Consider the following 57671-nt stretch of genomic DNA (forward strand, 5'->3'; position numbering starts at 1 on the left):
AATGTTAGGTAAAATTGCTATAAACATACTAGCAAAATATGGACAGGAAAAAATCAAAGATTTTTATACTGATGACAGAACTGCATATGAGAAGGAGTTAACAGCAATAATTGACAGAACCACCTCAAAATTTTCAGAAAATTTCGATACGCGAGATAGTGAGGGGAAGTATTCTTTTATAAAGTCTAGAGCTGTTATAGAAAGTTTATTAAAATTCAGTCTTAGTAAAGAATTCGACAGGGAGAATTTATTTGCTATAATTAAGCAGGAGAGAAATGTTTATGCTCCAACAATTGATGAGTTAACATTTTTTGTTGAAACCTTCGAAAATGAGATAAGTAAGTCTGAAAAATTACAAGATTTCCATGTAAAGGATAACTTTCATGAGGAGATCTTTCTACTGGGTGAAAAATTAAGTACCCTCTTAGGCTTAACTTATGGCATAAAAGAAGACACACAAGAAATAAAAGAGAATATCCACGTATTTAGTTCTTTACTAACTGGGTTGAATCGGACTTTTCATAATCAGGTTGAAGAAATTAAAAAATGTGCTGAACGCTTCCAGGTGGAAACTGCACTTCATTTAATTGAAGGATTAGAAAAAGAACTGGACCAGCAGAACTTTAATGACGAAGGCATTAGGAGTAAGCTTCTTTTTTTAAAAGCTTATTGCCTAAAAGAGATTAATAAGGGCAGTAACCTAGAATTTGCTAAACTTTTTGTTCAAGCCTATTTAAAGGATTCTAAAGATTTAGCGATTATGCAACAAGCTGCAGTGGCATACCTGAATTTAAAAGAACAAAAAGACGCAGTTAAAGTAGCCAATAAAATTTTACAACAGGAGCCATTTGATCTTACAGCTTGGATTGTAAAATCTATTACTAGTAAGGACCTAAAAGAATATTTAATTAAAGTTCCTGAGGTTGTTAAAAAATCTAAGGGTTTTCAAATTTCCATTGCATACTATTTAATGCTTAAGAATAAAGAGCTTAATGTAGGATACTTGGAAGATTTAGGCGTTAATCTTATTATAGATGAAAAACTCCTTCCAGAACTAACTCTTTTTACAAAAGACATTTGGAATATAAATATTGACCTTCTCTATAATTTGGAATCCGGAAACCGATTAAGGAGATATGTCGCCGGTCACGACTTTTTATATGAAACAAATCAATATTCCGATTTGTTGGTCAAAATTTTGAAAAACTATGTTGCAAAATTAGATAATACAGAAGTTCATAGCCGAATTTTGGAGTATAAGTTCATTTTAAATTTTTATTTATATGCCATTACAAATGATCACAGCTATAGTCGAGAACTAGATAAAGTTTTCTCTTTAATAAAAAAGGATCCATTGAAATTAACACAGTATTGTCAAATTCAAAATCACCAAAAGGAATATTCTAAGTCCTTAGAAGCTTTTGAAGATTTTAAGGAGAAAAACAGTGATTTTCCTCTAGACATTCTGGTGTTTCAAATACACACATTATTAATATCTGGAAATAAAGAAAAGGCTATTAAGGAAATCAGATTCTATATCAATTCTATCCCCGTTATAGATTATTCTAGGATCCATAATTTGAAAGGTATACTTTTTAGTTCCTTGAATGAATTAAAAGACCTTGAGATAAAAGATATTGTAGAGCTGATTTCGAAGAAGGAATATTCTGAGGATACTTTAAAAATCTTGGTTAAAATTGAATTGAAGTTAGTTTTAGGCGAACCCAGTGAATTGGAAAAGCAATCTTTTTATGAGGAATTATATCAGATAGAAGATAAAGCTAATACCGAAAATTTGCACCTTTTTCTCCACTCCTATATGCTTCTAAATAAGGTGAAAGAAGCAATAAAATTATGTACAAATTACATAACTGATTTTGAAAAGGCGACTATAGAGTCTTTAAAATTATATGTACTTGCTCTGCTAGAGATGGTTAGTATAAGAATCGAACATGAGAAAGTAGAGTGCGATTACCATTCAGTTCTTCTTGAACTGTTAGAACATTTCAGAAAAAAAATCAAACCCATCGACATTAATTTTCTTAAGCAAGAATTGGAGCTATACAGAGCCGTGGAAGATTGGTCAACAATACTGGAAATTTCCTCCTTGCTCTACAAAATGGATCCTTCTGATGAGTACAATATTGCCAATTATTTATTCTCCCTCAAAGAAAACAAGGACTATATAAAACTAAAAGAGGTATCTCAAAAGATCCCGGACCAGTTTAAAGTTGAAGCTTACGGAATTAATGTAGCTCAAGTCTTAATTAATTCTAATGTTAATGTAAACAAAGGCTTTGAAATAGCCTATAGGTTAGCACTAGATACCAAAAATACTCAGTCCCGTCTATTCTACTTCGGAACATCATTAACAAATCGTGAGAAATTTGAAGATTATAAGATAGTGAAGGCAGATGCCTATGTTGAATTCTCCACAAATAAAGAGATTTTTATAGAATATATAGATCAAGATCATGAGTGGATTGGAAAAGAGATTGGTTCAAATATTACTGAGAAAGAGAACCTCTCAAACACCTTTACTAATATTACTATCCTGCACTGCTTTAATCAGTATGTGAAATTATATAAAGAGATTTTAAAAGAATCCAATAATCCTATAAACAAACTGGGTATCAAACAATTCAACATTGATTCTTCTTCAAAAGAAGGTTTTGAAGAACAGTTAAAAAACTTGTTTGGCTTTCAAGGTGAAGAAGATGAAAGATTTCAAAAGAAATTACTGGAGGAATATTCTACCTATAAAACAGGTTTTATCACAATTGCAAATTCTCTTTTTAAACAAGATTTTTGGTCGACTGATAAGTTTTTAAAAACACACCACACTTATCAAGTTCTACCTAAAGTCTTTTTCGGAGATCCTCCAATAAATAAGGAGACCTTGTTCATCTTAGACTATACCTCTGTATGTACATTATATGACTTTCAAAAAAAATTCGGACTACCGCCCTCAGAGAAGAAGTTTTTAATTTCTAATTTAATTCCTACGATTATTGAACGGCTAATTGAGGAAGAAGAAAAAAAATCTTCAACAGAAAGCTTTAACCTAAAAATTACTACTAAAAATGTAATACCTAATTTCAAACCTGAAAATTTCTCAAAAAGTAAAATTGAAGATCTTAAAGGATTATTAGAATGGATCGATAAACACTGTAAAACAACGATTGTAAGGGAAAAAATCGATGTTGTTTTTAAGTTAGAAAACAATAAAACAAACCCACTTACAAAATCTTTAATTGACAATATCTTCCTGTCCAATCGTGAAAATCATTTATTAGTAACAGATGATGTTTTTTATGCTCTCAATTTTGGAAAACTAAATATGATCTCGAGTGAAATCTTATTATTATCATTAGTCAATAAAAGCATGTACCCAAAGCTCTATTCTTATTTTTTAGAAAATCACTTTGTCGGAATTACCGTTGAAAAAGACCTGCTGTTAGAAAAATTTAGAAATTACATTGCTGGTAAGGACAGCCATTATCTTACTGCTCTTAAAAGTCTATCTCAGGATTTGAATCCACATCCTAACAAAATTTCCGTTGTTTCTAATTTAATCAAAGATATGTACTTAATAAATGGCTTGACATTAGAGACAAAAAATTCTCATGTACACAATCTTTTATTGGCTGTATTTCCTGGTTGCACTCAAGTTTTTAGAAGTCAACTTCTCGATGAGACTAAAAACTTACTTAAACTTACCGGTCACATCTTTGATGAGTTCAACGTAACATTTAAAGTAGCTGAAAATCAATTTTTAAATCACCTCTTCTAATTTTCTGAATCTACAACTATGGAAATGGATAAAACAGCACTCATCATGAAAAATGATGAGTGCCTCTTTCAACTCAAAAACCAACGGTATTGAGAATCACCATTGATTGCTTTTGAGATGCCTTGTGCAAAAGCATAGGCATTTTCTCCCCTGTCAAGGAAAGTATCAATATAGCTGCTCTTATTAGCTCCTGTGAGCAGATTATAAGCATTCCACAAACTGATTTTACCGGAAGTGTCTTTACAGAAACTTTTATCCTGGTAATAATCTTTAGCGACTGTTGTAAAATGGTTGTCATTAAGCAACAACTGCGGAATCTGAGACTTTTCTGCTTTAGGCAGGTAATTATAAAGCTTTGCTTTCCCTAAAAGTTGCGCAAATTGCTTTTCACTCAAGCTTTCTTCCTGTAACCTTGCCATCCCCTGTATATGCTCCTCCATCCTATAGGTCTGGATAGCTTGTAGCATACTTCTTTTCAATTCCTGGTGAGAAGAAGCTTTCACCTCTCCCTTATATCCATCTGTTGAAATGCACATGTTACAGCAAACCATGTTCTGAAAACCAATGAAGAACTTGAAGCTCTCCATCTTCTTTTTACTGAACAAGTTTTCTTTATTATATGCTCTCACGCCACCTATAGAGAGCGACAATTCATTCCCATTGATGGTATCTGTGATACTCGGAATCCGCACAAGGAAAGCCATCCGCTCATAGTAGATGGTTTTCTGATGATTTTTCAGCTCCTTTGCGGGTATATGAATAGCATCCGGAGTTCTACCTTTAATTTGATGACTTACTCGCACCTCAGGATTGTTAATATCTTCATTGAGAAATATACTTGATGCGCATTCTAAAGCAACATCAATAAATTCCTGGTGAGCTATCGTCTGTTCATTGTCTTTGGCAAACACAGGAATTATGCAGTCCTCCTTTAAATGAGAGAGGCTAACATCTGTAGTGTTAGCCTCTATAAAAGGTGATCTGTTTTCCTCTTTTGTTTCTCGCGTACCTATAGGAGAAGGATTACTTATCATTTCTCTCTCCTCATTTTGGTTTCTATTAACTACTTGTAGTTCCATTTTGTTTAAATGTATGTTGGTTATGTATATTGTTATTTCTGATCACATCTTGCTGTTGAACAAAGTCTTTTGTGAGTACATCTTTGTAGGATGCAAATTCCTTATAAAGAGCATTCAACTGTGAATTAGTAGTGCAGGATTTAATTTTCCTCTTCACCTCATTCAAATCAGCTCCGGAATTACACCAATCTCTTATCTGTTTTCCTACCCCGGGAGTAATAATGAATTCCGGTTTATCTGAGAATAACCCCGTTCTATCTTTTGATGCCTTAGCATAATGTTTAATGTCAAGATCAAACACTATGGTAAATTCGTAATCTACTGAATCTCTTTGAACAGCCTTCAGCCCCACCTTTTCGGGAACCATCTTACCATTCTTGTTATTGATGACATAATCTTGCTTCACTCTCATTGTAGCAATAAAATGTGTATCACTTTGAAGAATCTTGTCAAGAAACTTCTTTTGACGTGGAGTGATCTTGCCCCAGTTGGCAAAACTGTTCCCTGGTAGAGAAGAGTGATATTCCAATAAATAATCCCAGCAATGCGAGATGCTATCCAAAATAATTACTTCCATCCTGGCCTGAAGGCAAACGTCTATAGCTTCGATATAAGATTCTGGAGTATATGGAGGTTTCAGAGTGAGCACGTTGTAATCTCCAAAGTGAGCATATAAATCTGCACTTCCGTTTTCCGTATCAATGATAGCAACCTTCGAAAGGTCATTGTCTGTAAGTCCTTTTGCTATTAACAAAGAACTGTAAGTTTTTCCAGCTCCACTTGGTGCCTGAATTGCCATTTTAATTTTGGCTTTTTGACGGTGTGATTTTCTTAATTCCATAATGGTGTTTATTTAATATTTTGTTTAAAATTTGTACAGCCCAAAGTGAAAAGGAGGCTAAATTGCCTCCTTTTCCATTATTTACAGAAATCCTAATGTATTTCTGATTTTTCTCAAATGCTCAGTTGTCTTTTGACTGTGATAAGGCTGGTATAGCAACTTTATAGATGCTTCACCGGAATATCCTAATCCATGGTAAAATGACTTAATTACAATCGCACCCAAAAAGGTCACATAGGACCTCCCACGACTAGTTGTTATAAATTCTGCCGTTGTCACATCTCGAAAAATACCACATTGTTCCGCCAGTGGAGTACAGCGGTTATTGCTATAAATAAAGCCCCATCCGCGAAGACACTGAAAAAAATGATTTCGCTCTTTTTTGTTAATGCCCAAGTGGAGGGCGACTTCCTTAATCGAATACCATTGGCCCTTCTTCAGACCATAAAAAGTTTCTATTCCTTTTTCTAATTCGTAATATCGGTCGAGTCTGTATTCATCTGGATAAAAAATGTCCATTTTAAAAATTTTTATGTTTAATTATTTTATTGACTATAGTTCAAGAAGCTTTTTATGTTCCTTATCTATTATTGTATTATCAAATTCTTTTAAATACGTCATCGTTATACCAAGATTGGAGTGTCCCAAGGATTCAGAAATTATGTCGGTGGAAACTCCTTTATACTTCATAATAGTGGCATAAGAATGTCTGGCCACATATGAGGTAATCCTCTTATTTATACCAGCCAGTTCAGCAATTTCATTAAGCCTACTATTATATCTGCTTAACACTTTATGCTTTCTATTAGCAATTTGTTTTGCTGTCATTTTTTCTTTTAAAAGAATAGGAAACACATAAGGAGATGTGCTTTTTTGTTCTCTATAGAACTTGAGGATTTTCTCTACTGGGGGTAAAATTTCCAATGTAAAATGCTTTTTGGTCTTTCTTCTCGAGTAGTGAATTTTCTTGTTATGAATATCAGACCACCGTAAAAAAGTCATGTCTGCCAGATTCATCCCACGGCAGTAGAAGGAAAACATGAAAAAATGATGAGCATCCACGAGATGAGGATGTTCAGAAAGGTCAACTTTTGAAAATGCTTTTAGCTCTTCAACCGTAAGAGCCCTTTTGTGAGACCTCCCTTTTAATCTTGAAATCTTGTAGTGTTTAAATGGGTAGTGGTCCAGTGAAACCACTTCCTTTCTAACAGCATCATTAAATAAGGCTCTTAACTGGCGCATCTTGAAGGCTATACCTCCATCTTGGTTTCCTCTTTCTCTCATAGATAATTCAAATTTCTCCAGAAAATCAACAGTTATTTCTTTAAATTTTAACTCCTTCGGATAAAACTTTTTCAAGGCTAACATTGTTTCCTCGTAGGCTCTTGCGCTACCTAATCTTTCTGATCGATCAAGAATATCAATCTTCTGTTCAAAGAAATTCCACACAATTATATTCGTATGATCTTTTCCTAAAAATTTGTCAGCAAAATCAGTCAGTGAATAATCCTTTTCTGATTCCATGAATTCATCAATAATTTTATTCGCCTGTAGTTTAACTTGAGCGAGGTAACTGTTTCTTTTACGAAATCCAGGATAAGATTTTTTAAATTCCTGTCCATCAAAATCTTCCTTTCTTGCTCTCAAACCTAAAGGGAGAAGTTTGCTCTTCCGGTTCTTTGTTACTCTTAGCATTACCGGATATGTACCATCTTGTAATTTCTTCTTCCTAATTACGATCTTCGTTGTTATCATTATTTTATTTTTAAACATAGGATTCCCGTAGAAGGAAATCCATCTATTAAACAATCAGTGGAAACTGCAGAAACTGCAGACTTTGCAGCTTCAGCAGAGTTTACACTATCCTAAAATTCGTCTGTATTTTCCGTGGGAAATTTTGCGCAGAATCTTGAATTCTCGCCATTTTTGTAGCTTCTCATCTACAGATCTTTCAGGAATATCATAGGCTTTAGCTTTTTCAATAGCTTCCTTCCTCGTGAATATTTCCTTTAAGCTAAACAGGAAGTTGTCATCATTTTCTGAAAGATAACCGAGACTGACATTTTGGGATACAGAATCAGCATGATGAAGCAACTTTTTGGTTAGAACCAGAGCTGTCTGAAAGTCCACATCTGTACATTCCAATTCACGTTGATGCTCAATTTCTTTTCCTTTTCTAAAAGCAGAAAGGATCATGCAAATCCTGTAAAGAATAAGACCATGTCTTTTGACAATAGATGTAAATCCCTGTGGGTGTCCCTCTACCACTATTGAATATATCCTGGACATCTCTTGGTTGAAAAGTTTCTGTTGTTCCTTCGTGAGTTTAAATTCAATGGGTGATTGTGCCTTGACCAATAATTCGTAAAGGTTATAGACCTCTTTACCCACCTCTACAAAGGCATCTTTTAAATTTCTACTTTCAGCTTTAAATACATCTTTCCATTCACTAACCTCATCAAAGTAATAGAACAACATCCTGCTAAAAAGACCATTGTCTTTTGATTTAACCAATGGCTGGAGTTGATCTGGTGTTCCTGATAAAACCAAGGACAATTGTGGCTGGTCAATCTCCATGTATAGGTTGTCCATTTTTCTGCTAATCGAAATTGGCTCATGGTGAAAAGCTTTGCGAAGCACGTCTGAGAAATTGCCCCAATCTTGATTAAGCATTACAGAGAGAGTATCCGCTTCAGATTCTATTATTATTCCACCAAAATGAGCATTCTGTATTGTTGGATACATCTCAGCCGCACTTATGTTTCCGGGTATTATTTTGGTTTCAATTGGAGGACAAGGACCTTCCATCGCTTCTTTTTTGTTCTTCTTTTTATCTTTTTTCGCATCATTACAATCTTGTAATTCATTTAGACTATTATGGAATATTCTTTTGTGAATCGGGTCAACCAATTCTCTGGCAAAGTTCATCACACCTTTTCCTGAAGCAGGTGGGGCAATAATCATCACATATAGGTTTGTAAAAACTTTTTTACCGTCATAAATCCCATACATCTGCGGCAGACAGCTGCTCAACGCCCCTATAGTGGAAAGTAGCACAATGTCTTTTTCTCTTCCGGAGAACTTACTCGTCAAACCTTTAATTAAAGGTGGTAGATTTATATACACTTCCTCTCCTAATAATTTACTATCCATTTAGCTTAGCTTTTATCAGTAGTGTGACCCTCGAACCTATTTCTTCGTAAGAAATCATCCAAATCTCTTTTTTTGAAGTAGATGAGTTTGTTATTAGGTTTGTAGTGGGTGATTTTACCTTGGGAAGTAAGCTTGTATAAAAAGCTCTTGCTCACATCCAGATAATCGACTGCTTCATTAAAGCTGAGCATCTTTTTGCCACATCTTTCTTCAGCGGCTATAAGATCTCTAATGAGTTCCTTTAATTCTTTTATTTCTTTTTGCATTGTAAATAGTTTAAGAAACCCTGAATATTCTTTATCCGCGGAAGGGTTTCGGATTAATACAATGCGAAAGTAGATCAGGGGTATCTTTGCAATCTTTACTTAATCTTTAATTAAGACTAAAGGCTACGAAGTTCTTCTATAATGGAGTCGATATCTTCTTTCCTATCAGGACTGGATGACATCTGATTATGTGAAATGTTCAGATTTTTTAGCTCCTTATTATGGATGCTAACAAAAACATATTTTATCTGAGAAAAGAGTTCCTTGTTCGGCCTTCTTTGCAAAAGACCTATTTCAGCCAATGATTCTATCAGGTAGAATAAAGTAGCTTTGTTAGTATGACCATGCCTTGTTCGGACTTGCCACTTCACCTTTTCTTCTATTGGTCTTCCTGTAAAAGCTTTTTGGAATTCAGATCTGTCTGATTGAATAAAAGCTGAAGGCTCTGACAGCAGGTCATAAAGTTTATTAACTTTTAGGTCACGTTCTGAATCTGTTGTCGCCAAAATATTAAATGATAATACACTGTCCGGAAATGTTGGAACGGAATTACTGCTGTAGTGGTTAATGGTATTCAACACTTTTTCAAGAAAGGTTATGAGAACAGGAAATTCCGTCACAGATTGAAGCTGGACCAATTCTTTATATTTTAACCGAAGAAATTCTCCATATTTTTTTTCATTACCTTCTAAAAAGCTTTTTTGAAATTCTTGTTCAAGAAGTCTTATTGTTTTTTGTACTTCTGGATTAATATCTCTTCTTACTTTATCCTCAAATCTGTATGTGGTAATCCCTTCTCCTTCCCTCACCCCAATCAGATGGTTGTTCTTATCGACTTTATTAATCTCTCCAAAGTTGTGGACACCTTCTTCATAAAAAGAATCTAAACTTTTATAGATACCTCGTGAAAGGTAGTAGTCAAAAAAACCAAAAGGGTGTTCTGGAGTGCTTTCCATGTTTCAAAAATAGGAAAATGAAACAATAAGAAAAGATAAGTAAGAAATGGTTGTTGGTCCTATGTTAGTCCCAAGGAATAAAAAAAGCCTCTCACTTCGTGAAAGGCTTGATTTTACTTGTGGTCCCACTTGGGCTCGAACCAAGGACCACCTGATTATGAGTCAGGTGCTCTAACCAACTGAGCTATGGGACCTGATACTTATTCGTATCGCGAGCGCAAATTTAGATAATTGCGGCTTATACACCAAACAAAATATTTCTATTTTTCCTGACAGAGCTCAACCAGCACACCGTTGGCGTCCTTTGGATGCATGAATGCAACGATCTTATTATCGGCTCCTTTTTTGGGCTGATCATTCAACAACCTGAAACCCTCTCCCTTAAGTCGTTCAATTTCAGCCTGGATATCATCTACATAAAAGGCCATATGGTGAATGCCTTCCCCGCGCTTTTCTATAAATTTTGCAATGGGACTTTCAGGATTAGTAGCTGCGAGTAATTCTATCTTACTTTCACCTATCTTAAAAAATGATGTAGAGACCCCTTCACTATCTACAGTTTCAGTTTTGTAATGTCCTGCACCAAGAACAGCCTCATAGGTTCTGTTAGCCGCCTCTAGGTCCTTTACCGCGATTCCAATATGTTCAATTCTCTTCATTTACTTCGGTTTATTAAAACAAATATCTATAATTAATGTTATATGATTCAAATTCATTGAGATGAAGATAAATCACATTTAAAAATTTTACTTTTGTAACATGGAAGAAACAAACAGACAAAAAAAGATAGGAGGATTATTGCAGAAGGACCTGGCAGATATCCTACAAAGCTCACTTAGGGATAGCGGAAGGACGGGAATTTTGATCTCTGTTTCCAAAGTCAGGGTAACGACAGATCTTTCCATTGCGAAGGCTTACGTAAGTATTTTTCCAGCCAAGCATCAGGAAGAAGTGATCAATGAGATCAATGAAAATAAATCGAAAATCAAGCATGAAGTAGCCCAGCGAACCAAGCATCAGCTAAGAAAGATGCCCGATCTTAACTTTTATATAGATGACTCGCTGGAATATATAGAAGGCATCGAAAAATCTATTAAGGGCAAGGAAAATCCTATCACCGATCCCGATCTTTTAGACAAGCGGAAAAAATCTTAATTTGAAGTTCCCCCTCTACATCGCCAAAAGATATTTGTTCACCAGAAGCAAAAGCAATGCGATCAATATCATTACCATTATCGCTGCTATAGGAGTGTTTGCGGGGGCTTTCTCATTATTTATTGTGCTTAGCGGTTTTTCCGGGCTAAGGGATTTCAGCCTTTCATTTTCAAATGAATTTGATCCAGACCTGAAGGCACTTCCCAAGCAGGGCAAGATCCTTAAAATTTCAGAAGAACAGGTTGCAAGACTGCAGGAAATAGAAGGAGTTGAACGCTTCAGCAAGGTCATTGAGGAGCGGGTCATACTAAGCTATAGATCAAAGACAAATCCGGCTTATATAAAAGGGGTTGATGAAAATTATCGAAGAGTAAATAAAATTGACAGTTCAATAGTTTTTGGCACCTGGCTTACCAACAGTGAGCCCCAGGTGGTTATCGGCAATGGTCTCTCCAGATTGTTGGATGTTGGCACATTTAATTATCAGAATCTTTTAAAGATCATGGTTCCCATTCCGGGAAAAGGACAGATCAGCATCACTAATCTTAATGAAGCCTTCAACACAAGACAGGTGATCGTAAGCGGTATTTATAGTGTAAATGAAGAACTGGACGATAAGTATCTCTTTAGTCACATTGGTTTGGCCAGGGATCTTCTGAGCATGGAAGAGGATGAGTTTTCGGCGGTCGAATTCAAATTAAAGCCTGAAGCCTCGATCGCGGACGTTTCAGAAGAAATAAATGAAATTTTCGAAGGACAGGCTCTTATAAAAACGAGAGCAGAACTGAACGATGCTCTTAATAAGATGCTGAATTCTGAAAACCTGTTCGTTTACCTCATCTTTACTCTGGTTCTTACCATCGCACTTTTTAACGTGGTTGGCTCTATAATCGTAATGATCCTGGACAAACGTGAAAATATCAAAACTCTCTACAGCCTGGGAGCCACGCCTAACCAGATAAAGAACATCTTTTTTATGCAGGGCATGCTTATGACCAGTCTTGGAGGAATCATCGGACTTATTTTCGCGATTATCCTTATCTATCTTCAGATGAATTTTGACCTGGTAATGATCACTCCTAACCTTCCATACCCGGTACAGATGAAACTGCAGAACATACTCATAGTGATAGCAACCATCTTCACCTTAGGTCTTATTGCCTCATATATTGCGGCGGGAAGAAGTAAGAAAGCACTGAATTAAGCGAACTGAAAATCGGCGAAGTCTCTCTCTACCTCATTAAAGGCTTCAAATACATCTTTAGCATCATCGCTGGTAACCATTTTCATCCTGTACTCCTTGAAATGTGGAATTCCCTTGAAATAATTAGTATAATGCCTCCTGGTCTCAAAAACCCCTAATTTTTCACCTTTCCAGTCGATCGCCATTTCAAGATGACGGCGGGCGGCATCCAGTCTTTCTTTCATTGTTGGAGGAGGAAGATGTTCACCTGTTTCAAAATAATGTTTAACTTCACGGAAGAACCACGGATAACCAATGCTTGCACGCCCTATCATAGCGCCATCAAGACCATATTTATCCCGCATTTCCACTGCCCTTTCCGGGGAATCCACATCTCCGTTTCCAAATACCGGAATATGCATACGCGGATTGTTCTTTACTTCAGCAATTGGCGCCCAGTCTGCTTCACCTTTATACATTTGAGCTCTGGTTCTACCGTGTATCGAAATGGCCTGACAGCCTACATCCTGCAGCCTTTCAGCAACCTCAACGATTTTAATGGAATCGTGATCCCAGCCTAATCTGGTTTTTACAGTCACAGGTAATTTGGTGTGCTTCACCATGGCTTCAGTAAGAGAAACCATCAGGTCTATATCTTTTAGAATACCGGCTCCGGCTCCCTTGGAAACCACTTTTTTCACCGGGCAACCAAAGTTAATATCAATAATATCCGGACCAGATTTTTCCACGATCTCTACAGATTGAAGCATGGATTCCAGGTTGGCTCCAAAGATCTGGATACCAACAGGACGCTCCTTTTCGTAAATATCAAGTTTCATGGTGCTTTTTGCCGCATCGCGAATAAGCCCTTCCGAAGAGATGAATTCGGTAAATACCACATCTGCGCCCTGTTCCTTGCATAATGCACGGAATGGCGGATCACTCACATCTTCCATCGGTGCCAAAAGCAACGGGAAGTCTCCTACATCTATATTTCCAATTTTTGCCAAATCCTCTGTTTTTCAGGTGGCAAAATTACTAAATAAAATGTATTGATTAAAAACAGGTCCTAAAAGACTTATTCCTGCAGGGTCTCAATTTCCTTTAAACGCTCACTTTCTTCAGCATCAATTGCCCGCTTATTATCATTGAGTTTAAAGTTTCCGAACTTATAGGTAAGTCCAAAACGGATCATGCGGGATTCAGGTTTGGCAAAAAATGCGTTGTTCTGATTTAAATATTGAGAACGTAACGGAATATTCATCGAATTAAAAATATCCTCCACATTCACCGTAGTTATTAAACGGGAGTCAAAAAAGCTTTTTCTAAGCCCTATACTTAAACCATACTGGGCTTCTTCATAATCATATGAACCCACGATGAAACCCGGCATATAAGAGCCGGTGAGCTCACCTATAAAGGTTCCGTCCTTAGAAAGAGTGAACTGGTTATACGCCTGCAGATACGTGCTGGTCACCTCATTAGTAAGCTTCTGAGCGTTACTTTCTAAAGCAGTGAACCTATACTGAAGGGTATACACAGAACCATAGGTATAAAGATACCACCAATCGGTGAGGTAACTGTAATACATCACATCCAGACTAAACTGCTGGTCATAAGCCATATTGGTATTGAGATATCGCAGGGTTTTGGCTTCATTATCCTGAAAAGGAAGAAGCGCAATGGCATTATTAGCTCTTTCCCAGTAAAGGTCAAAGGATAGTTTATTCTTGTAGGTATAATTAAAATTGATCTTATTATTAATAGAGGGTCTTAGATCGGGGTTTCCCTCCTGAAAATTCTTCTCGTTAATAAAATACCTGTAGGTATTAAGACTCTGAAACCTTGGCCTGGTTATCCTTCTGCTGTAATCGATACCTAAGGAATGATTTTCGCCAGACGAATACATTAGATAAAAAGTTGGAAAAAGTTCAAAATATTCCTGTGAATTAACGACTCCCAGGTTTTCAGATGTCCCTTCCACATCAGTGAATTCTCCCCTTAAACCAATTTTCATACTTACTTTCTCCCAGTCTCTTGATAAACCGGCATAGGCGGCATAAATGTTTTCATCATAATCTAACGCGTCTGAAAGATTTCCGGAGAAATCCATCGTGCCTCCGTTGGTATCAAAGAATTCCTGTCCGCTATCTGTTTTCAGACCGGAATATTTTAAACCGGTTTCAAAATTGATACTTCCCAGTGGAGCCTGAATATCCATCTGGCCAGTATATATTCTACTGGTTTGATTAGAGACTGTTATGAAAGAGTTCTCATTTAGTAAATTATCATCCGACGAAAAATACCGGGTCATCAGGTCCTGCGAGCCATCATTCTGGAAATCTATAAAGTTCGCAACGGCAGAAAAACTTCCTCCTTTCGATCCCAAACTGGTATTATAAGAAGCGCTAAGAAGAATATTATCGGTCTCGCTCTTTAATTGGCTGTCTGTGGTAAAAAGTGAATCAAGAGAATTCTGTGGATCATAGATCTCAGTTAGTCCCCCTATATCAGAATCATTCTTAGGTGATAACTGAATATTAGCACTAAAACTCAATGTACTTGTCTCACTCAAATTAAAGTCCAGAATAGTATTCAAATTATGAGAAAGATCCCTGGTATCACGCTCAAAATCTGTGAACCAATATGAATCGGTCTCACCGTTAGGACTGAAAAATTCAACGAATGTCTCTTCTTCCTTATAGATGTTGCGGTAATTAAAATTATAACTCGCAAAGAAATTAAGCCAATCGGTCTTATAATACTGACTGGTACCTACGTTGTATTTCGGAACAATCGCAATGGTATTGGAGGCATTGAGACTCCCCTTATAACCAATTGAAATGTTTTTTGAAGTCTTAATGTTCAGGATAGCACCACCTTCAGCGTCATATTTTGCTGGCGGATTGGTGATCACTTCAACAGATTTCACGTTCCCTGCTGAAAAGCCTTCCAGTAACTGCTGCAGCTCCCTGCTGGTAAGATAAACTTTCCTGTCATTGATATAAACGGTTGCCGGCCGGTTTCTAACCAATAGCTGATCCTGGCTAACAATAACCCCGGGTGTTCGTTTCAGGATCTCAAAAGAACTTCCTGTAGAAAGAGTAGTGTTTTCAACATCAAAAACGATACGATCTACCTGCCTGCTAACCTTTGGTCTTCGGGCGTTTACCGTCACCTCGTCCAATGCGTCATTTGAGACTTCCAGTACAATAGGTTCCAGATCTGTATTATTCTCTACCCTGATTTTTCTTAGTTCATCCTTATAGCCCACAAAACTAATTTTCAACAGATAAACAGAATCCTCAACATTTTCCATATTAAAAGATCCGTTTTCTTCAGAAATTGTTCCTTTATATACGGTGGTGGAATCCTGGGCACTTAAAAGGATGACATTTGCAAAGGCTACACCTTCATTATCCTCATTAACCACTCTACCCTGTACATAGCTTTGCCCGGAGACAAAATACGGCATGAGAAGACATAAGAGGGGGGCGAACTTCAATATTTTCATGAATGGTTAAGTCTGGTTTTTTTGAGCAAAAGCTAAACAAAGATATAGTTTCTGAATTTTTAAGCAATATTTTTTATTGCTTATCATTCTGAGAATAAAAATGTTAAAAAACATGGATCTTGCTCAACCCATTCACGAATAACGATTATTTCTTTATCGCGTCATAAAGTACCTGCTGAATTTTTGTCCTGGTATTTAGTTGATAGAGGCGCGTATTATCCCTGGTAGGAAGCACCCTGTTGGAAAGAAATACATATAAGAGGTCTACTTGCGGGTCTACCCAAACCATGGTTCCCGTAAATCCCGTGTGGCCAAAACTGTTGCTACTTGCATCTTTTGCCGTATTATTATCTTCTCCCTGATATTCAAGATTTGGCTTATCAAAACCCAACCCCCGACGGTTATCATTCTCCGGGAACTGAGTTTTTGAAAATTCTTTCAAGGTTTCTTCAGAGATAAATCTCTCACTGCCATATTCGCCATAGTTAAGATACATCTGCATTAGTTTTGCCAGATCATTGGCATTGGCAAATAGTCCGGCGTTAGCAGATACTCCCCCCATCATAATAGCTCCCTCATCATGGACTCTTCCGTGAATAGGCTTATGTCTGAAAAAAAAATCGCTTTCTGTGGGAACTATTCTGTTTAATGAAAATTCGTCCGATGGATTATAAGTTAAGGTAGTAGCACCCAGTTTATCGTAAAAACTCCTGTTAATATAGGTTCTGAAATCCTCACCTGTAATCTCTTCAACTATCGATGGCAAAAGATAGAATACCAGTCCCGAATATTTATATTTCGCTTCATCTTCAAGGGGTGACTTTTTAATAGCTCTAAATATCTTATCCTGATAATTTCGGTGTAGCCATAGTTCGTCGCTGATCTTTACGGGAAATCTTGCTGATGAATCCTTTTTGAAAGTATTCCATCTATAGCTTCCGTTTCGCCTCAAGGTATTTTTCCAGTAAGGGATCCACGGCTTGAACCTTGCCTGGTGAGCAAGGATCTGGCGAAAAGGAACATCTGCCTTGTTCGAATTCTTAAAATAGGGAAGATAATCATCTATCCCGGCTTCCAGATCAAATTTACCTTCGTCATAGAGCATCATTAAAGCTGGTAAGGCAGAAGAAATTTTTGTAACCGACGCCAGATCATAAAGATCATCTTTTTTAACCTTTATCGTATCGCTGTATTTATGGAGCCCGTATGCTTTATACATTACCACCTTTCCGTCTCTGGCCACAAGAATCTGACCTCCCGGAATCGCTTTTGCATTAATAGCTTCATGCATTAGCGAATCTACTCTGGGAAATAAGATCATAGAATCCATGCCGGCATCTTCAGGGGTAGTGTATTTAAATCTGTAATAAGCACCAGTTTCAATACCGTCTCCCGTTCTGAACTTTTCGCCCAGACTAACAGGTAATTTTCCGCTGGCGCCAATCCCGCCTAAAATAAGCTGGGCCGTCATTTCCTGGGTTATCTCAGAATCCTGATAGGCTTCAATAAGCACCGGAGCCTTTTCAATATCTTCCAGTTTGTTGATCACATAAGGATTTTTAAAAAGGCTAACAATACTATTCTCTGCATTTGATATTTCTCCAACAAATTCCTGAAGCTCCTCAGAGAGATTTACCGAATTTCTTGGAAACTTACTCTGGTCATGGATTCCCACAATTACAAGATTATAATCCTTTAGCTCTTCCTTTAGCTCATCTATCTGAGATTCGCCAGCATCCACCGGTAATTGGAAATGTTCAACCTCGGTATAAAGACTAAGACTTTCCTGAAAAACAGATACTTCATCAACACCCATAGAGATGGATGCGACTTTTAGGGTATCCAGACGTTTTAAGGGTATCAGGTCATTTCTGTTATTTAATACGGTAAGTGATGCTTCTACAAGTTTACGGTTTAAAAGTTTCGCTTCGGGAGTATTCAGCTCCTTTTCAATATTTTCAGTTATGGTAGGGCTATAATTGTGGAGTCCCACCCATTGCTTTACAGCCAGTACTTTTCTTGTTCGGGCATCGATCTCTTTCTGAGTAATGACACCATCCTCAATAGCCTTTCTTATTTCAGAAATTGCTCTGGGTACATCTTCAGTAAATTCAAGAAGATCATTCCCCGCCACGATGGCTTTTTTATCAACCACTCCAGGTTCGTTACCGGTGGTAACTCCTTTCATATTCATCGCATCGGTAACAATAAGACCATTGAAACCCAATCTTTCCTTAAGAATGCCCGTAATAATAGGTTTGGATAATGTGGAAGGGACGCCGGTAGAATCCAGGGCGGGAATATCCAAATGAGCAACCATTACCCCTCCTATCCCTGCATCTATCAATTCCTTAAAAGGATACATTTCCAGAGAGTCGAGTCGTTGAAGGGGATGATTTATCTGCGGCAACGCATAATGTGAATCGGTATCGGTATCTCCATGGCCAGGAAAATGCTTGGCCGTAGTTAGTATATTATGATCCTGCATTCCCTTCATGTATGCAATCCCCTTTGAGGTCACATTCTTTTTATCTTCCCCGAAAGAGCGGTAATTTATTACCGGATTGTTAGGATTGTTATTAACGTCAACCACCGGTGCGAGGTTAATATGCAAACCAGATCTTTTTACCTGCCGGGCTACTTCTTCACCCATCTGATAAATAAGACTGTCATTCTGCACTGCACCCAGGGCCATCTGGAAAGGGTAACTTATTGTATTGTCAAGTCGCATCCCAAGTCCCCATTCGGCATCAATTGCCCCAAGAAGCGGTACATCGGCTGCCAGCTGATAATCGTTCATAAGCTCAGCCTGGCTTTCCGGATCCCCCTGAAAGAAAATGACTCCGCCTACCTTATTTTTCTTAACATGTTCCAGAATTTCGTTTTTATGTTCTCCCCCTCTGTTGGAATATGCGGCAACCAGGATAAGCTGGGCAATCCTTTCATCGGGACTTAAGGTATTCATAATGGAATCAACCCATTTGCTATTCTGATATTTCAGAAATTCCGGTTCCGATTTTTTAGAATTCTGGGCATTAAGCTGCAGACCTAAAAAAAGTCCGGTAAGCATTAGTAAGATCGGCGTCTTCGTTCTCATTGTATTCTTCGTTTGATAAAGGTATTAATTCAGACTTTTATATATATTTTTTTCTTGTCGAGCCAGTAACCCAGAAGCCACATAAGCAACACATAGCTTATTGCAAAGGCAAGTGAAGCATTATAAGGGGTTAACCAGCTTAAATAAGCATTCTCATATATCCAGGCTTTCAGAGCCATTCCCTGGATCCAGATAACGTTCATTAGCATAACTACGATTCCGGACATTATATAAATGAACAGGGGGTTCTTTCCAAAAGCTTCGAAAAAATAGGTCCAGCTTTTAATACCTGCAATTTCGATAATTAAAATAAGTAGACCTATAACTAAGAGATCCCAACCTATTGTATAAATCACGAAGCTACTGGTCCAGATTGGTTTATTAATTGGGAAATACATATCCCAAATAAGGCCCAATACAAGAAATAAACCTCCAAAACCGGCAAGATAAAGCACTTTCTTCATTTGGTTATTATTTTTCTGAATAAACCACCCACACGCGTAGCCGGCAATTATGTTCACTATAGCCGGAAACGTACTTAACAGTCCTTCAGGATCAAATGGTATTCCAAAACCGCTATACAGGTTTTCTTTCGGAAAAATTAAAAGGTCAAATTTCAGGGCTGCATTGTTTTCAAGACTAAAAGGATCGGAATGACTACCAAAATACCACATGATACCCCAGTATGAAAACAGAATAAGTACACTAAGCCAAATCGCTTTTTTAAGATTTAAATAATGCAGAATAACCGAAGCGAAAAAGTAGCACAGAGCAATTCTCTGCAGCACTCCCATCACACGAAGGTTGGTAAGATCCTTGAAAAGAAGTTCACCTTCCCCCCGGTACACAAAAGGGAAAGCATTAAGGAATAAACCAATGATAAAGATCAGCACTGTTCTTTTAATCACTTTCTGCCAAAAGGCCTTTTCACCTTTCAGTTCATATTTTTTAAGACTAAAGCTCATTGCGTTACCAATCACGAAAAGAAAGGTAGGAAATACAAGATCTGTAGGAGTGAATCCGTGCCAGGCAGCATGTTTAAAAGGGGCGTATATTGTGGACCAACTTCCCGGGGTGTTCACAAGCACCATTAAAGCGATTGTCATTCCACGCAGCACATCTAGTGAAAAGTAGCGCTGGGATCCCTGGATTTTAACAGTATTTGAATTTTGCATAAGGATAATATTAGAGCGTTTTAGACATTCATCTTCATAAACTTAAACTTTACTTAAGGTATATAAAAATATAAATTTTATCTAAATAAATTATCTTTTATAAAATTTTATAAAAAGTCTTTTTGAAAACGATTTTTTTGTCTAATTTTAATTTCAAATAAATCGCTTTATTTAAAAAAGCATTATTTTGAATGCAAAAAGCGAATTATTTAATTAGTTGATAAATTATGACTAAAAATTTACAGGATTTTCTTATTTCTGAAGATGAAATTTCAAAACTTAATAATGTAGAAAGAAAGAAATTTCTTCAGAAAATAAAGATCATTAAGCATCTTTTCTTAACTGGTGAGACTTCCAATGCCGACATATGTAATCGATTCAATGTAAGTCTCCCAACCTCAATGGCTCTCATTAACCAGCTTAAAGAGGCCGGGATAGTAGTTAAGAAAGGACGGGGAAAGTCTGAAGGAGGCCGAAAACCTGATCTCTTCGGGCTTAAGGAGCATTTATTTTTTGTGCTCAGCATTCACATTGAACGCTTCAGCATAAAGCTGGCGGTAATTGATAACAATCACACTATTCTTGCAGAGAATACCATAGAAAGTGAAATTTCACCAAATTCCAACATCGTTGATTCTCTGTATACCTGGTCACAGGAACTGCTGAAAAACGCAAAAATTAAAAATGACCAGATCATGGGAGTGGGTATTAGCATGCCCGGACTGGTCTCTACAGAAGAAGGGAAAAACTTTACTTACTATCTCACAGAACAGGAGCCTGATTCCCTGAGAGATAAATTTGAACAGACCTTTAAGAAACCTGTGGTGATCCAGAACGATGCTAAAAGCGCCTGCCTCGCAGAATTCAGGTACGGACTGGCTCAACACAAAAAAGATGTCCTGGTAATTTCCATGGACTGGGGTGTAGGTCTGGGAATAATAATGGGCGGTAAAATGCATTCCGGGGCTTCTGGTTTTGCCGGTGAATTTGGGCATATACCAATGGTGGAAGACGGTATGCTTTGTCACTGCGGAAAAAGAGGCTGCCTGGAAATGGAAGCGTCAGGGCTTGCTCTGGTAAGAAAAGTTAAAGAAGGCCTGGAAGCCGGAGAAACTTCCACCCTTAACCAGCTAATGAAAGACGAATATGAAAAACTGGAACCCGGGGTTATTATAGATGCCGCCAACAAAGGAGACCAGTTCGCGATAAATATGCTTTCAGAAATTGGAATGAAACTGGGGAAAGGTATCGCCATTCTTATCCAGATATTCAACCCGGAACTTATTATTCTGGAAGGGAAAATCTCCGAAGCCAAACAATTCATTACTACCCCTATCCAGCAGGCGATGAACACCTATTGTATGATGCAGCTGAAAGAACGAACAAAGATCGAACTTTCCACGCTGGGTCATAATTCCAGTTTATACGGAGGGATAATAGCGGTTATGGAGGATATTTTTAAAGACCAGGTAAATCTTGTTAAATCTCAGATAAATTAATAAACAGAATTCAGTAAAACTATGGCCAGACTTAATCTTTTAGAAGAAACCAGGTTCGAGAAATTGCCGGTAAGTGTATATGAAGATGAACATATTGCTTCTAAAAAAGTAGCTCACCGCATTTCAGATATAATAAAAAGCAAACAACGCCGTGGCGAAAATGCCGTCCTGGGCCTTGCCACCGGGGCAACTCCCGTGGAGGTGTATGAAGAATTGGTGCGTTTACATAAGGAAGAAGGTCTTAGTTTTAAAAATGTGATCACCTTTAACCTGGATGAATATTATCCCATGCAACCTGAGGCCAAACAAAGCTATGTGAAGTTCATGGACGAGAACCTCTTCAATCATATCGATATAAGGAGGGACAATATTCATATTCCCGATGGAACCCTTGAAAAGGAAGACATTGCCGAATATTGCCTCGCGTATGAGCAAAAGATCTCGGCAGTAGGAGGCCTTGATCTTCAGATTCTGGGTATAGGTAGAACAGGTCACATAGGTTTTAATGAACCTGGGTCCGCACCCAATTCCGGAACCCGCCTGGTGACATTGGACGATCTTACCCGTAGAGATGCTTCTAGGGACTTTGGAGGAAAAGAAAATGTTCCTACCAAGGCCATAACCATGGGAATCGGAACCATCTTTAAGGCCCGTGAGATAATCCTTATGGCCTGGAGCAAGAAAAAAGCGCCAATAATTCGTAAAGCTGTAGAGGGTGAAATTTCGAGCAATGTACCTGCCACTTATTTGCAACTCTCAGATAATGTTGAGTTCATACTTGATAAGGATGCCGCTTCTGAACTTACAAGATTCAATACGCCGTGGCTGGTAAAAGACTGCACCTGGGATGCCCAGCTTATCAAAAAAGCTGTGATCTGGTTATCACGTGAGGTAAATAAACCTATTCTTAAACTTACGGAGGAAGATTATAATGCCAATGGTATGGCGCAACTGGCTACTGAACAGGGACCGGCATATGACATTAATATCCACGTTTTCAACCAGCTTCAGCATAGCATCACCGGATGGCCGGGAGGTAAACCAAAGGCTGATGATTCCCAGCGTCCTGAAAGGGCAAAACCTGCAAGGAAGCGCTCCCTTATTTTCAGTCCGCATCCGGACGATGATGTGATCTCGATGGGAGGAACCTTTATAAGGCTGGTAGATCAGGGGCATGATGTCCATGTAGCATATCAGACATCTGGAAATACAGCAGTGTGGGACACCGATGTATTAAGGTATGTTGAATTTGCAATAGATTTCAAACAAAGTATTGGAGAAGACACCGCGCATTTAGAAAAAACATATGAAAAAATGCGCAAATTCATTGATAAAAAGCAACCTAACGATCTGGACATTAAAGAGGTAAGGGATGTAAAGGCTTTTATTAGAAAAAGTGAAGCCATTGCAGGAGCCCGGTACGCCGGACTCGAAGATAAGAATATTCACTTTATGGCGCTGCCGTTCTACGAGACGGGGAAAAAAGTAAAAAATCCGGTTACCGAAAAAGATGTGGAGCTTACCATGAAGCTACTACAGGAGATCAAACCTCATCAGGTCTTTGCCGCTGGGGATTTTGCCGATCCTCATGGAACCCATATCGTATGTTTCAGAATTATACTTGAAGCTCTGAAAAGGCTGCGGAAAACCGAAGACTGGACCAAGGACTGCTGGTTATGGATGTACCGCGGCGCATGGCAGGAATTTGAAGTTCATGAAATTGAAATGGCAGTTCCATTATCGCCTCAGGAAGTTCAGAGAAAAAGACATGCTATCTTCCAGCATCAATCACAGAAAGACAGACCCGTGTTCCCGGGAGATGATGAAAGAGAGTTCTGGGTACGGGCAGAAGAACGAAACAAGGAAACGGCCGTTCAATACCATGAATTAGGACTGGCCAACTACGAAGCCATGGAGGCATTTGTAAGATGGAAGTTCTAGCACAATGAAAAAAGTGTTTTCTCTTATAGCGATCACTGCTATCCTGTTGGTTGCCTGTAGCCCCAATCCCTACAGAAAAACCAACAGGCTTCATAAAAAACAACTGAAAAACTATGCGAAAGAATTGCGTGATTTTCCTGTTGAGCAAGAGAATTTACAGATCAATTACGGCCCCTATGCTGTTGGGACCACTAATTTCAATCTCAGGAAGCCCAATTATGTGGTGATACACCATACGGCTCAGGATTCAGTTCGTCAAACCCTGAACACCTTCACCATTCCCAGAACCCAGGTGAGCTCACATTATGTTATCAGTGACGATGGGGAGGTTTTTCATATGCTGAACGATTATTTCAGGGCATGGCATGGCGGAGTTGGAAAATGGGGGAATACTACCGATCTCAATTCAACTTCCATCGGCATAGAGCTGGATAATGATGGATATGAAGAATTCTCGTTCGCGCAAATCAAAAGCCTTCTTGACTTACTGAAAGAACTTAAAGAAAAGTATAATATTCCTACCGAGAATTTCATAGGACATTCTGATATTGCCCCTTCAAGGAAGGTAGACCCGAATCCTAATTTTCCATGGGAAAGACTTGCCGAAGAAGGATTCGGACTTTGGTATGATGCCGAAGAAGTTAATAAGCTTCAATTAGCAAAGGATACGATCAATACACAAAATTCAAACATCAGAGATTCCCTGAACATAGTGCGGTCACACGTATCCAAAACAGCGAATGACAGTTCTAAATTTGTTCCTCAAAACTTCGATCCCCTGCTTGCGCTAAGGATCATAGGTTATGATATTTCAGATCCAGAAGCTGCTATCAAGGCTTTTAAACTGCATTTTATACAGGAGAACATAGATGCTCAACTGACAGATAATGAGCTAAAAGTTCTGTACAATCTCTATCAAAAATACCTGTAGGATTATGTTTAAGACCCTCACCAAATACATTTTCCTCCTGGTACTCTTTAACTGTTCATTACTGGCTCAAAATACCTTAACAAACCCAGAAATAATAAGCAGGGAAGAATGGGGCGCTAAGGATCCCGTATTGAAGATGATTCCGCACACACCCCGCTTCATTACGATACATCATTCGGGCATGCCTCAAAAACCGGAACTTCCCATAGAAGAAAAGCTCAGGGGGCTACAAAATTTCTCTCAGAAAGATTCTAAACTGGCAAGTGGTAAAACCAAAAAGGCCTGGGCAGATGTTCCTTATCATTTCTATATCTCAACCAACGGAAAAATAGCGGAAGGAAGGGATGTAAATTACCAGGGAGATTCCAATACTGACTATGACCTTAAGGGACATCTTCTCATCGTTGTGGAAGGAAACTTCAATAATGAAGAAGTGTTACCAGAGCAGTGGAATAGCCTGAAGCAACTCGTCTACCATGTCTCAGAAAAATATAGTATCCCACTTTCAACAGTGTCCGGTCATAAGGATCAGGCTGAAACCAGCTGCCCCGGGGACGATCTCTACAGACGCCTGCCACTTCTGAAAACAGATAAACGGGTAAGGATTGGAGCCGAAAGATTATTCGAAAAGGAATATTTTCAGCTCCTCAAAGGAAAGAGGATTGGACTAATAACAAATCATACGGGTATTCTTCCCGATGGACAGCATCTGGTAGACCTTCTTTCTAAAAATCCTCAAACAGACCTGAAACTGTTGTTCGGGCCAGAGCACGGGATTCGTGGAGAACAGGACACCCATGTTTCAGATTCTAAAGATATAGCCACTGGCCTACCGGTGATTTCCCTGTATGGTAAAACCCAAAGACCTACACCGGAAATGCTGGAACAAATTGATGTTTTAATTTTCGATATTCAGGATATTGGAGCCCGGTATTATACTTACATCCGAACCATGTTATTCGCCATGGAAGCTGCTGCCGAAAATAAAATTCCATACATCGTTCTTGACCGGCCCAACCCTATTAATGCTATCACTGTGGCAGGACCAATCGGGACTCCCTTTAAGCCTGTTACAAACATTGAAAGTCTTCCTGTGGTTCATGGTATGAGCATTGGGGAGATGGCCACGATGTTCAATAAAGAACGAGAAAGAGCCGGAAGATCAACCGCCGAACTCACTGTTGTCCCACTGGAAAATTATAACCGAAGCTCCTACTTTGATAAAACAGGGCTTCCCTGGATAAAGCCATCTCCTAATATGTTGAGACTTACTACGGCATTATTATATCCCGCAACGTGCCTGTTGGAGGGAACGAACTTTTCAGAAGGAAGAGGCACACTAAAGCCATTTGAATTCATTGGGGCGCCCTGGATAAGAGCTGAAGAACTTTCAAGTCTGCTCAATTCCTATAAACTACCGGGAGTTAAATTCCGGCCTGCAAGCTTTAAACCAGATAGTATTGTTGAGGGTATAAAGATCTATCCACCAAAATTTGTTGGAGAGGAAATCCCTGCAGTAGAGATCTTAATTACAAACCGCGATGAGATCAACTCTGTAGACCTGGGCATATACATCTTACATGCTCTCAAAACTCAATATCTGGACGAGTTTGAGTGGAAAGAAAAGAGAATTGATCATCTTCTTAAAACTTCTAACGTGAGAGAATTGCTGGATAATGGTGAGTCGCCGGAAAATGTTTCTCGCAATTGGAAAGAGGAACTGGAATATTTTCAGAAACAAAGAGAAAAATACCTGCTGTATTAAAAAAAATTAGACCATGAAAAGATATACTGTTTCGGTCCTGCTTCTAATACTATTTTGTACAACAGGGATATACGCTCAGAGCTTCAAATTTGCTCATGTGAGTGACACCCATATTGGTTCCGGCACCGCTGAAGAAGACCTTAATCGTACGGTTTCTGATATAAATGCATTAGATGATATAGATTTTGTAATAGTAACGGGAGACATAACCGAAATGGGAACCAACGAAGAGCTTTCAATGGCGAAAGAGATCCTTGAAAAGCTGGATATTCCTTATTATGTGGTACCGGGAAATCACGATACGGGATGGTCTGAATCAGGCGGAGTAAGCTTTATAGAAGAGTTTGGCTATGATAAGTTCACTTTTGAACATGAAGGCTACAAATTTATTGGATGTGCTTCCGGACCTTATGTAAGAATGTCTGACGGACATATTCCCCGTGACGCGATCGTCTGGCTGAAAGATGTACTTAAAAACACACCTAAAGATCAGCCAATCATCTTCGTAAATCATTATCCTATAGACAACAGCCTTGACAATTGGTTTGAGATCACGGAAAGGCTGAAGGAATACAATACTCAATTTGCCATTTGCGGCCACGGCCACCGTAACAAAGCCTTTGATTTTGAAGGAATTCCGGGAGTTATGGGACGCTCTAACCTGCGAGCAAAAGAAGAAACAGGCGGATATAATATAATTGAAGTAAGCGTTAATTTAGCTAATATCCAGGAGCGGACTCCCGGTGTTGGAACTACTGAGGCATGGAATAAGATTGAACTCGGCAAGCGCAACTACGTCACTAAAAACAATTATGAAAGACCTTCCTATAAGGTCAATGATTCCTTTCCGCGTGTGCAAAAAGCCTGGGAATATCATTCCGATGCCAACGTGATCTCCACTCCTGCCGTAAGCGATGGAAAAGTGATCTTCGGTAACAGTACCGGCCTGGTAGAAGCATTGTCTGAAAAAACCGGTAAAAAGATCTGGAGCTTTGAAACCCAAGGCGGGATCTTCTCTTCCCCTGCCGTATATAAAAATACGGTTATTCTGGGATCAGGAGACGGGAATGTATATAGTCTGAACTCCAAAAATGGAAGCCTTAACTGGAAATTAAAGTTTGATGCATCAGTCTTAGGCTCACCGATCATAAGAAGAGGAATAGCCTATATAGGCGGAAGTGATGGGAGCTTCAGAGCCATAGATGCTAATAACGGAAAGGAGATCTGGAAGTTTTCCGGTATTAAGGGACCTGTTGTGAGTAAACCCCTAATTTATGAAGATAAGATAATCTTTGGTGCCTGGGATAAGCACCTGTATGCACTGAATATAAAAACGGGAGAGTTGAAATGGAAATGGGCAAACGGTTCGGCAAACCGGATGTTCTCTCCTGCTATGGTAATTCCTGTAGCTATGGATGGTTCTATTTATATAGTAGCTCCAGACAGGTTTATCTCAGCCATAGAAGCCAGCAGTGGAGAAACATTATGGCGCAGTAATGAAGCGAAAGTGAGAGAGTCGCTCGGGATTTCCAAAGACGGAAAGTCTCTATACGCCAAAACCATGAACGACACCCTGGTGGCTTTCAATGCTCTTGGAAGTAATTCTGAAATAGCCTGGAAGAAAGATCTTGATTATGGCTATGATCATGTACCCTCCATGCTCACTGAAAAAAGTGGTGATATCTACTTTGGCGGACGAAATGGTGTAGTATTCAGTGTTAATTCAGAACAGAAAAATATCAATTGGAAATACAAAATAGATAATTCAATGGTGAACACCGTGAATCTTCTATCAGAGAATAAGCTTATAGCTGCGACCATGGATGGAAAGGTCGTGTTGCTTAAATGGTAATAGTTTGAGTTAGGTTAATAATTGTGTTAATTAGAAAACCCCCGTGGATTTTTCCGGGGGTTTTTGCATTAAAGAACTTAATTATTAATTGACTTAAGGTTTCCCTAACTATTCTTCATGGGAAATCTCAGACGATCCATCTGTAAAAATATCCTCCTCACTAAGGTACCTAACCTGATTATTTTCCTGGTCTAATAATCGTTTTGTTCTTAGATATCTGTTATAGTTATAGTCATCAAAATCAGATGCGGTAGTATCAAAATTACTAATATGTACCTCACCCATAGAATGGATGAACTTATTATCTCCAATCCACATTCCTACATGTACAACTCTTTCTGAGGTACTGTCTGTAGCCGGTCTTCCGAAGAAAAGAAGATCGCCCGGGATAAGGTTCTCAAAATTTCTGGTAGTATCTACGAGTTTACCAGTATGAACCTGCTGAGAGGCATCTCTCGGCAAAACCATTCCGTTAAGGAAATAAACCGTTTTGGTAAACCCACTGCAATCTACTCCTTTTGGGGAAGTACCTCCCCATAGATAAGGAAGTCCCATCAATTCTTTGGAAGTTTCCACCAGACTTTCCTTTTTCTGATCCAAAGATGATAGCCATTCGATATAAGGACGGGCATTTTCTTTCTTTACAAAGGCTTTCTTCTTATTTGGATAACGTACCTCATAAAATCCATTTTCTTCGCTTACAAGCTCCAGAATGTCCCCTGCAACAAGATCTCCAACAGTTGGGGAAGAAGCCTCGGGATTCTGATATGAAGCGCCAAAGGATTCAAGAAAGATCAGTTTGTCAGCCTTCTTCCATTCAGAAAATTCATCGGGTGTCATATTCTCAACCCCTCCATAATCCACCCAGGCCAGATAGTCATCGGGCGTCTGAACATAATACCATCCTCCTTGTTTTTTATAAACTTTTAAAGGCATTCCCATTGTTGCCTGAGTAACCAGCTGGGCAGAATGCTTCGGCTCATCACGGAGATTCGCTACCGAAATCTTAACCACTCCCATGGTCTCGCCCTCCAGACCTTTTTCATCAGGTAACATCCTTATACTATCGGTAAACTGAATATTATCCTCTTTAAGCCTGTTCTTAAGCTCATCCACAGCTTCAGGCAAATTAGATTCTCCCTGAAGAATATAGCCTTCTCCTTTCTTGTTGGCTTCCACTTCAAAAAGAGCCACCCGGCTATCGGGAGCATGATCTTCCCTAACTTCGGCTATCACCTCTGCAGCCTTATTAACTTCTGTTTCCTTCTTTTCCTGGCAGGAAACCAGAACCAGGAAAAACATCAGTATTGTGTAATTAATTTTTTTGATCATTTCTGAATTCTATTTTATTATTCTTATTACAAACCTTTTTATCCCTGTTGGCGAATAACCTCCAGGACTTTGCTAAAATCGGTATTCTGAATCATTTCCATATCTTCTTTTTCCAGTTTGGTTAAACCTAGGCAATTTTTTTCTGCCTGCTCCGCTGTTCTTATTCCGGGAATCACCACTGAAACCTCCTTAAAACCCAGAATAAAACTTAAGGCCAGCTGAGTTTTACCAATGTCATACTTCTCACAAAGTTGCCAGACAGGATCCATGGCTTCTTTATATGCACTTATAACTTCATTGGTGAGTCTTCCTTTTCGATGATCATTTGAAGGGAACTCGGCACCGGAATCAAATTTACCGGTTAATAAACCAAATTGTAGCGGCATACGTGCAATGATTCCATATCCTACACCTGAAGCTTTTTTCATTAAAGGTACCGCTGTTTGATTCAGAATATTCAGAACGAGCTGAAATCCGCTGCCCAATTTATTCTCCATTAAAAAATCGGCTTCGGCCTTCGGTTCAAAAGTATTCAGAGATAGCCCCCAATACCTTATTTTACCTTGTTTTTCCAATAATTGCATTGCTTCAATGCATTCTCCCTCCTGCAAATCCGGGAGCCGCGCAGTATGTAGTTGATAATAATCTATGCACTCCCGTTTCAGTCTTTTTAAACTTGCTTCACAGGCTGATATTATATAGTCTTTGGAATAATCTGTTGTGAAATGTCCGTTCCTGGCAACATTCCCTACTTTGGTGGCAATTACTGCCTCTTTTTCTTTCCCAAGGAACTTTCCAATTATCTTTTCAGAATGATTAAGCCCATAGATATCTGCCGTATCAAAGAAATTTATCCCCAGGTCCAGGGAACGGTAGATCGCTTTTTTGGAAACCTGGTCGTCCACATCTCCCCAGCCAATTGCCGTATCTCCTACCATCTCTCCACCTCCTATAGCCCAGGCACCAAATCCTATTTCACTAACCTGAAGATCTGTATTTCCAAATTTCCTATAATTCATAACCGTGTAATTTTAACTGAATTTAAGCAATTTAGCGCCTGTACCGTTCCTATCGGGAAAATGTACTTTTTTATCATAAACCTTCACCCCATCGGCAATATCAGATTTTAATAACATAGCTCCGTCCATATCCACATAATCAAGCAAAGGCAGTAAGTGAGCGATAGCCGAGATCCCCACAGTAGATTCGGTCATACAACCAACCATGACCTTTAAACCCAAATCCCGGGCTTCCCTAACCATTCTTTTCCCGGGTGTGAGTCCGGCGCACTTGGTGAGTTTAATATTCACTCCGTGAAAAAAAGGAGCGCATTTTTTCACATCTTCTTCCACAATACAGCTTTCATCAGCTATAAGCGGTAAAGCTGAATCTTTATAAAGCCTTTTCATTCCGTCAAGGTCATCTGGATGGAGCGGCTGTTCAAGAAATTCCACTCCCAGATCTTTAAGTTCATAACTATTCTCTATAGCCTGATCTGCTGTCCACGCTGCATTGGCATCCAGCCTGAAGACAGCATCGGTGTGCTTCCTCAACTCCTTTACTATTCTAACATCCTCATCTGTACCCAACTTGATCTTATATAGCGGCCATGGAAATTCCTTCATTTTCTGGATCATCATTTCAACAGAATCTATTCCAATAGTATAATTTGTGAGAGGTAAATTCTCCAGTTCTAAACCCCACATCTTATATAGTGGCTGTCCGTTACGCTTTCCATGCAAATCATGCATGGCGATGTCCAGAGCGCATTGAGCAAAAGGATTGTTTTTTAATTGCGGAAATGTAAGCTCCCATAATTCTTCGGGCGAAAGCTGAATATTTTCTCGCACGATCTGTTCCACTTCCTTTATAGAAGCGATCATTTTATCAATACTAACTCCATAATATGAAGTTGCCGCGGCTTCACCATAACCCGAAAATTCACCTTCAGTAATTTCAACTATCAGGCTTGGCTGAAAATCTCTCGAGCCGTGACTAATAGTGAAGGTATTTTTCAATTCAAGATCAAATGGATAAAAATTAAGCGCCATAAATTTCTTTTTATTCCTTTAAGGCTTCTGCCAAATATGCCAGCATTAAGATGGCATCGGCAGTACCATCCATTGTAGGTTCGTTTGTAGAATAATCACCAAAATCGTCATGATAGACCACATAATCATTCTGAAATTTAGCAAATTCATCTTCTTCTTTAAGTTCTATGCCTTTTAAGGAATTATACACCGAGGCATAAACCGGACCATCCACCAGTCCGCCGGGAACTTCTTCCCTGGTAAGATACCAGATGCTGGTATGAACACTTTCGGGATATTCTCCATATTCAGGGATCCTGGTAAACATAGAGGTACCCCAGGGGTTTCGGCCAAAAAGCCAGTCCCTTTGCAACATCATAAAAGGCCGGTATTTCCTGTTTCCAGTCATTTTTTCGTAAAGCAGGACCTGGCTGAATAAATTCACTGTGAGATTATTAGAACACCAGATAAATGGAACTCCAATTCCAAAAGCATTCCCCTGAGCAGTATTCATACAGGCTTTAATTCCCTTCTCATAATAGCCTGCCAGTTTAGCCTGAAAATCTTCATTTACATAGGGGTATAGCACAAAATGACCTATGTTGAAAAAAGGATAATAACGGTAGTGATCTGCTTCAGTTTTACCCATCCATGAATCACTATTTATCATCTCGGCATATCTCATAGCGTCTTCAAGGTAAATCTCCTCCCGGGTATTTTTATACAGTTCGGCTGCAGCCCACTCCATATCATCTGCCCATGTATCTTCATTATACCTATATGGAGCTCCATAGGAATTACCCTGCTGAAAGCCTTCCCTGGCCTTTCCCATTTTATATAGTTGTTCAGCGGCCAGCCTGCATTTTTCAGCAAATAGAGGATCATCAAGGTCATTTTTCCATATGCGCGCCGCAATGGCCATAGCAGCCGCAGACCTGCCGGCGATATTGGCAATTCCCGTAGCCTTGCTTTTAAATTCCTTCAAACCTTGCGGTTCTCCGGTAGCAAAATATGCAACTCTGTAAGAATTAGGGCCCCAACCATAATCGGACGAATCCCTGTCAGGCCATTTCATTCCAATGTGGTCGCGATCGTCAGCCACCTGATGAAAAAGCTGATCTTTTCCACTGTGCATTTTATGTATCCAGTCAAGTCCCCATTTAGCTTCGTCAAGAACATCAGGAACTCCATTGCTACCTTCCTGCCCCAACCCATTTACCTTATCAGCAAACTTATCTGGAAATAGCTCATAGGCTTTTAGCATTTTCGCTGTGGCATTACTAGTGGTGATTAGATATTTAAGCTGATCACCCGCATCATGCCAGCCCCCGCTAAGATCTATGAAAGTAGAATCGGCCATGGGTCCATACATACTACGGCCATCCTTTTGATGACAAACCATATCCAGAAAGGGATTATAGCCACATCGCTGCTGCCGCATAAATGATAGTAAATCTTCCTGATAGTTCTTATAAGAATGCTCCCGGCCTATCCCGAATTGAGCAGACCTGGTATTTTCAACCGAAAAATAGAATCGTCCCCTTTGGGTAACTTCAGAAAAATCAATTTCATAATAATACCTGAAATTTCCCCAGCCTTTGTTTTTTATTTTCTTAGGTTTCCCCTGAAAAACGATCTGTTCATTTTCAGTTTCTACTAGTGTCACTTCAGTGTTTAAAGAGGTATTCGAAAAAATAAGTGCCACTTTTGGGTCATCTTCCAGATAGCCAACCTGATTGATCCTGATAAAAAGCTCATCCTTTTGTCCATAAAATGTCCCGCATAATGTTAAGAACATTACTGCCAGAACCGATTTATTTATATGAACTGAAATCATTTAACCATTTTTAAAGAAAACCAGGTTTTTTATCATACAAAAACCATAAGCCCAGATAAGTGATCCCTGCATTTACAAGCAAGATCTCAAAACCGAACTGATAACCATAGAACCAATCAGCGGAATTCAAATCCAGGATTAAAGAAAGTACAGGTGAAAGTATACAAACTACTGGCACAAAACGATCCTTTACGGGGCGCTTTGTAAGCAGTCCGAAGGCAAATAAACCGAGTAACGGACCATAAGTAAAGCCGGCCACCTTAAAAACTGCACTTACCACACTTGTATCGTTAATAGCATTAAAAATAACTATCACCACAAAGATTACCAGGGTAAAACCAATATGAACAAGCATTCGGGTCTTTTTCTGATCGGTCTTTTTCTTTTCAATATCAAGGATATCCACACAGAACGAGGTGGTCAATGCCGTTAATGCCGAATCGGCACTGGAGAAGGCAGCCGCCGTTATTCCCAACAGGAAGACGATTCCTGCCAGGAGCCCGAACTCATTCAATGCGAGTAATGGGTATACTTCATCGCTCCTTTCCGGTAAAACTATCTGTTGATCCACCGCATATTTATAAAGAAGCACTCCAAGAGCGAGAAATAGCAGTGTTGATAAGAAAAAGGTAAGGGAAAACCAGAAAATGTTCTTTTGAGCATCGCTCTTATTTCGACAAGTAAGGTTCTTCTGCATAATGTTCTGGTCAAGGCCATTCATCGCTATTGTAATAAATATTCCGGCCAGAAAAGTTTTATAAAAATTCCTGTCTGATCTCCAGTCCCAGTCAAAAATTGTGGACATTTCACTTTTGGATACCACACTTAACACTTCTGAAACCTTCAGACCCATATGACTCATGATCACAAAAATGCTGATTACTACCGCCAGCAGAAGAAAGGAAGTCTGCAGCGTATCTGTCCAGACTATGGTCTTTATACCACCCCTGAAGGTATACAGCCATATGAGCAGGATCGTGGTTAGAACGGTGACATAAAATGGGATGCCGAAAGCATCGAAAAAAGCTATTTGTAATACAACCGCCGCAAGAAATAGTCGGAACGAGGCTCCTATGGTCTGGGAAATAATAAAAAAACTGGATCCTGCGAGATAAGATCTTTTTCCGAACCTATCTCTCAGGTATTCATAAATGGATACCAGTCTCAGTTTATAAAATAGAGGAATAAGAACAAGGGCGATCACGGCATATCCAACCATGTTTCCCATCACAAACTGTAAATAGGTCCAGTTTGAATTTCCAACCTCTCCGGGAACCGAAATAAAGGTGACTCCCGAAAGAGTGGCTCCAACCATTCCAAAGGCTACCAGAAACCAGGGAGACTGGCGGTTTGCCGTAAAGAATGTTGCATTATCGCTTTGTCTTGAGGTAAAATAACTGATTGAGATCAGTAATAAAAAATAACCGGCTATGACGCTAAAAACCAGAATGGGGCTCATTATAATACTATTTTAATCTGATAACTTTAAACTCACTTTGGTTTCCAGTCCTGTCTACGGCCGTAATCCCAATTTCTTCCATTTTCTTTTTCTTATCTCCAACTATATACTGAAGGCTATATGAATCCAGATCCCCCGAAAGGATCTTATAATCCCATTTTCCGCCTTCATACCTGAAATAAAGAACCCATTTAAAGACATCATCCGAATTAAGGTGATCCCAGTTTATTTGCAGTCGGTCATTATTTACTGAAGTTCGAACCTCCGGAGCCGCAGGTGCAGTATCATCAAGCCACGGACTCGCAGGCACCAAAGCTTTCTTTTTATAAGGACCCTGTTTTAGAGCAAGGGCAAGGGAATCATGTTTAACCAATGGACCGATACTCCAGTGAACCACTCCCTTACTTTCAGGCAGCATTCCACGTGATATCATAATCTGATTTATGGTTTCATCTATATTCTTATCGTCTCCACCGAGTCCCACATTAATGCCCGGCCATAAGTGACGATCTTTAGTGTTTTCTCGTTCCCACCAGCCAAGAAGCTCGGGAAAGCTCTGCCCTTCCTGATTAATCCTCCAGTATAACTGTGGAGTAAAGTAATCTATCCAGCCCTCATTAAGCCATAATTTCGCATCAGCATACAGCTTTTCGTACTGATCGTATCCGATTACCGATTGAGGATATCCCGGTCTCCAGATACCAAAAGGACTTAATCCAAATTTCACATGTGGTTTTTCGGCTTTGATCTCGTCGTACACCCGCTTGATAAATCGGTTTACATTGAAGCGGCGCCAGTCACCTCTCGAGAGTTCTCCACCATTATCTTTGTAGGCATTCCAGCTATCATTATCGGGGAAATCCTTTCCGTTATTATATGAATCATACGGATAGAAATAATCATCAAAATGAACCCCGTCTATATCATATCTTTTGACCAGATCCATTACTACTGCTGCTGAATGGTCCTGAGTTCCCTGCTTGGCGGGGTCTAACCACCACATCCCGTTTTCAAGTTCCAGGGCAAGCTCAGGTTTTCTTTTTATTATTGAACTCTCGCTGATCTCCTTTCCGGTTGTGTGGTGCGCGCGATAAGGATTGAGCCATACGTGCAATTCGAGACCGCGATTATGGGCCGCTTCTATCCAGAATTTAAGTGGATCATAATAAGGTTCAGGCGCTTTTCCCTGTTTTCCTGTTAAAAAATAAGACCAGGGTTCCAGTTCGCTATCATACAGAGCATCTGTTTGGGGTCTCACCTGAAATATCACCGCATTAAAATTATTTTCCTGAAGAAAATCTAAAAGTTTAAGAGCTTCTCGCTGCTGTTCACTGGTAGAAAGACCAGGTTTGCTGGGCCAGTTAATATTGGCCACCGTAGCCACCCATGCCGCCCTGAACTCGTAGATGTCCAGCGGATAGGAAATGCTAATTGCATTTTTAGTAACCTCAGCCCGTTCTTTTGATATCAGAACATCATCCTCGGGAACTTCAGGGATTTCTTCTTCATTTTCAACCTCATTACTAATTTCTTCAACTTTCTGAGTTTCTTCTTTTGTAGTGACAATGGGTTGGGTAGTCTTGCAACCAACCATTAATAAAACAAAAAGACCTAACTTAATTTTTAATTTATTCATCAATATGAACTCAAGATTATTTATTATGTTCGATTATCACTTCATCAATTATATCAAGAAGGCCATCCGTATTATCTCCTGATAATTGCCAGAACATTATACCACCCAAATTATGGTCTAATGCATACTTTGTTTTACTGGTAATGGAAGATGAATCATCGTAGGTTGCGAAAAGTTTTTCTGATGCATTGTAAAGATATGGGGCCTGAGCTACTGAATCATAAAAATATTCAAATCCGGAATGATTTTTTTTATAGGCCTCAATATCCTTATAAAGGATGGATTCTTTAAACTTACCTACCTGATAAAGGCCGTTCATGGAATCATTTACCTCTTCCCAAACTCTTGCATAAAAAGCAGCTCCCAGTACCATTTTTTCTTTTGGAACACCTAAAGAATCAAGGTAATTAATAGTGAAATGGGCAGAGTTCTTTTGATATTCGTTAGGATATAATGAGGTATGATGTCCGGTAGTTGAACTTCCTCCATTAAACATATCGTAAGTCATTAAATTCACATGGTCTACTAAGGGCATAACCTCGGCCCAATCCACAGATTTTTCAAGGTAATCTTTAAAGCTTCCGGCGGCGAAACTTATTACAGCTTCAGGACCTAGAACATTTCGGAGATCCTGGATTAATAAGGTAAAGTTTTCCCGATCTTCAGGTTTAAAAGCGTGGCCCTCATAACCGCGAATTGCAGGATATTCCCAATCCAAATCTATTCCCTGGGCATCATATTTTTCCATGATATTTTTTACCGACTTAGCAAAGTCCATCCTTCCACTTTCAGTTGAAAAAACATCAGAACAGGTTTCACAGCCACCCCAGCCACCAAGTGAGATAAGAACTTCCAGTTCAGGATTAATTTTCTTTAACCCAACAAGGTATTCAAGATGAACAGCATCCTCAGGAGAAACTTGCAGTTTAGTCCCCTTAAGATGAAGAAAACTATAGATGATCTGGTCCAGTTGCTTAATACTTCCTGTGTCTATCTTTTTATTTGAACCTGGCCAGTAACCTATAACCTTGAAGTCATCCTTTGTAGATGGAGTTTGATTATTTGCTTTCTTTCCGGAGACCCCGCTAAGACAAGAACTAAAAAGTGTGATCATGCATAGTAATAGAAAAACATTTCTCATTTTGATCAATTATTAGTGGATAATTAAGATATATTCAAATACAACGCAGCGACGTTTATTTTCACCCTTCAACAATAAAAAAAGGATCGCCAAAAAAATAAATCTGGCGATCCTTTCTACATTAGCCTTTTAAATTTAATTATTTGGTGCCCACCAGAGTTCAGTTCCCTGCTCATCAGGTCCCTGTATTTGAAGCGCAGCTTCAAGGTTAGCACCGTTGGTATTATATTCCTGGTTACCATACCTCATTCTTTGCGGATATTCACCATTTAAGGTACCGGCTGAATATATATCATAATCAGATACTCCGTTAGCTAGTTCTTTTGGATAGCCAGTATCACGAACGATAGCCCAGGCTTCGAAACCGTCAGTATAGGAGGCTAACCATCTCTGAATAGCAATCTTCTCGAGGTTCTCTTCCATAGTTCCATTTAACAAGGCCATATCTTCGTTAGCAAGGAAGTTATCTATTTCATCCTGACCCACATTCCAAATTTTCATGGCTTCAGCTATACCATTTTGATAATAGGTTTGAGCATCACCACTTCCGAGTCCTTTAACGATGGCTTCAGCCTGAAGGAAGTTACCTTCAGCAGCCGTCATCACCACTTCAGGGAAAATTGGCTCACCGGAATTCTTAGGGTTGACAACCCATTCAGCCGGAGCAGAGAAAAGTTCATATTTAACATGAGGATAAATGTCTCCGTTTAGCCTTGTTGGCTGACCAACATAATAAGGCTGTTCATCTGATACATTAATTTTAACCTGATCTGCTGAATCCTCACGGGTATAAGATACTCCCGCATTATCAAGTTCTCCAAGAATAAATGATACGTACTTATCAAATAAAGCAACGCCAGAACCTTCTGATGGTTTAGTAAATGTAACTTCGCCTCCTATGATAGGTTCTGCATAATGTGGAAGTCTTGGGTCGTTATTATCCCTGAGATAGTCTACCACCGTTTTTCCCACTTTCCATTTTGATCCACGACCACCGAAGTTATGCCATACATCTCCATATGCAGCATTAGCCCACTGGCTGATCTCAATATCTTTTGGTAGTAAGGCATTATCACCCTCGTCAGTTAGTAAAGGACTGGATAAAGCCTCATTAATTACCGCGTCCGCAAAACCAGCTCCGGTAGCGCCCTGAGCTCTTAAGGCCATTCTTAACTTAAGAGTATTGGCCATTTTCTTCCATTTCTGAAGATCCCCGTTAAAGAAAAGGTCATTGCCGGTTAAAAGCTCTACACCCGTTCCTGTTTCGGTTTGACTTCCAATGATCTCCATAGCCCGGTCCAGATCAGCTATCACCCCTTTATAGATCTCTTCCTGTGTATCAAATTTAGGAGTAATAATATCCGGATTAGAAGCTTCAGTATATGGAACCATACCAAATGTATCGGTATACATTTGATAATAAAGTCCTTTCATGATAAGTCCTATAGCATAGAAATTCTCATTTTCCAGATCTCCTCCTTCTTTTACAAAGTTCTGGTACACACTAAGTTTACTTACATAACTAGCCATCCAGTCATAAGCAGCATCAGTATATCCTCCACTATACGAGTAGGCCAGACCATCGTTCCACCAACATCCATTAAACCCAAAGGTAAACATACCGGCAAATCGATCGGCATGTATTAGCTGTGCTCTCCAGTATGGATAGCGATTAGGTGCATATAACTCGATCTGGATACCAGTTAGAAAGTATTTAGCACTTACCTCATCAGAGGTAAAGGCATCAGGTTTCGTATTGATTTCCTCAAAATCTGAACAACTCGATAATGAAAAAATCAACAGCAAAGTCGCACTAAAGATTTTCAATATTCCTTTCATAATTTTTTTCATTAAAATTTAATATTAACATTTACTCCCAGACTGCGTATGGTTGGCGCGTTGTTCAGTGAGATCCCCTGGCCGGAAAGACCTGTACCGATGGATGAATCAGGGTCAATGTCTTCAGCATCCTTATAAAGGAAGAAGAGGTTTCTTCCAATTAATCCGATAGAAGCTGCATTGAGTCCAATACTATCTGTAAAGTCTCCTGGGAATCTATAAGTTAATGCAAATTCTCTTAATCTCACATTGGTTTGGTCATAAATATAATTAGATGTAATACCTGAATAGCTACCCCAGTATTCCTGAGCGGTAATTGAAGCTGTATTAGGTTCTCCTGTTTCCTCGTTTATCGCGTCTACCACAATACCTTCTCCTCTATACTGAAGACTCCTTTCAGAAACCCCGGCAGCATCCAGGTATGAAGACGTAGCTGAATAAATTTCTCCTCCAAATCTTCCATCGATCAGGAATCTTAAATTCCAGTTTTTATAAGTCAGGTTATTCGTAAGACCACCAATCCAATCTGGCTGGGCGTTTCCTAGTTTTTCCCTTTCTCCAGCAGCTAATGGGAAACCTTCAGCATTTACTAAACGCTCTCCATTTTCATTAGTTTTCCAGGTAGAGCCGTAAATATCACCGATTCCGCCACCAACTTCAGCTCTAATAGAAAGCCCTCCAAGGGAGTTAAGTACTGTATAATCAAGACCCTCAATTAACTCAATAAGCTTATTCTCATTTTTAGAAAAATTAGCACTTATATCCCATCTGAAGTTTTCAGTTCTTACCGGTACACCTCCAATCATAACCTCTATACCCTGGTTCTGAACCTCACCAATATTTTCTTTAAATGTACTGTATCCTGTAGCAAAAGGCACCGGAACATTATAAATCATATCGGTTGTAGTAATGTCATAAAGCGAAAGTTCTCCATAAAGTCTATTCATGAACATATTGAATTCCAATCCAATTTCTGTAGAAGTAACACTTTCAGGTTTTAGGTTAGGATTCAATTTTACGCTAGGTCCTTCAAGAACAGTCAAACCAAGATAGCCATCCTGAGGAACACTAAATGTTTGATAAAGTTGATATACACCCGTGTCATTACCTACTTCTGCCCAACTCGCTCTTAGTTTAAGCAAGTTAAAAATATCTTTATCTGGGTCAATGAATCTATCTACCAATAAAGAGTAACTAACTGAAGGATAGAAATATGAACGATTATCTTCGCTTAAGGTAGAAGACCAGTCATTTCTTGCAGTCAGATCAAGATACATTAGATCATCATAAGAGAAGCTGAATGAACCGTAAAGAGAATTTATTTTCTTTACACCAAGAGGCGTATGGCTGCTTGACTGTACATTCGTATTATTCAGGAATGATCTGGATGGTAATCTAAACTGAGATCCGGAAACATTCATTGTCTCAAAAGTTCTTTTAGATAAACTTCCTCCAACATTGGCTACCAGGTTCAATTTATCTGTCAGATCCTTGTCTGCTGTAAAAAGAAAATCAGCATTTATTTCTGTGTTCTTTCTTGTACTTAAAGAAAGGCGTCCATCATAGAAAAAGTGATGTCCATAATCCTGGATGTAATCACTTCGAATGTTGGTTACGTCTCCCCCTACTCTTGCAAAAGCTGAGAGCCAGTCTGTAAACTCATAATTAAGCTTTGTGAAACCTAGAAAACGATCTCTTCTTTCATCATTGGTGTCTTCATTGAGCATCCAATATGGATTACCTATACTCTTATTCTGGCCAGCATAACTTATAGATCCATATTCGTCTTCAAACATTTGAGGATCGGCCCAAAGAGATGGCTTGTATTTTTTAAGATCATCTATACGCACATTTCTTGGCATTCTATATACATATGCAAGAACTCCTTCAGTACCCAGGTTTACCCTATTATTAAGTTCCTGAGTAAAATATGTGGCCTTACTATCCAAACTCATTTTATCTGAAAGATCCACAACTCCTCTAAGGTTAAAGTTGTGACTCTGAAGTTCTGAATTTGGTATTATTGATGTAGTTGCGTTATTAGTATAGGAAAATCTTAAACTGTAATCTTCACCACCTTTATCCATTGAAAGGGTGTTGATACTTTGAATTCCATTTTCAAAGAAATCTTCCACATTATTAGGCTGGGCAGTATAAGGTCTTTGCTCTCCTGTATAGTAAAGCTGTTCTGAACCATCAAGCCTTGATCCCCAGGATGATCCTCCAAAGTTAGCCAGGTCCGCATAAGGCGCACCATTAACACCCTGTCCGTATTCGTTTTGAAATTCCGGTAAAAACATAGGTTCTTCAATAGAGATGTTGGAATTTATTGAAATTCCTAATCCTCTACCTTTTGTACCTTTTTTGGTAGTTATTAATATTACCCCGCTTGCCGCTCTTGAACCATATAGGGCAGCAGCATTAGGTCCTTTAAGTACCGAAACCGATTCGATATCGGCAGGGTTAATATCGGTAATACCACCACCTGTTACAGTACTATTGTAAATACTACCTCCAGACTCGGTTCCTGATGCATCGATCGGAATACCATCAACAACAATTAATGCCTGGTTGTTTCCCGTAAGTGTGTTATTTCCACGAATGGTTATCCTTGAACCCGAACCTACACCACTAGACTGGTTTACTACAAGACCAGCAACCTTACCAACTAAGGAACTGGCAACATTATAGTTCTTAACAGTATTTACTTCTTCAGATTCCAGCTCAGTAACTGCATATCCTAAAGATTTCTTTTCTCTGGTTATTCCCAACGAGGTTACCACAACCTCATCAAGAGCCTGGGCATCAACAGAAAGTACTAAATCCAGTGTAGTTCTGCCTTCTAATGCAATTTCCTGTGTCCCGTATCCTAGCATTGAGAATACAAGTACAGCATCTGCCGGTGCGGTAATAGAATAATTTCCGTCAAAGTCGGTAGCTACTCCATTACTAGTGCCTTTTTCAATAACTGTAACTCCCGGTAACGGCAGACCGCTTTCACCATCAGTAACTGTTCCTGTTACGGTTTGTTCCTGCGCGATAATGTTTTGATTGAATGATAAAAACATTAAACCAAACAGGATAAATAGTTTTTTACCCATAAGTGTTTTAATTTTTGGTTAGAATTTGATGAATAATACTTAATAATTTTAACATAAATAACTCAAAAAACATTTAGTTTTTAAAAAATTATTCACAAATGATTGATTTCGCTCTCAAGCTTAGCTTAAGCTCGAAAACGTTATAGCTAAAATAATAAGAACATTTAGAACTTAAACAAAAATTTGAATTATTTATACACTCTGCTTTAAGATAACTTTAAGAACATCCAAAAGGTAGAGGAATACTGAAGTTCTATGCTTATTATTGTCTCCCTAAAAAATCCATTAGAAGGAATTATTTGGACTTAAATTCCTTTATCGTCTTGAGATGATCACCGGAAAGTGCATTTCCATCAAAGAAGGATATCCCTTTTGCCCCATTATTCTTTGCCTGTTTTATAGCCTCCTCCAGCTCTTCAGCATCCATGGCAGGAACAAATACTCCGGTATGGAGTTGAGTGTCACGCACAACCAGATCCTTAACCCCTTGTTGCGTAGCAAAGCCTATCCAGTCTAATTCTTCATTATAAAAATTATGATAAATCATTGGTAATACAGCGTCAATTTTCCACTTATCCCAGCGCTGTCTCACCATATGATCTGCCATTTCAGGGTAAGGAAAAACAGCGGCAGTTAAATCCTTATTATTTGCATGGGCTATATCATATGCTTCATCCACTACCGCTTTGATCTTATTTAAGCGGAATTGTTTCCATTCCATATCCAAAGCCGGATTCTCAAAATCCCGGGGATTTTTATGATGAAGTTCCTCAAATTCATTTATACACACATCGCAATAGCAAAAATCGAATTCCGGTAATTCCTCCTCCTGTACAAGATCGTATTTAGGGAGTAAACCAATAGGAAGAAAAATATCGGGAAATCTGATATAATCAAGATGCACACTCTCTATACCATCTACTTTAGCCAATCTTTCTACCAGACTTAGAACATGATTTCTGGATTCTTCCCTGGTGGGACAAAGCCACTGGTAATAATCCACATATGGCCTTGTGTCAAAAGTAGATTTACCATCTCGGCTTACCACATACCAGTCAGGATGCTGAAGAGCAACGCTGTCCCCAGGACGGTTCATAGCCATTATCCAGGCATGGACTTCCAATCCAGCTTCCCTCGCCAATGGAGCAACCCGTGCAAGGAGATCAGGATCGGTATTGGTATTTATTAAAACTGCATCAATTCCATTCTCACCATATTTTTTAAATTCATGGACATAAGATGAATCCGCTCTTTTTTCATTAGCGGAGGTCCAAACCCAATACTTGAAATCATTTGTTTCCTTATTTTCCGAATTTTCTTTGTCTGCAACTGTATTTTCAGACTTATTTTCCATGCATGAAACAAATAGCATTAATGATAATAAATAGATAAATAGCTGGTTAGTTTTCATATGGTAGATTATTTAATTTTAATAAGGTCTCCGTCCTCCTTAATTAGATAGGTGTCTCCAGTAAACGGACTCTTTACAGAGATGTTCCATCCACTCAAATGATTTTCAATTTGAGGTTCAACCTCTTCACCTTCAATAAGGGTTCTTTTAGCTGAGATATCTTCTATTTTAGTCGCCCATTTTTTATGCTCGGCGTAAAAGGTCTTCTGTTTACGATATAAATTATAAAGAAGCCATTTTACTCTTTCATCTTTAGGAATACTGAAATCCATTCGTGTCCCAGGTTCCTTTTCAGAAAAATATACATATCCCCAATGTTCCGGCTCATGCATATTAATTACTCCCTGTGGAGACCAAACCCAATTATATTCGGGTAAGAATTTTCCGTTTTCATCTTTTTTTCTGGAGTATGTTCCGTTATCAAGTTGAAAATCCCAGTTTACCCTGGAAAAATTGATTCTCCAGAAATCACTTTTGGGAATCCTATTATGAGTATTAGCTTCAGCCATTACTTCCCATGGAATAGCTATTTCAACACTCCAGCCTTCATCAATATCTGTCGGGTCATTTAAGGAACCCTTGACATATACTGCCGACTTAAGTCCTTTAATATCCCAATTATCGATTATCGGTGCCCGCTCTCTGTATGGTTTAACTATGAAAAGGTCCCAAACCGTGTTGAGAGCATTCATTTCAAATTCCATATAGTTATGAGTGTCTCCATCGGGATCTATAAAGATTTCAAAATCGTTATTATAAAAAATGACTGTATCCCTCTGTTTTAAAGTACCCCAGACATGAGGTTCTTCCATTTTAGCGAAGAAATAAAGATATTTTTCATCCCAGACCATCTTAACGTTAGTCTTAAAACTGGGGGTCTTCTCTCCTTCGATATCGATAAAATCCTGACTGAAACCAACCTTTTCCCAGGCAGGATCATTACCAATCCCGTCCACTTTTATAGAATCAAAGGTTTGATAAGCAATATAGAGTCTGGGCTCTTTTAAATTTTGCGAAAATAAGTTAGAGCTCAAAAAACATATGATAACCAGGTTAAGCAGATTTTTCAAGGCAGATAATAGTATTTCAGTTAATTATAGTTTTACCACAAGAGTGATAAAATCTTCTATTTTTTATTATTGTAACTTTTCAACACATTCCTCACGCTTCCCTGCTCTTTCAATAATTTTTCGGCTTCTTCAGCTCCAATTCCAAGTTCTTCCATTATCATTCTGGTACCTCTGCCAACCAGTTTCTGATTGGAAAGCTGCATATCCACCATCTTGTTACCCTTTACACGGCCAAGTTTTATCATAACGGTTGTAGATATCATATTAAGGACCAGTTTTTGTGCGGTCCCGGCTTTCATCCTGGTACTCCCGGTAACAAACTCAGGACCCACCACCACTTCAATTGGATACTCTGAAGCTTCAGCAAGGGGGCTTTCAGAACTGCAGGTTATACATCCCGTGGTGATTCCATTTTTTCTGGCATCTTCTATTCCGCCAATAACATATGGAGTGGTGCCCGAAGCTGCAATACCTATAAGTACATCGTTTTTCCCTATCTCGTATTGCTGAAGATCCTTCCAGGCCTGTTGAGTATCATCTTCAGCATTCTCTACTGCTTTGCGGAGCGCATAATCCCCTCCGGCAATTAAACCTATCACCATATCATCACTAACCCCATAGGTAGGCGGACATTCCGAAGCATCCAGTACTCCCAGCCTTCCGCTGGTACCTGCGCCTATATAAAATAGTCGGCCACCCGCATCCATTTTAGGCACTATCACCTCAATGAGGCTTTCTATACTTGGCAAAACCTCTTCAATTCTTTCTGGAACAGTCTTGTCTTCTTTATTTATGTTCGCAAGTAGCTCTGAGATACTCATCTTTTCTAGATGATCATAATTAGAAGACTTCTCTGTATCCGGTCGCTTATTCTCCATTTTCAATTATCTGTTTTTTTGTTATTCGTTTTCAGGCATAAATCCTGAAAAAACACCTTCTCCTTCTTCTAAATTCCATTCAACATCCGGACTTTTGAAAAATTTCACGTCCAAATAATCAAGACGGTCACCGTGCTGACCCAATCTCTCCTTAAAGTTAGAGAAATCCTTGCTTTCCTGAGGCGTCCATCCTATCTCGGCCGTTGCAATGGTTCTGGGCCATAGTCGGTTATCAGCCATATCATCTGAAGTTATCAACTCACTCCAAATAGGTGCCTCCACTCCTATTACATTCGGATTATCAGGATTAAAATTATAAGCGTCATCCAAAGAAACTCCTCTTTCCTGACACCAGTTATTGGTCTTTTCCTGTCCCGGCACGTTTGCATGATCAAAGTAGAAATTAGTACAGATAGATTCTATAATCCTGACATCAACCACGCTTTCAGTCTTTCCATTCCAACGCTGACTAATAAAGTCAAGGTTTACGGGAGCCTGGGTAACCTCTTCCCATCCTATCGTCGTCTTTCCATTTTCACGAACTATAGAATCGGCTTTTACAACAAATTCCTCATACCTTTCATCGTCTATTTCATCTCCGCCAATATGAATATATTCACCGGTAGTGATCTCTGAAAGTTCGGCTATTATTTCTGAAACAAAATCATAAATCTCAGGTTTCTCAAGACATAACTTGCTCCAGCCTACCGTATATTCATGATACAATTGAGGCGGGGTCGCCAGTCTGGGTTCTAGGTTGCTAAATTCCTCACAGTTCAGTTCAGGATAAGCCATCAGAGCGGCGTATATATGACCTGGCATATCTATTTCGGGAATAATTGTAATATTCCGGGCTTTCGCGTATTCCTGAAGTTCTTTATACTCTTCCTGGGTAAGGAATCCCGAACGGCCATTCTTAACTGCGCTCTTTCCACCCAATTCGGTTAACTTTGGTTTACTTTTCATCTCAATTCTCCATCCCTGGTCATCTGTAAGATGGAGGTGCAGCTTGTTCAGTTTATAAAGCGCCATTCTATCCAGATGTTTTTTCAAATATTCAGGACCAAAGAAGCTTCGCGCAATATCGATCATGGAACCTCTCCATTCAAATCGGGGTGAATCTGTGATTTTTACCTGTGGCAGTTTAATTGGATCGTTTATCTGCCTCTTTTCAATTTCAGAAGGGAACATTTGCCTTAAGGTCTGAACCGCATAGAACAAACCTGTATCTGTAGCAGCTTTAAGAAATACTGTATTTTTTGTTATCTCTAGCTCATAACCTTCATTTCCTAGTTTATCTTGCAGATCTTCATTTAATTCCAGGGAAAAACCCATGCAATTCGATCCGGTCATTGAATAACTTTCCACATATGTATTAGAAAGTAATTGCTGTAGCCAGGCAGCCGATTGTTTTGCACCCTCATTATAGCAAATTACTGCCCTTTCCGGCAACTGGAAAGAACCTTCCTTCCATTTCACCTCGGTGGGCTGAGGAATAATTGCTGGTTTGGAAATTGTGTTTTTCTGTGCCGTGATCATTCCGGTAAAAAGAATGAAAAAAGCCAGGAGTTTTATTCTTTGAGTATTCATAATGTTTATAAATTTTATCTGATCTTATGACCTTTTGAGGCGAAGAACCATATATAAATATAACATGGAATTACTACTATATATGCCAATTTAGGATCCAGGGCATCTGCAAGCAATCCATAAAGAAGAGGTATCACAGCTCCACCGGAAAGTGCCATAATAAGAAATGAGGATCCAATTTTGGTGAATCTTCCCAAACCTTCAATGGCAAGTGGCCAGATTGCCGGGAATACCAGCGCATTGGCAAGACCTAACAAAGAAACGCAAAGAACAGATATCCCGCCATCGGTAAATATAGCGGCCACACCTAAAACGATTCCTAAAATTCCGGAGATTTTTAAGGCCTTTTCCTGTGAAATATACTTTGGAATGGTAACAATACCTATCAGATACCCCACTATCATTGCTCCAAGGGTAATTGTGGTAAAGAACTTAGCGGTGGCAAACTCAATATCCTGAGCCGCTCCATAACTAATAACGGTATCGCCAGCAATCACCTCAACCCCTACATAAAGGAACATGGCCAGTGTGCCCAGAAGCAAATGCGGAAATTCCAACACACTCTTCTTATCTTTATTCGCTGCCGCTACAGTTTCGTCTTCAGAATCGGTTTCGATCTCAGGCAATGCCGAGTAATAGATAAGTATCGCCAGTCCTATAAGCACTACTGTCATAATAATATAGGGCGTTATCACTCTTGCCGAAAGTTCGTCAAGTTCCTGGGCCTTTTGAGCCACGCTTAGTGTGTCCAGTCTTTCTACAAGCTCATCAGCATCCTTTAAGGCGATCGCCCCAAGTACGATTGGAGCAATAGCTCCTGCCACCTTGTTACAGATACCCATGATACTGATACGTTTGGCTGCACTTTCAATAGGACCTAAAATAGTGATATACGGGTTTGCAGCAGTCTGCAAAATAGCTAACCCGGTTCCCTGCACGAATAATCCAAAAAGGAAAAGGAGATAGGTCCTGCTCATCGCAGCCGGGATAAATATGATTGTTCCTACGGCCATAACAAGCAATCCAACAGACATTCCATTCTTAAAACCCGTAAGTTTTAAAACCCTGGAACTCGGGATCGCCATAACCAGGTACGAAATATAAAAGGCGAATGCCACAAGATAGGATTCAAAATTGTTAAGCTCACAGGCAATTTTTAAATAAGGAATCAGTACCGAATTGAGCCAGGTTACAAATCCGAAGATAAAGAACAGAATCCCTATGATCACGATAGACCGGCTAGTGCTTTTTGATGTGGCAGCCATAATAATATTTGGTTTTACTTAAATCTAATATTAGAGAAAGATGTAAATTTAGTATTGTTATCTTTCAATAATAAATCTTATTTACAAAAGAAAGAAACTTTTTTATAACGTTTTCGAACTTAATTAATTTTTTTAAATAAATACTGATATTTATTTAATTTTTTATTCAAAGTTGCTTTTACACAACTTCACTAATCTTTCTTTTATAGAGGATTAAATAAACTATATTTGTATCCTTAAATTCGCCTGAAACCAGCAGGAAAATTTATTCAAATTTTGGAGATGAAGAATATTCGGAACTTTTGCATTATAGCCCATATTGATCATGGAAAAAGTACGTTGGCTGACCGACTGCTTGATTATACCGGTTCTGTAACCGAAAGAGAGAAGCAGGAGCAACTCCTGGACAGTATGGACCTGGAACGGGAAAGGGGGATTACCATTAAGAGTCATGCCATTCAAATGGATTATGTTCACGATGGTGAACCCTACATACTAAATCTTATTGATACTCCCGGTCACGTAGATTTCTCCTACGAGGTTTCACGCTCCATCGCTGCCTGCGAAGGTGCTCTGCTTGTTGTTGATGCCGCACAAAGCATACAGGCACAAACCATTTCTAATCTTTACCTGGCTCTGGAAAATGACCTTGAGATCATTCCGGTTCTAAATAAAGTGGATTTACCCAGTGCGAATCCCGAAGAAGTTACAGATGATATTGTAGATCTTTTAGGCTGTGATCCATCTGAAGTGATTCCGGCAAGTGCTAAAACAGGGCTTGGGATAAAAGAGATACTCGATGCAATCATTAACCGCATCCCCGCCCCTAGCGGGAAGGTTGATGCGCCATTAAGAGCATTGATATTTGATTCTGTTTATAATCCGTTTAGAGGAGTTGAAACATTTTTCAGGGTTATCAACGGAACCATTAAGAAAGGACAGCATATTAAATTCGTGAACACCGATAAAAATTATTATGCTGACGAAGTTGGAACATTAAAACTTAAACAACTTCCAAAGAAGGAAATAACAACCGGAGATGTAGGTTACCTCATCACCGGAATAAAGGATGCCCGGGAGGTGAAGGTTGGTGATACCATCACTGGCGCCGATAATCCTACTACCGAGGCCGTCGCCGGTTTTGAAGATGTAAAACCTATGGTTTTTGCAGGAATCTATCCCGTAGATACTGAAGATTATGAAGAGCTTAGAGCATCGATGGAAAAGCTTCAGCTAAACGATGCTTCGCTGGTGTTCACACCTGAAAGTTCCGCCGCTCTTGGTTTTGGTTTTCGTTGCGGATTCCTCGGAATGCTGCATCTGGAGATCATTCAGGAAAGACTGGAACGTGAATTCGATATGACCGTTATCACTACGGTACCCAACGTATCTTATCATGCATATACCAATAAAAATCCTGATGATGTTATACTTGTTAATAACCCATCAGATTTACCGGAGCCTTCAACTTTAAACAGGGTAGAAGAACCATATATCAAAGCCTCTATAATCACTAAAGCCGATTATGTTGGAAATGTAATGTCTCTGTGTATAGAAAAAAGAGGGGAGATCACCAACCAGACCTATCTCACTACTGAAAGAGTTGAACTTTCATTTGACATGCCACTTGCTGAGATCGTTTTTGATTTCTACGATCGATTGAAGACCGTTTCCAGAGGTTATGCTTCCTTCGACTATGCTCCTATAGGAATGCGCACTTCTAAACTTGTGAAAGTAGATGTTCTTCTGAATGCAAATAAGGTTGATGCACTTTCTGCTCTTTTACATGTTGATAATGCCTACGATATTGGAAAGAAAATGTGTGAAAAACTAAAAGAGCTTATTCCTAGACAGCAATTCGACATTCCGATCCAGGCAGCCATTGGAGCCAAGATCATCGCCAGAGAGACAGTAAAAGCGCTTAGAAAGGATGTTACCGCCAAATGTTACGGGGGAGATATCTCACGTAAAAGAAAGCTTTTGGAAAAACAGAAAAAAGGTAAAAAGCGTATGCGTCAGGTAGGAAATGTTGAAATTCCTCAGGAAGCGTTTATGGCGGTTCTTAAGCTTAATGATTAGATTTAGTCTGTAGACAGTAGACTTTAGTCGATAGTTAGTAGTTTTTCAGTCCGACATTTAACTTAATTAACTAGGTATTTTTTCAATGCAGTTAGCATCTTAGATAATTCTGTCAAATCATTTCGGAATTTTTGATGGTCATTTTCATCAATATATTTCTGTCTAAATGCAATTTCATTACATACCACAGATTCTTTTACAGAATTCATAGCGATCTGAAGATAGCGTTTAAATTCAGAATTTGAACTACCAGCTCCTTCAGCTCTATTTAAGGCTATGGAAGTTGAAGCTCTTCTAAATTGCGAAGTGAGTCCATATATTTCGTCCCGCGGAAATCTCTTGGTTTTCAAATAGACATTATCAATTAAAATCAGAGATTTTTGATATACCTATAGTTCTTCAAATTTAAAATTCCCCATTCTTTTTAAATCAGTTCTTAAAATCAACAAAGTATTGATAATCAATGTAATTAATCCTTATTTTTTGCCCATAAAACATTTTTTTAAATTTGTTACTTCATTTTTTAAAAATGAAAAGAAAACTATCGACTACAAACTAAAGATTACAGACTAACAATGGCCGGGCATAGTAAATGGGCAAATATTAAGCATAGAAAAGGAGCTCAGGATAAAAAGAGAGCAAAACAATTTACAAGAGCGATCAAAGAGATCACTGTCGCGGTTAAGGAAGGCGGCGGAGCCGATCCCAATGCAAATCCTGCCCTTAGAAATGCCATCCAGAATGCCAAGGGTGTCAATATGCCCAAAGATACCATTGAAAGGGCAGTGAAAAAGGCCAGTGGGGCTGATGCCGATAACTATGAGACGGTTACCTTTGAAGGCTACGGCCCTAACGGCATAGCTATCTTTGTTGAATGTACCACAGATAATACCAACCGTACGGTAGCTTCAGTAAGATCAATATTTTCCAAAAATGGCGGAAATCTTGGTACAAACGGTTCCCTTGAATTTCTTTTTGACAAAAAAGGGGTTTTCGTCATTGAAAAGGAAAAAATTGAAATGAACCTGGAAGAGTTTGAACTGGAACTTATTGAAGGCGGCGCTACCCGAATAGAAAAGGATCAGGAATTAATCACGGTCTATACCGAATTTACCGATTTCGGACTAATGTCTTCAAAACTGGAAGAACTTAAGATAGAACCGAAAAATTCAGAAGTGCAAAGAATTCCATTAAATACAGTGGAATTGCCCGTGGAGGATGCGAAAAAGATCCTGGATCTGGTCGAGAAATTCGAAGACGATGAAGACGTCCAAAACGTTTATCATAACCTCGAAATTACCGACGAACTGATAGCGAGGATGGAAGAGGAGTAGTCTTAATCTGCCTCTATATTTTCCTCGATATTCTCTTTTTCTTCACTGTCTCCAGGCTCCATCTGCTTACCAAGATAAACCAACAGGTACCCTTCTTCGATCTCCACCTCCATACTATTGGACGGTATGATGCTTAGTTCTCCCTCGTTGTTCTTAACGAAGAGAGGAATAATATCGGGGTCCGTCTTACTTATCTCGATAAGGCCTTCGTAGTGTTCCTTTGAATTAAGCTTCATTTCATGAATAGTTGGATATTTCCTGGCAAGATTGGTAAGCTTAATATAATCGTCTGTCTGGGAGAACAAACCTTCCTTGGGATTATTCTCAGGATCGTACATCTCGTCCGGAGACACCACCCTGAAAGAACCATTTTCACCAAAATGTTTACGGAACTTTTCAATAGCGTTCAGGTTGACTTCTGTATTTCCCGTCATAGCCATCAAATAACCCACATCGCTTAATTCAATATTATTGATAAGATCATCAGAATAAACATTTTCCTGAATCGCTTCAAGGCCTAATTCCTTTGCTTTTTTCACATTGGATCCGTTGCTATCAACCAGAACCACGTGCCTGTTATTTTGCTTTAGATATGAAGCGATAAGTCGCGAAATAGTAGACGCACCTATGATAAGAATTCCCTGAGAATTCTTCAGAAATACTCCTACCAGCTGCGCAAAATATCTTGCTGTGGTTGCATTCAGCAGAACCGTACCAAGAACGATCATAAATACCAGAGGAGTGATATATTCGGCACCTTCAACACCCTGATTGGCCAGCTCCAGACCAAACAGGGAAGCAATACCTGCAGCCACTATACCACGAGGTCCTACCCAGCTAATGAATAATTTTTCATTCGTCTTTAAAGAAGAACCTATACTACTTATAAATACACCAAGAGGGCGAACAACAAAAACCACCGCTGCAAAGAGTATGATGGCATTCACATTATAGACCAGTAAAAGATCTTCGATATTGATATTTGCGGCCAGTAAAATGAATAAAATTGAGATAAGGAGAACGCTGAGGGATTCCTTAAAATAAAGTAACTCTTTTAGGTTGGGAAGGTTGATATTTCCCATTACCATTCCCATCACTACCACCGCTAGTAATCCGCTTTCGTGAGCAAAAAAATCAGCCAGTACAAAAACTCCCAACACGGTAGCCAGCGTTAGCACATTCAGCAAATAATGAGGTATAACGTTTTTCTTTATGGCAAAGGCCAGAGCATGAGCGAAAGTAAAACCAAACGTAAAACCGAATAGAACAATCTTACCGAATTCCATCAGGGCTGTTTCAGTGAACTGGCTTCCCGAGCCTGCACTAATAAACTCAAACATGAGAACCGCAACCAGTGCCCCAATGGGATCAATAAGTATCCCTTCCCACTTCAGAATTGCCGAGATATCCTTCTTCAGAGGAATGTTTCTAAGAATAGGCGTAATTACGGTCGGACCCGTTACGATCACCAAAGCGGCAAATAAAAATGAGATCTGCCAGCTTAGATCGAAAATGAAGTGAGCCGCTATTCCGGCACCTATAAAAGTTACTATAACCGCAATGGTTATTAATTTAACTATCACAGGCCCTACATTCAGAATTTCTCCTTTTCTTAGGGTGAGACCGCCTTCAAACAGAATGATCCCGATGGCAAGTGAAACGAAATAGAACAAACTATTTCCCGGAAACAAACCGGAAGTACCATCCCATATTGGCTCAATAAGTTTTGAACCATCCGGAGTAAAAAGAGTTGCGATAGGTCCCACGGCCAGACCTATGAGGATCAAAGGCAGGATAGCCGGGATCTTAAATCTCCATGCAAGCCATTGCGCAAGTATCCCTAAAATTATTATTCCTGCTAATTCGATCATATCTCTAAGCTTTGTTATAAAAGCTAAAAATATTAAAAATGTTTTATTCTGAAAGCTTATCTCATAAGCCTGCTAAATAAAAAATATCCTGTTAAATCAAATGAAAATAATTCAAATTGGTATGGAGATTTTCTATTTTGCAGGGAATTTTTTAAAAAATTTATAATGAATCTTTATCCTGTTGAAGCCGGAAACTTCAAACTGGATGGAGGTGCAATGTTTGGCGTTGTACCTAAAAGCCTGTGGCACAGGACCAATCCAGCCGATTCCAATAATATGATAGATATCGCTGCGCGATGCTTACTCATTGAAGATGGAGATAAACTCATCCTGATAGATACCGGAATGGGAGATAAGCAAAGTGAAAAATTCTTCAGCTATTATTATCCATGGGGTGATCACAGTATTGATAAATCCCTTCGAAAACACGGTTTTCATCGTGATGATATCACTGATGTCTTTATGACCCACCTCCATTTTGACCATTGTGGTGGAAGTATTCAGTGGAATAAGGACCGTACCGGTTATGAGCCTGCCTTTAAGAACGCCCGCTTCTGGAGTAATGAGGATCATTGGAAATGGGCAACCCAGCCAAATTACCGAGAAAAAGCCTCTTTTTTAAAGGAGAACATCCTTCCAATGGAAGAGAGCGGCCAACTTCATTTTATGGACAGAGCTGAAAATGAAAGCTTTTCAGAAAACAAAGACCTGGGTTTTGGCGTATTATTTGTAGATGGACATACCGATAAACAAATGATTCCACATATAGATTACAAAGGAAAAAAGCTGGTATTCATGGCAGATTTATTGCCAACTGCTGGGCACATTCCCCTGGCTTACGTCATGGGCTACGATACCAGACCTTTAATCACCCTCTCAGAAAAAAAGAAATTCCTGGAGACCGCAGCTAACGAAAATTATTACCTCTTTTTGGAGCATGATGCTCATAATGAAATTATCACTCTTAAAAATACCGAAAAAGGAGTAAGACTTGACAAAACCTATAAGTTTAATGAAGTATTTAATTAATTATAATATGAAAATCCCATTTTTTAGACCAGTTCTGGCCGTGCTTACAGCCGGTATTCTTAATGCTTGTAGCAGTAGTGCACCTAAGATAATTTCTACACCAATAGATAATATAGATTCTATTCCTCTTAAGGTTAGTGACCTTTCAGAAACACAGCTTAAAGGTTGGGGAGGTGCCGATCTTACCACAGATACTATTCCTGGGATGAGCGTTGATAAGGCCTACGATGAGATAATTAAAAATAACCAACCCTCTCCCGTGATTGTTGGGGTAATAGATAGCGGAGTAGATATTGCACATGAAGATCTTAGGAATGTTATCTGGACCAATACCGATGAAATTCCCGGAAATGGAAAGGATGATGATAATAATGGTTATATAGATGATGTTCACGGCTGGAACTTCCTTGGTGATGCCGTTGAAGAGAATATGGAATATACCCGTATCTATAAAAGGCTTAAACCTAAATACGAAGGTAAAAGTGAGAGCAGTATAAGTACAGCAGATAGAGAAGAATATAACCTCTATCTGGCTGCAAAGGCAGAATATGAAAAAGAATATAATGAAACTGTACAAACCAGGGACCAGTACCTTCAGATAAAAGAACAATTAACAGCCGCTCATAAGGCGGTTTCTGCAGAACTGGGAACAGAGGATTATACCAAAGAACAGTTAGCCGATTTTAAACCTGAGAGCCAGCAGTTGCAGCAGTACAAATCCATGCTTACCCAGATCCAGTACAATGTGAATGAGAATATTCCCGAAGCCCTTGAAGAACTTGACGATGCTATAGATTACTATGCAGGCAGAATTGATACCCATTTCAATATGGAGCTTGATGGCAGGGTTAAAACAGGGGATGATCCATATGACATTACAGATACAGATTATGGAAATAACGATGTTGATGGACCTGAACCTGATAAAAAAAATATAAAACATGGTACACATGTTGCAGGTATTATAGCGGCCGATCGAACTAATAGCATTGGAATAAAAGGAGTTTCCAATAATGCAAAAATCATGGCGATTAGAGCTGTTCCTGATGGCGACGAGTATGATAAGGATATCGCTCTGGCTATAAGATATGCAGTGGATAATGGTGCTAAAGTTATTAACACCAGTTTTGGTAAATATTTTTCCACACACCCTCAATGGGTTATAGACGCTATCAAATATGCCGCAGAAAAAGATGTTCTCATCGTAAATGCAGCAGGAAATGAAGGTCTTAATCTTGATGAGAAAAGAGTATATCCTAATGATCAGGATCCTCAGAATACTTCAGAAGTAGCTGATAACTTCCTTACAGTGGGAGCTCTTAACTATGAGTACGGATCTGGTTTACTGGCAGGTTTTTCCAATTATGGAAAACTGAATGTGGATGTTTTTGCACCAGGTACAAAGATCTGGTCCACTACTCCGAATAACGAATATGAATATCTGCAGGGAACCTCTATGGCAGCACCAGCAGTAAGTGGAATTGCAGCAATAATAAGAGGATATTATCCCCAGTTGTCCGCAGCTCAGGTTAAGCAAGTCATTATGGATAGTGGACTTACAACAAATGCTTCTGTGATTGTAGGAGGAGACAGGAATAATACTCAAAAGTTCCAGAACCTGTCTACTTCCGGAAAAATGGCAAACCTTTACAATGCCTTGATTCTGGCCGACCAAATCGCAAAAAACAAATAAGAAATGAATAGAATAATTTTTAGTTTATTATTAATCACAACCGGGCTGTTAAATGCCCAGAATAATACAGGTTACTGGCAGCAACATGTAGACTACACGATGGAAGTTGATGTGAATGTAGAAAATTTCCGTTATACAGGAACGCAGGAACTTATATATACCAATAATTCTCCAGATACCCTGGACAGGGTTTTCTATCATCTGTACTTCAATGCCTTTCAGCCAGAAAGTGAAATGAACGCACGCCTTACGAGCGTTCCCGATCCTGATGGCAGAATGACCATTAATAAAGGCACAGACGAAAATCCAGAGATCGTAAGCAGAATTTCTGAACTTACTCCAGAGCAGATTGGGTATCTAAGAGTCAATTCTCTCACCCAGGATGGTCAAAAGCTTCAGTATGAAGAAGTGGGGACTGTACTGGAAGTTGAACTTGCCGAAGCAATTCTGCCTGGCGATAAGACCATTTTTAAAATGGAATTCGAAGGGCAGGTACCGGAACAGATCAGAAGATCCGGTAGAAACAGTTCAGAAGGAATTGCGCTTTCCATGAGTCAGTGGTATCCTAAATTAGCTGAGTATGACTTTCAGGGATGGCATGCAGATCCTTATATAGCCCGTGAATTCCATGGGGTATGGGGAGATTTTGATGTTAAGATCACGATCGATAAAGATTACATCCTGGGAAGTACTGGATATCTTCAAAATCCCGAGGAAATAGGATATGGTTATGAAGAAGAAGGAACCAAAGTGAAAAGAAAAGGGGATAAGCTTACATGGCATTTTGTAGCGCCCCAGGTTCACGATTTCACCTGGGCCGCCGATCCCGAATATATCCACGATAAAGTAGTTGCCGAAGATGGCACTGTTCTTCAC

40 protein-coding genes, 1 tRNA gene and 1 pseudogene (1 of these 42 running past the window's edge) are annotated in these 57671 nt (G+C 39.1%); 13 read left to right on the plus strand and 29 right to left on the minus strand.

The window, feature by feature from the left end:
* Nucleotides 1-3793, plus strand: a 3793-nt coding sequence (locus tag EZJ28_RS16080) for a hypothetical protein (protein WP_165499097.1), incomplete at its 5' end; no start/stop codon positions are given.
* 68 nt (nt 3794-3861) lie between these two features.
* Here EZJ28_RS16080 and EZJ28_RS14875 read toward each other — a convergent pair.
* From EZJ28_RS14875 to mce, 9 genes are all read right to left on the minus strand, one after another.
* Entirely contained in the window at nt 3862-4872 is a 1011-nt protein-coding gene (locus EZJ28_RS14875) for a DUF3871 family protein (protein ID WP_131399308.1), read from the minus strand.
* On the minus strand, nt 4853-5713 hold the full coding sequence (locus EZJ28_RS14880; protein ID WP_131399310.1) for an AAA family ATPase: 861 nt from the start codon (nt 5711-5713) through the stop codon (nt 4853-4855). The genes EZJ28_RS14875 and EZJ28_RS14880 overlap by 20 nt, the downstream gene beginning before the upstream one ends.
* Before the next feature lie 81 nt (nt 5714-5794).
* Nucleotides 5795-6232, minus strand: a complete 438-nt coding sequence (locus EZJ28_RS14885; RefSeq protein ID WP_131399312.1) for a hypothetical protein — start codon at nt 6230-6232, stop codon at nt 5795-5797.
* Nucleotides 6233-6265: 33 nt separating this feature from the next.
* Nucleotides 6266-7468: a site-specific integrase gene (locus tag EZJ28_RS14890; protein ID WP_165499098.1), complete on the minus strand. Its 1203-nt coding sequence runs from the start codon at nt 7466-7468 to the stop codon at nt 6266-6268.
* Nucleotides 7469-7573: 105 nt separating this feature from the next.
* Nucleotides 7574-8866, minus strand: coding sequence for a DUF3987 domain-containing protein (locus tag EZJ28_RS14895; RefSeq protein ID WP_131399316.1), 1293 nt, complete (start codon nt 8864-8866; stop codon nt 7574-7576).
* Nucleotides 8867-8871: 5 nt separating this feature from the next.
* Nucleotides 8872-9132, minus strand: coding sequence for a helix-turn-helix domain-containing protein (locus tag EZJ28_RS14900; protein WP_131399317.1), 261 nt, complete (start codon nt 9130-9132; stop codon nt 8872-8874).
* Nucleotides 9133-9248: 116 nt separating this feature from the next.
* Nucleotides 9249-10088, minus strand: a complete 840-nt coding sequence (locus tag EZJ28_RS14905; protein WP_131399319.1) for a hypothetical protein — start codon at nt 10086-10088, stop codon at nt 9249-9251.
* A gap of 120 nt (nt 10089-10208) precedes the next feature.
* Nucleotides 10209-10282 (minus strand) — tRNA-Ile (locus tag EZJ28_RS14910).
* A gap of 66 nt (nt 10283-10348) precedes the next feature.
* Nucleotides 10349-10747 (minus strand): methylmalonyl-CoA epimerase, encoded by a 399-nt coding sequence (mce, locus tag EZJ28_RS14915; protein WP_131399321.1) that lies wholly within the window; start codon nt 10745-10747, stop codon nt 10349-10351.
* 100 nt (nt 10748-10847) lie between these two features.
* On the opposite strand from mce, the gene rbfA reads away from it, so the two are divergent.
* Together rbfA and EZJ28_RS14925 are read left to right on the plus strand one after the other, a co-directional pair.
* Nucleotides 10848-11243, plus strand: coding sequence for a 30S ribosome-binding factor RbfA (gene rbfA, locus EZJ28_RS14920; RefSeq protein WP_131399323.1), 396 nt, complete (start codon nt 10848-10850; stop codon nt 11241-11243).
* A gap of 1 nt (nt 11244) precedes the next feature.
* Nucleotides 11245-12447, plus strand: a complete 1203-nt coding sequence (locus tag EZJ28_RS14925; protein WP_131399325.1) for an ABC transporter permease — start codon at nt 11245-11247, stop codon at nt 12445-12447.
* On the opposite strand, the gene dusB is transcribed toward EZJ28_RS14925, so the two are convergent.
* The 4 genes from dusB to EZJ28_RS14945 form a co-directional block, all read right to left on the minus strand.
* Nucleotides 12444-13436, minus strand: coding sequence for a tRNA dihydrouridine synthase DusB (gene dusB / locus EZJ28_RS14930; RefSeq protein ID WP_131399327.1), 993 nt, complete (start codon nt 13434-13436; stop codon nt 12444-12446). The genes EZJ28_RS14925 and dusB overlap by 4 nt on opposite strands.
* A gap of 68 nt (nt 13437-13504) precedes the next feature.
* The gene (locus EZJ28_RS14935; RefSeq protein ID WP_131399330.1) at nt 13505-15940 is read right to left on the minus strand and encodes an outer membrane beta-barrel family protein; all 2436 of its coding nucleotides are present in this window, start codon (nt 15938-15940) and stop codon (nt 13505-13507) included.
* A gap of 145 nt (nt 15941-16085) precedes the next feature.
* Nucleotides 16086-19037, minus strand: coding sequence for a glycoside hydrolase family 3 N-terminal domain-containing protein (locus EZJ28_RS14940; protein ID WP_131399332.1), 2952 nt, complete (start codon nt 19035-19037; stop codon nt 16086-16088).
* A gap of 29 nt (nt 19038-19066) precedes the next feature.
* On the minus strand, nt 19067-20212 hold the full coding sequence (locus EZJ28_RS14945) for an acyltransferase family protein (RefSeq protein WP_131399334.1): 1146 nt from the start codon (nt 20210-20212) through the stop codon (nt 19067-19069).
* 227 nt (nt 20213-20439) lie between these two features.
* Between EZJ28_RS14945 and EZJ28_RS14950 the strand changes: the two genes are divergently transcribed.
* The 5 genes from EZJ28_RS14950 to EZJ28_RS14970 are packed head-to-tail and all read left to right on the plus strand — an operon-like array spanning nt 20440 to nt 28200.
* The gene (locus EZJ28_RS14950; RefSeq protein ID WP_131399336.1) at nt 20440-21711 is read left to right on the plus strand and encodes an ROK family transcriptional regulator; all 1272 of its coding nucleotides are present in this window, start codon (nt 20440-20442) and stop codon (nt 21709-21711) included.
* A gap of 21 nt (nt 21712-21732) precedes the next feature.
* Nucleotides 21733-23652, plus strand: coding sequence for a glucosamine-6-phosphate deaminase (nagB, locus tag EZJ28_RS14955; RefSeq protein ID WP_131399338.1), 1920 nt, complete (start codon nt 21733-21735; stop codon nt 23650-23652).
* Between the two features lie 4 nt (nt 23653-23656).
* Nucleotides 23657-24583, plus strand: a complete 927-nt coding sequence (locus tag EZJ28_RS14960; protein WP_131399340.1) for an N-acetylmuramoyl-L-alanine amidase — start codon at nt 23657-23659, stop codon at nt 24581-24583.
* Nucleotides 24584-24587: 4 nt separating this feature from the next.
* Nucleotides 24588-26348, plus strand: a complete 1761-nt coding sequence (locus EZJ28_RS14965) for an exo-beta-N-acetylmuramidase NamZ domain-containing protein (protein WP_131399342.1) — start codon at nt 24588-24590, stop codon at nt 26346-26348.
* 13 nt (nt 26349-26361) lie between these two features.
* Nucleotides 26362-28200, plus strand: coding sequence for a PQQ-binding-like beta-propeller repeat protein (locus EZJ28_RS14970; RefSeq protein WP_131399344.1), 1839 nt, complete (start codon nt 26362-26364; stop codon nt 28198-28200).
* Between the two features lie 108 nt (nt 28201-28308).
* Here EZJ28_RS14970 and EZJ28_RS14975 read toward each other — a convergent pair whose 3' ends face one another.
* The 14 genes from EZJ28_RS14975 to EZJ28_RS15040 all read right to left on the minus strand — a co-directional run bounded on the left by EZJ28_RS14975 (nt 28309) and on the right by EZJ28_RS15040 (nt 48789).
* A complete protein-coding gene (locus tag EZJ28_RS14975; protein ID WP_131399346.1) occupies nt 28309-29532 on the minus strand; it encodes a C40 family peptidase in 1224 nt (407 codons plus the stop codon).
* 38 nt (nt 29533-29570) lie between these two features.
* Nucleotides 29571-30551, minus strand: coding sequence for an aldo/keto reductase (locus tag EZJ28_RS14980; RefSeq protein WP_131399348.1), 981 nt, complete (start codon nt 30549-30551; stop codon nt 29571-29573).
* 12 nt (nt 30552-30563) lie between these two features.
* Nucleotides 30564-31583, minus strand: coding sequence for a dipeptide epimerase (locus EZJ28_RS14985; RefSeq protein WP_131399350.1), 1020 nt, complete (start codon nt 31581-31583; stop codon nt 30564-30566).
* A gap of 10 nt (nt 31584-31593) precedes the next feature.
* On the minus strand, nt 31594-33399 hold the full coding sequence (locus EZJ28_RS14990; RefSeq protein WP_207388473.1) for a glycoside hydrolase family 9 protein: 1806 nt from the start codon (nt 33397-33399) through the stop codon (nt 31594-31596).
* Between the two features lie 10 nt (nt 33400-33409).
* The gene (locus EZJ28_RS14995) at nt 33410-34858 is read right to left on the minus strand and encodes a sodium:solute symporter (protein WP_131399352.1); all 1449 of its coding nucleotides are present in this window, start codon (nt 34856-34858) and stop codon (nt 33410-33412) included.
* Nucleotides 34859-34865: 7 nt separating this feature from the next.
* Nucleotides 34866-36494, minus strand: a complete 1629-nt coding sequence (locus EZJ28_RS15000) for a glycoside hydrolase family 10 protein (protein WP_207388474.1) — start codon at nt 36492-36494, stop codon at nt 34866-34868.
* Nucleotides 36495-36510: 16 nt separating this feature from the next.
* Complete coding sequence (locus tag EZJ28_RS15005) at nt 36511-37635, minus strand: glycoside hydrolase family 18 protein (protein ID WP_207388475.1); 1125 nt, start codon at nt 37633-37635, stop codon at nt 36511-36513.
* A 135-nt stretch (nt 37636-37770) separates the two neighbouring features.
* The gene (locus tag EZJ28_RS15010; RefSeq protein WP_131399354.1) at nt 37771-39474 is read right to left on the minus strand and encodes a SusD/RagB family nutrient-binding outer membrane lipoprotein; all 1704 of its coding nucleotides are present in this window, start codon (nt 39472-39474) and stop codon (nt 37771-37773) included.
* An 11-nt stretch (nt 39475-39485) separates the two neighbouring features.
* The gene (locus tag EZJ28_RS15015) at nt 39486-42575 is read right to left on the minus strand and encodes a SusC/RagA family TonB-linked outer membrane protein (RefSeq protein ID WP_242670139.1); all 3090 of its coding nucleotides are present in this window, start codon (nt 42573-42575) and stop codon (nt 39486-39488) included.
* 295 nt (nt 42576-42870) lie between these two features.
* Nucleotides 42871-43986 (minus strand): putative glycoside hydrolase, encoded by a 1116-nt coding sequence (locus EZJ28_RS15020; protein WP_131399356.1) that lies wholly within the window; start codon nt 43984-43986, stop codon nt 42871-42873.
* Between the two features lie 8 nt (nt 43987-43994).
* A complete protein-coding gene (locus tag EZJ28_RS15025) occupies nt 43995-45020 on the minus strand; it encodes a carbohydrate-binding family 9-like protein (protein WP_242670141.1) in 1026 nt (341 codons plus the stop codon).
* Nucleotides 45021-45112: 92 nt separating this feature from the next.
* Nucleotides 45113-45934: an N-acetylmuramic acid 6-phosphate etherase gene (gene murQ / locus EZJ28_RS15030; RefSeq protein ID WP_131399360.1), complete on the minus strand. Its 822-nt coding sequence runs from the start codon at nt 45932-45934 to the stop codon at nt 45113-45115.
* 21 nt (nt 45935-45955) lie between these two features.
* The gene (locus tag EZJ28_RS15035; protein WP_131399362.1) at nt 45956-47524 is read right to left on the minus strand and encodes a beta-N-acetylhexosaminidase; all 1569 of its coding nucleotides are present in this window, start codon (nt 47522-47524) and stop codon (nt 45956-45958) included.
* A 14-nt stretch (nt 47525-47538) separates the two neighbouring features.
* Nucleotides 47539-48789, minus strand: a complete 1251-nt coding sequence (locus EZJ28_RS15040) for a sugar MFS transporter (protein WP_131399364.1) — start codon at nt 48787-48789, stop codon at nt 47539-47541.
* A gap of 282 nt (nt 48790-49071) precedes the next feature.
* Here EZJ28_RS15040 and lepA point away from each other — a divergent pair, with 282 nt between their 5' ends.
* Entirely contained in the window at nt 49072-50868 is a 1797-nt protein-coding gene (gene lepA / locus EZJ28_RS15045) for a translation elongation factor 4 (RefSeq protein WP_131399366.1), read from the plus strand.
* Nucleotides 50869-50930: 62 nt separating this feature from the next.
* Here lepA and EZJ28_RS15050 read toward each other — a convergent pair.
* A pseudogene (locus EZJ28_RS15050) lies at nt 50931-51245 on the minus strand (four helix bundle protein); the annotation flags it as partial.
* A gap of 198 nt (nt 51246-51443) precedes the next feature.
* On the opposite strand from EZJ28_RS15050, the gene EZJ28_RS15055 reads away from it, so the two are divergent.
* Nucleotides 51444-52202: a YebC/PmpR family DNA-binding transcriptional regulator gene (locus EZJ28_RS15055; protein ID WP_131399368.1), complete on the plus strand. Its 759-nt coding sequence runs from the start codon at nt 51444-51446 to the stop codon at nt 52200-52202.
* A 2-nt stretch (nt 52203-52204) separates the two neighbouring features.
* On the opposite strand, the gene EZJ28_RS15060 is transcribed toward EZJ28_RS15055, so the two are convergent.
* A complete protein-coding gene (locus tag EZJ28_RS15060; RefSeq protein WP_131399370.1) occupies nt 52205-54073 on the minus strand; it encodes a sodium:proton antiporter in 1869 nt (622 codons plus the stop codon).
* A 165-nt stretch (nt 54074-54238) separates the two neighbouring features.
* Here EZJ28_RS15060 and EZJ28_RS15065 point away from each other — a divergent pair, with 165 nt between their 5' ends.
* The 3 genes in view from EZJ28_RS15065 to EZJ28_RS15075 are tightly spaced (at most 7 nt apart) and all read left to right on the plus strand, a layout consistent with a single transcriptional unit that may run on beyond the window.
* Nucleotides 54239-55102: an MBL fold metallo-hydrolase gene (locus EZJ28_RS15065; protein ID WP_131399372.1), complete on the plus strand. Its 864-nt coding sequence runs from the start codon at nt 54239-54241 to the stop codon at nt 55100-55102.
* Between the two features lie 7 nt (nt 55103-55109).
* Complete coding sequence (locus EZJ28_RS15070) at nt 55110-56795, plus strand: S8 family peptidase (protein ID WP_131399374.1); 1686 nt, start codon at nt 55110-55112, stop codon at nt 56793-56795.
* Between the two features lie 3 nt (nt 56796-56798).
* Nucleotides 56799-57671: the 5' portion of a M1 family metallopeptidase gene (locus tag EZJ28_RS15075; protein WP_131399376.1), read on the plus strand. The gene runs 1020 nt beyond the window's last position; only the first 873 of its 1893 coding nucleotides appear in the window; the start codon lies at nt 56799-56801; its stop codon lies beyond the right edge, outside the window.

This window comes from Gramella sp. KN1008 (assembly GCF_004332155.1).
GTDB lineage: Bacteria > Bacteroidota > Bacteroidia > Flavobacteriales > Flavobacteriaceae > Christiangramia.

Excerpts from the sequence above, each read along its gene's own strand:
- EZJ28_RS14935 (WP_131399330.1), bottom strand. The coding sequence starts at position 15,940 with ATGAAAATATTGAAGTTCGCCCCCCTCTTATGTCTTCTCATGCCGTAT.
- EZJ28_RS14940 (WP_131399332.1), bottom strand. The coding sequence starts at position 19,037 with ATGAGAACGAAGACGCCGATCTTACTAATGCTTACCGGACTTTTTTTA.
- EZJ28_RS15010 (WP_131399354.1), bottom strand. The coding sequence starts at position 39,474 with ATGAAAGGAATATTGAAAATCTTTAGTGCGACTTTGCTGTTGATTTTT.
- EZJ28_RS14960 (WP_131399340.1), top strand. The coding sequence starts at position 23,657 with ATGAAAAAAGTGTTTTCTCTTATAGCGATCACTGCTATCCTGTTGGTT.
- EZJ28_RS14965 (WP_131399342.1), top strand. The coding sequence starts at position 24,588 with ATGTTTAAGACCCTCACCAAATACATTTTCCTCCTGGTACTCTTTAAC.
- EZJ28_RS14945 (WP_131399334.1), bottom strand. The coding sequence starts at position 20,212 with ATGCAAAATTCAAATACTGTTAAAATCCAGGGATCCCAGCGCTACTTT.
- EZJ28_RS14980 (WP_131399348.1), bottom strand. The coding sequence starts at position 30,551 with ATGAATTATAGGAAATTTGGAAATACAGATCTTCAGGTTAGTGAAATA.
- EZJ28_RS14995 (WP_131399352.1), bottom strand. The coding sequence starts at position 34,858 with ATGAGCCCCATTCTGGTTTTTAGCGTCATAGCCGGTTATTTTTTATTA.
- EZJ28_RS14880 (WP_131399310.1), bottom strand. The coding sequence starts at position 5,713 with ATGGAATTAAGAAAATCACACCGTCAAAAAGCCAAAATTAAAATGGCA.
- EZJ28_RS15065 (WP_131399372.1), top strand. The coding sequence starts at position 54,239 with ATGAATCTTTATCCTGTTGAAGCCGGAAACTTCAAACTGGATGGAGGT.
- EZJ28_RS14975 (WP_131399346.1), bottom strand. The coding sequence starts at position 29,532 with ATGATCAAAAAAATTAATTACACAATACTGATGTTTTTCCTGGTTCTG.
- EZJ28_RS14875 (WP_131399308.1), bottom strand. The coding sequence starts at position 4,872 with ATGGAACTACAAGTAGTTAATAGAAACCAAAATGAGGAGAGAGAAATG.
- EZJ28_RS14950 (WP_131399336.1), top strand. The coding sequence starts at position 20,440 with ATGACTAAAAATTTACAGGATTTTCTTATTTCTGAAGATGAAATTTCA.
- EZJ28_RS15000 (WP_207388474.1), bottom strand. The coding sequence starts at position 36,494 with ATGAATAAATTAAAAATTAAGTTAGGTCTTTTTGTTTTATTAATGGTT.
- EZJ28_RS15015 (WP_242670139.1), bottom strand. The coding sequence starts at position 42,575 with ATGGGTAAAAAACTATTTATCCTGTTTGGTTTAATGTTTTTATCATTC.
- EZJ28_RS15060 (WP_131399370.1), bottom strand. The coding sequence starts at position 54,073 with ATGATCGAATTAGCAGGAATAATAATTTTAGGGATACTTGCGCAATGG.
- EZJ28_RS15055 (WP_131399368.1), top strand. The coding sequence starts at position 51,444 with ATGGCCGGGCATAGTAAATGGGCAAATATTAAGCATAGAAAAGGAGCT.
- EZJ28_RS14885 (WP_131399312.1), bottom strand. The coding sequence starts at position 6,232 with ATGGACATTTTTTATCCAGATGAATACAGACTCGACCGATATTACGAA.
- EZJ28_RS14905 (WP_131399319.1), bottom strand. The coding sequence starts at position 10,088 with ATGGAAAGCACTCCAGAACACCCTTTTGGTTTTTTTGACTACTACCTT.
- rbfA (WP_131399323.1), top strand. The coding sequence starts at position 10,848 with ATGGAAGAAACAAACAGACAAAAAAAGATAGGAGGATTATTGCAGAAG.
- EZJ28_RS15020 (WP_131399356.1), bottom strand. The coding sequence starts at position 43,986 with ATGAAAACTAACCAGCTATTTATCTATTTATTATCATTAATGCTATTT.
- nagB (WP_131399338.1), top strand. The coding sequence starts at position 21,733 with ATGGCCAGACTTAATCTTTTAGAAGAAACCAGGTTCGAGAAATTGCCG.
- EZJ28_RS15005 (WP_207388475.1), bottom strand. The coding sequence starts at position 37,635 with ATGAGAAATGTTTTTCTATTACTATGCATGATCACACTTTTTAGTTCT.
- murQ (WP_131399360.1), bottom strand. The coding sequence starts at position 45,934 with ATGGAGAATAAGCGACCGGATACAGAGAAGTCTTCTAATTATGATCAT.
- lepA (WP_131399366.1), top strand. The coding sequence starts at position 49,072 with ATGAAGAATATTCGGAACTTTTGCATTATAGCCCATATTGATCATGGA.
- EZJ28_RS14890 (WP_165499098.1), bottom strand. The coding sequence starts at position 7,468 with ATGATAACAACGAAGATCGTAATTAGGAAGAAGAAATTACAAGATGGT.
- EZJ28_RS15070 (WP_131399374.1), top strand. The coding sequence starts at position 55,110 with ATGAAAATCCCATTTTTTAGACCAGTTCTGGCCGTGCTTACAGCCGGT.
- EZJ28_RS15035 (WP_131399362.1), bottom strand. The coding sequence starts at position 47,524 with ATGAATACTCAAAGAATAAAACTCCTGGCTTTTTTCATTCTTTTTACC.
- EZJ28_RS15040 (WP_131399364.1), bottom strand. The coding sequence starts at position 48,789 with ATGGCTGCCACATCAAAAAGCACTAGCCGGTCTATCGTGATCATAGGG.
- EZJ28_RS14895 (WP_131399316.1), bottom strand. The coding sequence starts at position 8,866 with ATGGATAGTAAATTATTAGGAGAGGAAGTGTATATAAATCTACCACCT.
- EZJ28_RS14990 (WP_207388473.1), bottom strand. The coding sequence starts at position 33,399 with ATGATTTCAGTTCATATAAATAAATCGGTTCTGGCAGTAATGTTCTTA.
- mce (WP_131399321.1), bottom strand. The coding sequence starts at position 10,747 with ATGAAGAGAATTGAACATATTGGAATCGCGGTAAAGGACCTAGAGGCG.
- EZJ28_RS14985 (WP_131399350.1), bottom strand. The coding sequence starts at position 31,583 with ATGGCGCTTAATTTTTATCCATTTGATCTTGAATTGAAAAATACCTTC.
- EZJ28_RS14970 (WP_131399344.1), top strand. The coding sequence starts at position 26,362 with ATGAAAAGATATACTGTTTCGGTCCTGCTTCTAATACTATTTTGTACA.
- EZJ28_RS14900 (WP_131399317.1), bottom strand. The coding sequence starts at position 9,132 with ATGCAAAAAGAAATAAAAGAATTAAAGGAACTCATTAGAGATCTTATA.